General features: G+C 35.1%; 60 protein-coding genes (1 of these 60 running past the window's edge). 53 read left to right on the forward strand and 7 right to left on the reverse strand.

The features are described from left to right. Positions 1-20 precede the first annotated feature (20 nt). A complete protein-coding gene (locus PHY73_02105) occupies positions 21-1,775 on the reverse strand; it encodes an MFS transporter (protein ID MDD3374498.1) in 1,755 nt (584 codons plus the stop codon). A 277-nt stretch (positions 1,776-2,052) separates the two neighbouring features. Here PHY73_02105 and PHY73_02110 point away from each other — a divergent pair, with 277 nt between their 5' ends. Further along, positions 2,053-2,505 carry a PilZ domain-containing protein gene (locus tag PHY73_02110; GenBank protein MDD3374499.1) on the forward strand — a complete coding sequence of 151 codons (453 nt, stop codon included), beginning with the start codon at positions 2,053-2,055 and terminating at the stop codon, positions 2,503-2,505. Between the two features lie 11 nt (positions 2,506-2,516). On the opposite strand, the gene PHY73_02115 is transcribed toward PHY73_02110, so the two are convergent. After that, complete coding sequence (locus PHY73_02115; GenBank protein ID MDD3374500.1) at positions 2,517-4,037, reverse strand: radical SAM protein; 1,521 nt, start codon at positions 4,035-4,037, stop codon at positions 2,517-2,519. A gap of 275 nt (positions 4,038-4,312) precedes the next feature. Between PHY73_02115 and ssb the strand changes: the two genes are divergently transcribed. The 4 genes from ssb to PHY73_02135 all read left to right on the forward strand — a co-directional run bounded on the left by ssb (position 4,313) and on the right by PHY73_02135 (position 8,448). After that, on the forward strand, positions 4,313-4,708 hold the full coding sequence (gene ssb, locus PHY73_02120; protein ID MDD3374501.1) for a single-stranded DNA-binding protein: 396 nt from the start codon (positions 4,313-4,315) through the stop codon (positions 4,706-4,708). A 245-nt stretch (positions 4,709-4,953) separates the two neighbouring features. Further along, positions 4,954-5,952, forward strand: coding sequence for an FtsH protease activity modulator HflK (gene hflK / locus PHY73_02125; protein ID MDD3374502.1), 999 nt, complete (start codon positions 4,954-4,956; stop codon positions 5,950-5,952). Then, positions 5,952-6,911 carry a protease modulator HflC gene (gene hflC / locus PHY73_02130; protein ID MDD3374503.1) on the forward strand — a complete coding sequence of 320 codons (960 nt, stop codon included), beginning with the start codon at positions 5,952-5,954 and terminating at the stop codon, positions 6,909-6,911. The genes hflK and hflC overlap by 1 nt, the downstream gene beginning before the upstream one ends. A 283-nt stretch (positions 6,912-7,194) precedes the next feature. After that, positions 7,195-8,448, forward strand: a complete 1,254-nt coding sequence (locus tag PHY73_02135; GenBank protein MDD3374504.1) for a DEAD/DEAH box helicase — start codon at positions 7,195-7,197, stop codon at positions 8,446-8,448. 98 nt (positions 8,449-8,546) lie between these two features. Here the strand turns inward: PHY73_02135 and PHY73_02140 are convergent, their stop codons facing one another. Beyond that, complete coding sequence (locus PHY73_02140; protein MDD3374505.1) at positions 8,547-10,208, reverse strand: DEAD/DEAH box helicase; 1,662 nt, start codon at positions 10,206-10,208, stop codon at positions 8,547-8,549. A gap of 507 nt (positions 10,209-10,715) precedes the next feature. On the opposite strand from PHY73_02140, the gene PHY73_02145 reads away from it, so the two are divergent. The 28 genes from PHY73_02145 (at position 10,716) to PHY73_02280 (ending at position 38,891) form a co-directional block, all read left to right on the forward strand. Further along, positions 10,716-12,932 carry a hypothetical protein gene (locus tag PHY73_02145; GenBank protein ID MDD3374506.1) on the forward strand — a complete coding sequence of 739 codons (2,217 nt, stop codon included), beginning with the start codon at positions 10,716-10,718 and terminating at the stop codon, positions 12,930-12,932. Between the two features lie 139 nt (positions 12,933-13,071). Continuing rightward, positions 13,072-13,800 carry a tetratricopeptide repeat protein gene (locus tag PHY73_02150; protein MDD3374507.1) on the forward strand — a complete coding sequence of 243 codons (729 nt, stop codon included), beginning with the start codon at positions 13,072-13,074 and terminating at the stop codon, positions 13,798-13,800. Positions 13,801-13,875: 75 nt separating this feature from the next. Beyond that, positions 13,876-14,769 (forward strand): radical SAM protein, encoded by an 894-nt coding sequence (locus tag PHY73_02155; protein ID MDD3374508.1) that lies wholly within the window; start codon positions 13,876-13,878, stop codon positions 14,767-14,769. A 1-nt stretch (position 14,770) separates the two neighbouring features. Then, positions 14,771-15,700 (forward strand): glycosyltransferase family 9 protein, encoded by a 930-nt coding sequence (locus PHY73_02160; GenBank protein MDD3374509.1) that lies wholly within the window; start codon positions 14,771-14,773, stop codon positions 15,698-15,700. Further along, positions 15,685-16,689 (forward strand): SDR family oxidoreductase, encoded by a 1,005-nt coding sequence (locus PHY73_02165; protein MDD3374510.1) that lies wholly within the window; start codon positions 15,685-15,687, stop codon positions 16,687-16,689. The genes PHY73_02160 and PHY73_02165 overlap by 16 nt, the downstream gene beginning before the upstream one ends. 4 nt (positions 16,690-16,693) lie before the next feature. Continuing rightward, positions 16,694-17,761 carry a radical SAM protein gene (locus PHY73_02170; GenBank protein MDD3374511.1) on the forward strand — a complete coding sequence of 356 codons (1,068 nt, stop codon included), beginning with the start codon at positions 16,694-16,696 and terminating at the stop codon, positions 17,759-17,761. 21 nt (positions 17,762-17,782) lie between these two features. Further along, positions 17,783-18,439 (forward strand): class I SAM-dependent methyltransferase, encoded by a 657-nt coding sequence (locus tag PHY73_02175; protein MDD3374512.1) that lies wholly within the window; start codon positions 17,783-17,785, stop codon positions 18,437-18,439. A gap of 27 nt (positions 18,440-18,466) precedes the next feature. Further along, positions 18,467-19,420, forward strand: a complete 954-nt coding sequence (locus tag PHY73_02180; protein MDD3374513.1) for a thiamine pyrophosphate-dependent dehydrogenase E1 component subunit alpha — start codon at positions 18,467-18,469, stop codon at positions 19,418-19,420. Between the two features lie 3 nt (positions 19,421-19,423). Further along, complete coding sequence (locus tag PHY73_02185; GenBank protein MDD3374514.1) at positions 19,424-20,461, forward strand: transketolase C-terminal domain-containing protein; 1,038 nt, start codon at positions 19,424-19,426, stop codon at positions 20,459-20,461. A 22-nt stretch (positions 20,462-20,483) separates the two neighbouring features. Continuing rightward, complete coding sequence (locus PHY73_02190) at positions 20,484-21,548, forward strand: radical SAM protein (GenBank protein MDD3374515.1); 1,065 nt, start codon at positions 20,484-20,486, stop codon at positions 21,546-21,548. A 12-nt stretch (positions 21,549-21,560) separates the two neighbouring features. Then, complete coding sequence (locus tag PHY73_02195; GenBank protein ID MDD3374516.1) at positions 21,561-22,328, forward strand: macrocin O-methyltransferase; 768 nt, start codon at positions 21,561-21,563, stop codon at positions 22,326-22,328. A 16-nt stretch (positions 22,329-22,344) separates the two neighbouring features. Beyond that, complete coding sequence (locus tag PHY73_02200; GenBank protein MDD3374517.1) at positions 22,345-23,259, forward strand: NAD(P)-dependent oxidoreductase; 915 nt, start codon at positions 22,345-22,347, stop codon at positions 23,257-23,259. Next, the gene (locus PHY73_02205; GenBank protein MDD3374518.1) at positions 23,249-24,463 is read left to right on the forward strand and encodes a class I SAM-dependent methyltransferase; all 1,215 of its coding nucleotides are present in this window, start codon (positions 23,249-23,251) and stop codon (positions 24,461-24,463) included. Before PHY73_02200 ends, PHY73_02205 begins: the two co-directional genes overlap by 11 nt. A gap of 11 nt (positions 24,464-24,474) precedes the next feature. Next, entirely contained in the window at positions 24,475-25,248 is a 774-nt protein-coding gene (locus tag PHY73_02210) for an SDR family NAD(P)-dependent oxidoreductase (GenBank protein MDD3374519.1), read from the forward strand. After that, positions 25,217-26,035 (forward strand): transketolase, encoded by an 819-nt coding sequence (locus PHY73_02215; protein MDD3374520.1) that lies wholly within the window; start codon positions 25,217-25,219, stop codon positions 26,033-26,035. Before PHY73_02210 ends, PHY73_02215 begins: the two co-directional genes overlap by 32 nt. Further along, the gene (locus PHY73_02220; GenBank protein ID MDD3374521.1) at positions 26,028-26,951 is read left to right on the forward strand and encodes a transketolase C-terminal domain-containing protein; all 924 of its coding nucleotides are present in this window, start codon (positions 26,028-26,030) and stop codon (positions 26,949-26,951) included. Before PHY73_02215 ends, PHY73_02220 begins: the two co-directional genes overlap by 8 nt. After that, positions 26,948-27,652 (forward strand): glycosyltransferase family 2 protein, encoded by a 705-nt coding sequence (locus PHY73_02225; GenBank protein MDD3374522.1) that lies wholly within the window; start codon positions 26,948-26,950, stop codon positions 27,650-27,652. The genes PHY73_02220 and PHY73_02225 overlap by 4 nt, the downstream gene beginning before the upstream one ends. Positions 27,653-27,873: 221 nt before the next feature. After that, positions 27,874-30,078 carry a hypothetical protein gene (locus PHY73_02230; GenBank protein MDD3374523.1) on the forward strand — a complete coding sequence of 735 codons (2,205 nt, stop codon included), beginning with the start codon at positions 27,874-27,876 and terminating at the stop codon, positions 30,076-30,078. A gap of 4 nt (positions 30,079-30,082) precedes the next feature. Then, on the forward strand, positions 30,083-30,955 hold the full coding sequence (locus PHY73_02235; GenBank protein MDD3374524.1) for a tetratricopeptide repeat protein: 873 nt from the start codon (positions 30,083-30,085) through the stop codon (positions 30,953-30,955). Between the two features lie 227 nt (positions 30,956-31,182). Further along, positions 31,183-31,818: a redox-sensing transcriptional repressor Rex gene (locus PHY73_02240; GenBank protein ID MDD3374525.1), complete on the forward strand. Its 636-nt coding sequence runs from the start codon at positions 31,183-31,185 to the stop codon at positions 31,816-31,818. Positions 31,819-31,910: 92 nt separating this feature from the next. Then, complete coding sequence (serC, locus tag PHY73_02245) at positions 31,911-32,993, forward strand: 3-phosphoserine/phosphohydroxythreonine transaminase (protein ID MDD3374526.1); 1,083 nt, start codon at positions 31,911-31,913, stop codon at positions 32,991-32,993. A gap of 34 nt (positions 32,994-33,027) precedes the next feature. Then, positions 33,028-34,203 (forward strand): phosphoglycerate dehydrogenase, encoded by a 1,176-nt coding sequence (locus PHY73_02250; GenBank protein ID MDD3374527.1) that lies wholly within the window; start codon positions 33,028-33,030, stop codon positions 34,201-34,203. Between the two features lie 9 nt (positions 34,204-34,212). Continuing rightward, positions 34,213-35,463: an NAD(P)/FAD-dependent oxidoreductase gene (locus tag PHY73_02255; protein ID MDD3374528.1), complete on the forward strand. Its 1,251-nt coding sequence runs from the start codon at positions 34,213-34,215 to the stop codon at positions 35,461-35,463. 96 nt (positions 35,464-35,559) lie between these two features. Further along, positions 35,560-35,910: a hypothetical protein gene (locus tag PHY73_02260; protein MDD3374529.1), complete on the forward strand. Its 351-nt coding sequence runs from the start codon at positions 35,560-35,562 to the stop codon at positions 35,908-35,910. Continuing rightward, the gene (locus tag PHY73_02265) at positions 35,907-36,248 is read left to right on the forward strand and encodes a DoxX family protein (GenBank protein MDD3374530.1); all 342 of its coding nucleotides are present in this window, start codon (positions 35,907-35,909) and stop codon (positions 36,246-36,248) included. Before PHY73_02260 ends, PHY73_02265 begins: the two co-directional genes overlap by 4 nt. 14 nt (positions 36,249-36,262) lie before the next feature. Next, on the forward strand, positions 36,263-37,429 hold the full coding sequence (locus PHY73_02270; protein ID MDD3374531.1) for a permease: 1,167 nt from the start codon (positions 36,263-36,265) through the stop codon (positions 37,427-37,429). 22 nt (positions 37,430-37,451) lie between these two features. Beyond that, on the forward strand, positions 37,452-38,591 hold the full coding sequence (locus PHY73_02275; protein ID MDD3374532.1) for a phosphotransferase: 1,140 nt from the start codon (positions 37,452-37,454) through the stop codon (positions 38,589-38,591). A gap of 48 nt (positions 38,592-38,639) precedes the next feature. Then, entirely contained in the window at positions 38,640-38,891 is a 252-nt protein-coding gene (locus PHY73_02280) for a GIY-YIG nuclease family protein (GenBank protein ID MDD3374533.1), read from the forward strand. A gap of 3 nt (positions 38,892-38,894) precedes the next feature. On the opposite strand, the gene PHY73_02285 is transcribed toward PHY73_02280, so the two are convergent. Together PHY73_02285 and PHY73_02290 are read right to left on the reverse strand one after the other, a co-directional pair. Then, complete coding sequence (locus tag PHY73_02285) at positions 38,895-40,280, reverse strand: PP2C family protein-serine/threonine phosphatase (GenBank protein ID MDD3374534.1); 1,386 nt, start codon at positions 40,278-40,280, stop codon at positions 38,895-38,897. A gap of 2 nt (positions 40,281-40,282) precedes the next feature. Then, the gene (locus tag PHY73_02290; GenBank protein ID MDD3374535.1) at positions 40,283-40,684 is read right to left on the reverse strand and encodes a secondary thiamine-phosphate synthase enzyme YjbQ; all 402 of its coding nucleotides are present in this window, start codon (positions 40,682-40,684) and stop codon (positions 40,283-40,285) included. A 235-nt stretch (positions 40,685-40,919) separates the two neighbouring features. Between PHY73_02290 and PHY73_02295 the strand changes: the two genes are divergently transcribed. The 4 genes from PHY73_02295 (at position 40,920) to PHY73_02310 (ending at position 42,896) form a co-directional block, all read left to right on the forward strand. Further along, the gene (locus PHY73_02295) at positions 40,920-41,084 is read left to right on the forward strand and encodes a hypothetical protein (protein MDD3374536.1); all 165 of its coding nucleotides are present in this window, start codon (positions 40,920-40,922) and stop codon (positions 41,082-41,084) included. A gap of 186 nt (positions 41,085-41,270) precedes the next feature. After that, entirely contained in the window at positions 41,271-41,831 is a 561-nt protein-coding gene (locus tag PHY73_02300) for an RNA polymerase sigma factor (protein ID MDD3374537.1), read from the forward strand. Then, entirely contained in the window at positions 41,818-42,309 is a 492-nt protein-coding gene (locus tag PHY73_02305) for a zf-HC2 domain-containing protein (GenBank protein ID MDD3374538.1), read from the forward strand. Before PHY73_02300 ends, PHY73_02305 begins: the two co-directional genes overlap by 14 nt. Positions 42,310-42,365: 56 nt before the next feature. Next, entirely contained in the window at positions 42,366-42,896 is a 531-nt protein-coding gene (locus tag PHY73_02310; GenBank protein MDD3374539.1) for a Spy/CpxP family protein refolding chaperone, read from the forward strand. Positions 42,897-42,961: 65 nt separating this feature from the next. On the opposite strand, the gene PHY73_02315 is transcribed toward PHY73_02310, so the two are convergent. Continuing rightward, entirely contained in the window at positions 42,962-43,429 is a 468-nt protein-coding gene (locus PHY73_02315; protein MDD3374540.1) for a peptidoglycan-binding domain-containing protein, read from the reverse strand. A 154-nt stretch (positions 43,430-43,583) separates the two neighbouring features. Here PHY73_02315 and PHY73_02320 point away from each other — a divergent pair, with 154 nt between their 5' ends. From PHY73_02320 to PHY73_02395, 16 genes are all read left to right on the forward strand, one after another. Beyond that, positions 43,584-43,733, forward strand: coding sequence for a hypothetical protein (locus PHY73_02320; protein MDD3374541.1), 150 nt, complete (start codon positions 43,584-43,586; stop codon positions 43,731-43,733). Further along, on the forward strand, positions 43,721-44,686 hold the full coding sequence (locus PHY73_02325) for a permease (GenBank protein ID MDD3374542.1): 966 nt from the start codon (positions 43,721-43,723) through the stop codon (positions 44,684-44,686). Before PHY73_02320 ends, PHY73_02325 begins: the two co-directional genes overlap by 13 nt. Positions 44,687-44,692: 6 nt before the next feature. After that, complete coding sequence (locus PHY73_02330) at positions 44,693-45,109, forward strand: arsenate reductase ArsC (GenBank protein ID MDD3374543.1); 417 nt, start codon at positions 44,693-44,695, stop codon at positions 45,107-45,109. Positions 45,110-45,137: 28 nt separating this feature from the next. Next, positions 45,138-47,249 (forward strand): hypothetical protein, encoded by a 2,112-nt coding sequence (locus PHY73_02335; GenBank protein MDD3374544.1) that lies wholly within the window; start codon positions 45,138-45,140, stop codon positions 47,247-47,249. 80 nt (positions 47,250-47,329) lie between these two features. Beyond that, the gene (locus tag PHY73_02340) at positions 47,330-47,620 is read left to right on the forward strand and encodes a hypothetical protein (GenBank protein MDD3374545.1); all 291 of its coding nucleotides are present in this window, start codon (positions 47,330-47,332) and stop codon (positions 47,618-47,620) included. A 274-nt stretch (positions 47,621-47,894) separates the two neighbouring features. Further along, positions 47,895-48,593: a hypothetical protein gene (locus PHY73_02345; GenBank protein ID MDD3374546.1), complete on the forward strand. Its 699-nt coding sequence runs from the start codon at positions 47,895-47,897 to the stop codon at positions 48,591-48,593. 5 nt (positions 48,594-48,598) lie between these two features. After that, positions 48,599-49,783 (forward strand): pyridoxal phosphate-dependent aminotransferase, encoded by a 1,185-nt coding sequence (locus PHY73_02350; protein ID MDD3374547.1) that lies wholly within the window; start codon positions 48,599-48,601, stop codon positions 49,781-49,783. Positions 49,784-49,868: 85 nt separating this feature from the next. Continuing rightward, entirely contained in the window at positions 49,869-50,345 is a 477-nt protein-coding gene (locus PHY73_02355; GenBank protein ID MDD3374548.1) for a deaminase, read from the forward strand. Between the two features lie 184 nt (positions 50,346-50,529). Then, on the forward strand, positions 50,530-51,333 hold the full coding sequence (locus PHY73_02360) for an alpha/beta hydrolase (GenBank protein ID MDD3374549.1): 804 nt from the start codon (positions 50,530-50,532) through the stop codon (positions 51,331-51,333). Then, on the forward strand, positions 51,330-52,532 hold the full coding sequence (locus PHY73_02365) for a glycoside hydrolase family 5 protein (GenBank protein MDD3374550.1): 1,203 nt from the start codon (positions 51,330-51,332) through the stop codon (positions 52,530-52,532). The genes PHY73_02360 and PHY73_02365 overlap by 4 nt, the downstream gene beginning before the upstream one ends. Then, positions 52,516-53,322: an RNA methyltransferase gene (locus PHY73_02370; GenBank protein ID MDD3374551.1), complete on the forward strand. Its 807-nt coding sequence runs from the start codon at positions 52,516-52,518 to the stop codon at positions 53,320-53,322. The genes PHY73_02365 and PHY73_02370 overlap by 17 nt, the downstream gene beginning before the upstream one ends. Then, positions 53,294-54,028 carry a pseudouridine synthase gene (locus PHY73_02375; protein ID MDD3374552.1) on the forward strand — a complete coding sequence of 245 codons (735 nt, stop codon included), beginning with the start codon at positions 53,294-53,296 and terminating at the stop codon, positions 54,026-54,028. Before PHY73_02370 ends, PHY73_02375 begins: the two co-directional genes overlap by 29 nt. After that, entirely contained in the window at positions 54,025-55,965 is a 1,941-nt protein-coding gene (locus tag PHY73_02380; protein MDD3374553.1) for an ABC-F family ATP-binding cassette domain-containing protein, read from the forward strand. Before PHY73_02375 ends, PHY73_02380 begins: the two co-directional genes overlap by 4 nt. 1 nt (position 55,966) lies before the next feature. Next, positions 55,967-56,218, forward strand: a complete 252-nt coding sequence (locus tag PHY73_02385) for a Smr/MutS family protein (protein ID MDD3374554.1) — start codon at positions 55,967-55,969, stop codon at positions 56,216-56,218. A 34-nt stretch (positions 56,219-56,252) separates the two neighbouring features. Next, positions 56,253-56,639 carry a hypothetical protein gene (locus PHY73_02390; GenBank protein ID MDD3374555.1) on the forward strand — a complete coding sequence of 129 codons (387 nt, stop codon included), beginning with the start codon at positions 56,253-56,255 and terminating at the stop codon, positions 56,637-56,639. Next, on the forward strand, positions 56,609-57,274 hold the full coding sequence (locus tag PHY73_02395; protein ID MDD3374556.1) for an endonuclease III domain-containing protein: 666 nt from the start codon (positions 56,609-56,611) through the stop codon (positions 57,272-57,274). The genes PHY73_02390 and PHY73_02395 overlap by 31 nt, the downstream gene beginning before the upstream one ends. On the opposite strand, the gene PHY73_02400 is transcribed toward PHY73_02395, so the two are convergent. Then, positions 57,271-57,671, reverse strand: the 3' portion of a protein-coding gene (locus PHY73_02400) for a PilZ domain-containing protein (protein MDD3374557.1). It continues 136 nt past the right edge of the window; only the last 401 of its 537 coding nucleotides appear in the window; the start codon falls outside the window, past its right edge; its stop codon occupies positions 57,271-57,273. The genes PHY73_02395 and PHY73_02400 overlap by 4 nt on opposite strands.

Here is a 57,671-nt window from a genome sequence, read left to right on the forward strand (position 1 = left end):
TTGTTTTGTCATGTTCTTTTCTATGCCTTTCCGCGTCTTTCTTCCAATTCTTTGCGAACCCTGTGAGTATCATTTTCAGTAAATTTTATACTGAAAATAAAAATTATTGCAATAATGGATGCTATGATTGGAATAGAAACGTCAAAGACTCTCATCCAAAATAAAGTATCTAAAGATTGTCCAATGCCTTTTCCTTGATCAAACCCTGTCCAGGCAAGCATCGCACCTCCAAGGAGTCCTGCGAGAGCAAGCCCCATTTTAACCATCCACCAATAGACTGCCGTAAACATTCCTTCACGACGCTCGCCTGTTTCTAACTCATCAACATCGCATATATCGGCAAGCATTGATAAAAAGATAGTAAAGATTGATCCTAGTCCAAAGGCAATAAATGGTGCACATAGTAAAAGTAAAAAGTGAGATTTAGCAATAAACCAGCAGACTTGTACAAAATTAATAAAACCTGTGCCGTTTAGCATTTGCCATAATTCGCTATTTGCTGGATGAACCTGAAGATATGCAGGCCATTTCATGGCAAAACCAATGATAGAAAGTGGGATTGCAACAAAAAAGGCTTTCTTTTTTCCTAATCGCTTGGAGAGCCATACAATTCTCGGAATAACAATTGTCATACAAATAGCGCTAAATGTTCCATAGACTCCAAGTAATTTTCCTCCCGCAGCATAAGCAAGGCCTGTATCAGGAGCATTTTTAAAAACATGAAAGAAAATAACCCAAAGAATAAATGTAGAACTAAGCATAAAACCATTGAAGATTAAGAATGTGCCTGCGCAAATTTTAACAAACAGCTTGATTTTAAATGTAAGGACAATATTATCAAATAATTTTTTAAGAACAGGATTGGCGTAAAGCAAAAGGAAGATGCCAGAAAATAAAGCGCCACCTAAGAAAACAGTTGTAATTCTTATAGGTAAGGAAAACCAAGGAAAATCTGTTTTGCTGATATAAAAAGAAAAGAAAAAGGCAAGGATGCTACTCGCAACATAGAGTTTAGATAAAAACTTTGTATTATGTGAAGTTACATTTTTGAGGTAATTACCTGTTATTTTTTCTGGTTTTGGTAAGTTTCCGAAACGCTCTTTATTAAAAATAGCAGGCAGAATGCCCCCGATGATTATAATAAGACCGATAAAAATGGAGACAACGCGTGCTCCAAGAACAGGATCTGCTTGTCCTGTTTCAGGATTTGAAAACCAGTTTTTATTGTACAAAATTGCCCAACACCAAGGAGCGAGTAACCAAGGAATCTGAGCCATAATTCTGCTCCAGCCTTGTAGGGCTGTTCGTTCATGGTAATCAGGTGTCATTTCATAACCTAAGGCAAGCCAAGGAATTGAAAAACAAGTGAAAGCTCCAAAAAAGATGATTTGAAGTATTAAGAAATACCAGCCGTTGAATGTTTTGCTATTTTCTGGATAAAGCTGAAACATGAGAAAATAACAAATTCCGGCGATAATTGCTCCCCAGAAAATAAATGGCTTACGCCTTCCATATTTTGTTCGGGTATTATCTGAGCTAAAACCAACAACAGGATCTAGGACGCCATCAAAAACGCGCGGAACAAATCCAATTAGCCCTACTATGGCAGGGTTTAGTCCTAAGCCTAGGATTAAAATTGCAACCATTTGGCCAATCCAAGCGGCCTGACTATCATTGGCCATTGATCCTAAGCCGTAGATGAATTTGTGAAAAACGGGAATACGATCTTCTGGGGCTGTTGCATGGTGGGTTGATTGGCCCGTTGCGTTTGGCATTAATGTCTCCTTAATATTAATTTTTTATATAGATATATATTGGATATTTATTCTTATTAGAAGTTTCGTATTATAACAAACAAACTTGGTGTGCACAAACTATTTATTGGCTAAAGTAGAGTTAGCGTGGCAATTTAAATGAATAGTATTGTAGGATGATTATTTCATTTGGCATACATTTCTGGACAAAAGCAAATATCATTGTTAGAATTTAGAAAAAACGATTAGGTTTTGGTAAAAGAATTATGGTAAAATTAATGAAATAGAGGGTGACCTTATGGGAAAAAAAGAGAAACGACAATTTATTCGGCATCCTTTGTCTTTGCCTCTTGCTTATGAAGTTGTTGGTTTAGAAGATGATCTTGGGGGAGAAGAAAGTCGAACTGAAACAATCAATGCAAGTATCGGAGGATTGCTTTTTGCTGGAAAGAATCCGGTAGATATAGGTTCTGTGGTTTCTGTAAAAATGCCTCTTGAAGATAAAATGTTTAATGTTCAGGCGAAAGTTGTCAGATGCATCCAGAATTCCGAGACAAAGCTTTATGATATTGCTGTAAGTTTTTTTAGGTTACGTGAAGCATTTAAGGTAAAAATGATTGAGCAAATTTATTTGATTTCTGAATATCGTGATTTAATTAATTTTCAGACTGGTAAAGAAATTTCTCTTGAGGAAGCTTCTCGCAAATGGGTTAAGCGATATTCTAAGCGGTTTAAAAAACTTTATTGGTAAGCTTTGAGAGCTTAGCCAGGCATCCTTTTCTTTTTTTTAAATTGTGTTAGTAGTTTGCCTTGAAGTCCCCATTTTATTAGTAAAATCAATCTTTTGAGAGTTAGCAAAAAAATTAAAAAAAGACCTTTGATATATTTTGGTTCTTTCCACCACTGATTAGGAAGAACAAACCATTTTGTTCCTTTTCTATCGAACATGTTTTTTATTAGCCCTTTTAATCGTTTTGGTTGAAGGAAATATAACATATTTGCTTGAATGACATCTTCAATGATTTCTTCAGGGGTGGAACCTTGCGGATAGTAAGGCAAGAAAGACCGGTTAGGACTATTAGACGCTAAAACACCAGTCGGCGTAAAATTTTCCCAATGTCCTATGATATTTAGATTGTTTTCTCTTTTAGCAACATCATAAAATTTTGTCCCAGGATAAGGTGTCGCATTGTTAAATCGTGCTTTATCTGGACTTAATGATACGGCTAAATTAAACGATGCAACTCGGTCGGCTCTTGTTTCTCCAGGGATTCCATAAATAAAAGTTGTATCGATGCCAAAATTGTATTTTTTAGCAAGCTGAATTCCTTTTACGATATCCGAGACGGTTTCATTTTTGTTAATAAATTTCATTAATTTCTCGCTTGCAGTTTCTACTCCGATGTTGAGCCCAGTGAAATTAGCGGATCTAAGCTCTTTTAATATTTCATCATCGATGCAATCTCCGCGGGTTGATATTGAATATTCGGCTTTTGTATGCAAATTGTTCTGAATAATTGCTTGGCAAAGGTCTCGAACTCTTGTTTTGCTGACAGTAAAAATATCATCAAGGAATACAATGTTTGAAGGTTGGTACATTGTTGTTAGCGTTTGTAATTCAGCAATGACTTTTTCGGTCGATCGATAGCGAAAGACATTTCCGTTAATGATTCGCTGGCTACAAAAAGCACAATTGTAGGGACATCCTCTCGATGAGATCATAAATCCCATATCGTAAATTTTGGAGTCAAACATATGAAAAGGGATGCTGGGCAGAGAGTTGATGTCGATTAAAGGGGCTATTGGGTTATGGATTATGGTACCGTTAGATCGATAAGAGCAAGATAAGATATCTTTGAAGTTTTTCCCTTGGCGATGATGGAGCACGATTTGTTCTATGACGGGTTCTCCTTCGCCTCTGACAACAAGGTCTACGCAAGGGTTTCCAAGCACTTCTTCCGGAAGAACCGTACAATGAATTCCTCCGAAAACAATGGTTGATTCTGGAAAAATAGATTTGATTAAATTGGCTAGCTTGTAGCCGCGGCTGATCGTAGGGGTTAAGCAGCTTACGCCAAATAATTGTTTTTTATTATTTGTCATTTGAAGAAGTTTTTCTTTGGTTATCATTTCGACTTCTTCATCAATGATTTTTACGTTGTAATTTTTATCTTCTAGATAAGATGCGATATATCCGATTGATAACGGGATACTTTTAGCAATCAAGAAGTCAAAAGATTGAAGCGTGTTGCTTTTTGGATTTATTAATATGATGTCGTACATATTTCTTGATAAAATAAGATCGAACGCTTAAGATAGTTCTCGCATTTCTTTAAGGTACGCAATAGTTAAGATATTTTATATTAACAGAAGGATTCTTGCGTAGCAAAGGAAAGATTCAAAATCAAGATCGCAGGTAAGTTGCTGCAAGATGTTATCTAAGGTAGAGAAAATATGATAAGCAGATTTAAGGGGGCAGGGATTATATTTCTTAATTTTGTTTAACATTGTGCTAATATAACTAAACAATTTTATCATTTTAAAAGAGGAGGCGATTTATGAGCTTAAATAGTGTTAATATTATGGGAAATTTAACGAGAGATCCGGAATTAAAATATATTCCATCTGGGAAAGCGGTCTGTAGCATCTCTATTGCTAATAATCGGTTTTATTCTAAAGGCGATGAAAAAGTAAAGGAAACTTCTTTTTTTGATGTTGAAGTTTGGGGAGCAGTGGCTGAAAATTGCGCAAAATATCTGACAAAAGGAAGTGGCATCATTGTTGAAGGACGTCTAAAGCAAGATCGTTGGGAAAAAGACGGAAAGACGCAAAGCCGCGTTAGAATTGCAGCTAATAGCATTCATTTTATGCCGAAGAAAAGCTCTGATCAGCAATCAGACTCGAGCGATTCTTCGAGAGATCAGGTAACCTCAGAGGTTGGTTGGGATGAGTAATTAGCTGCACATTAAAGTTTATATGGGATTAGGGTCTTGTGCAAAAGTGTGCCTTATTTTTCATATAGCTGTGTTGTCTTCAGTCTGATAAAGAGCTTGACAAAAAATGGGGGTGCAGTACAATCATCTAGGTTTATAAGGATTGTTGCGTCTGTTTAATACATCCCTCCTTAATTTATATCTACCAAATGGAGCCTACGGGTCCGCTTCGCTGATGTGAAGTGAGATGAGCAAACTAGCTAACTATGGATTTTCAAATACCTGATACACCAGAAGAATTGTTTCGTCAAGGGAAGAAATATATCCCTAAGGTTAACAAGGGGCTGTCATCTGTTGTGGTGATGGTGATTGCTGTCGGCGCTTTGATTTTATCAAGCTTTTATTCCGTTGGTCCTGATGAAGTTGGAGTTATTCGTCGTTTTGGAAAATATATTAAGACAACTCAGCCGGGTTTGCACTGGAAGGTTCCTTTTAATATTGAGAAATTAAATAAAGTTAAGGTAAAGAGAATTTATAAGGAAGAATTTGGTTTTAAAACTGTTCGATCAGGTGTTAAAACCCAGTATTCCTCTAAGGCATATATTGAAGAATCGCTTATGTTGACGGGTGATTTGAATGTTGTAGACGTTAATTGGATCGTACAGTTTAAGCTTGAAGACCCGGTTAAGGCGTTATTTAATATTCGAGACGTAGACGTGACAGTCCGCGATATTTCAGAATCTGTTATGCGTCAGGTCATAGGAGATAGTTCTGTTGAGGAAGTCTTAACAACACGTCGTATTGAAATTAATCAAGAAGTGCAAGGTAAGATGCAAGAAATTCTGAATAGTTATAATATTGGTATTCAGATTGTAACTGTTAAGCTTCAAGATGTGAACCCCCCTGATGCGGTCAAGGCTTCCTTTAATGAGGTTAATGAAGCTAAGCAGGAAAAGGAGAAGATCGTTAATCAATCTTGGGAGGCGTATAACAAGGTTATTCCCAAGGCTCGAGGAGAAGCAGAAAAAACGATACGAGAAGCGGAAGGTTATTCTTTAAAGCGGATTAATCAGGCTAAAGGAGATGCTACAAAATTTATTGCTACCTGGAATGCATATAAAGAAGCGAAGGATGTAACTCTAAAACGAATGTATCTTGAAACACTTTCTGATGTATTGCCTAAAGCAGGGAAAATTTATGTTATGGGACCAGAGGGAAATACGATTTTACCATTGCTTAATTTAACGCAAGAAGGTCAAAAATAATGATGAAGATTGGAAGTCTATTGCTTGGTTTTGCTGTGATTATTGCGATTCTTTTTGTTAGCGGGGTTGCTTACACTGTTGATGAAACTCAGCAAGTTGTTGTCACGCAATTTGGTGAGCCGATCGGCCAACCGATTGTAGAGGCAGGTTTGTATTTTAAATTACCTTTTATTCAGAATGCTAATTATTTTGATAAAAGGATGTTGCAGTGGGATGGTGATCCAAATGAGATTCCTACCCTTGATAAAAGATATATTTGGGTTGATACAATCGCGCGCTGGCGAATAGTGGATGCGCTCAAGTTTATGCAATCGGTTGGAACAGAAATGGGAGCGTATGCTCGATTGGACGATGTTGTAGACGCCGCGACTCGAGACGCTATTTCTAATTTAAAATTAATTGAGACAGTGCGTGATTCTAACCGTTTGCATGAGCAATCGGTTAGTGCTAAAACGACAGATAATATAGGCGCAGGAGATACTAATATAGAGCGTATCAGCGTTGGACGCAGAGCGCTGACTCGAAATATTTTAGAACATGCTTCTCTGATTACACCTCAATATGGCATTGAGCTTATTGATTTAAGAATTAAACGGATTAATTATGTTGAGGAAGTTCGTAGAAAAGTTTTTGATCGAATGATATCAGAACGTAAGCGTGCCGCAGAGCAATATCGTTCTGAAGGTCAGGGGAGTAAGGCTGAGATAGAAGGACAAACGGTTAAAGGGCTTCAAGAGATCCAATCTGAAGCTTATCGCAAAGCTCAAGAAATTAAAGGTGAGGCTGACGCTGAAGCGATCAAGATTTATGCTAATGCGTACAACAAAGATCCGGAGTTTTATTCCTTCATCAGGACGCTAGAAACATACCGAGATACTATTGGTTCGGACACAACGCTTATTTTGGATACGGACAGTGATTATTATAAATACTTAAGAAGTATCCAGGGTAATAAGTAATGATCAATAACTCCCTTTTAATATAAATTTCCAGTTGTTTTTTAATAGTTATTATTATGTTTTGACAAGAGAACAAACAGTATGTTTAAAATTAGGCTATTTTATTTCTTGCCTATTTTACGAAAGGAACTATTATTAAAAAAATAAAAACTTCTAAAAAAGGGAGACGATGCAAACATCCTCGCTGCAAGAATCTTTTGAGTATTTACAATGACGATGCTTATTGTAATATTCACAGTGATCATTCATCGCAGGAAAAAAGGATGCAGGCTAGAAACGCTTAATGAAAGATAAAATGACGAATACAAATGATGTTTTAAAAGATTCCACATATTCTCCGCTTAGTTTTTACGGGCTGGGCATTGCTCCGAAAACTATCGAAACGATTGGTCGGTTAGGATTTAAAGAGGCAACGCCGATACAGCATAAAGCCATTCCGATTGCCTTAGAGGGTAAAGATTTTATTGGTATCGCGCAGACCGGAACAGGCAAGACCATGGCTTTTGTTATTCCCATTGTCCAAAATCTTGTTCAAAATAATTTTTTGGCGTTAATATTAGTTCCAACTCGGGAGCTAGCATTACAGGTAGAACAAAGCGTTTCTAAAATTGCTCGTCCGTTTGGCATGAAATCTGTGGTTTTGATCGGTGGTGCTCCAATCAATAGTCAGATCAAGGCATTGAGCCAGCAGCCAAGAATTCTTATTGCGACTCCCGGGCGGCTTATTGATTTGATGCAACAGCGAAAGATTCAGCTAAACAGAGTAAGTATCTTGGTTCTGGATGAGGCTGATCGCATGTTGGACATGGGATTTGCTCCACAAATTGAAAAAATATTAAAAGTTGTTTCTTCGCAGCGACAGACTATGCTTTTTTCAGCGACGATGCCTTCAACCATTGTTCGCATAGCGACGTCTTATATGCGATCTCCAGTGCAGGTGCAGATTGCTCCTCCGGGAACTTCTGCTGAGGACGTATCCCATGAATTGTTTATTATTCGTCAAGAAAAAAAACCTGAGATTTTAGAAAAAATACTGCGAAAATATCGTGGATCAGTTTTACTCTTTTGTCGGACAAAGCATGGGACCAAAAGAATCGCCCGTGTTATTCGCGGTTTGGGACATCGGGCCGCGGAGATTCATTCCGATCGTTCGTTAGCTCAACGCAAAGAAGCTCTAGAGGGATTTCGTAACGGCCAATATCGTATTCTAGCGGCAACAGATATCGCGGCTCGAGGAATTGATGTTGTGGGAATTGAGTTAGTTATCAATTATGATTTACCTGACGATACAGAGAATTATATCCATAGAATTGGGCGTACGGGTCGGGCGGGAAAGGCTGGTCATGCGATTTCTTTTGCTAGGCCTGATCAGCGAACAGATGTTCAAAATATTGAGCGTCTATTAAAAGAGGCTCTTCCGGTTTCGTCGCATCCTGACAGCCCTACGGAGCAGTTTGACAAGCCAAAAACTGTTTTTAGTTCTTATAAAGTGAATGGGCGCAGGCGAACAACTAATTCTTATCGAGGAAGACGTTAATATTTTTCTGAGTAAGGTATTTTAGATTTTGTGTTAAAGAATAAGGGCCTGACTTTTAAAAGTCAGGCCCATAGTTTTTAATAATGATTTACTTTTTATTATTTCTTAAAATGACGTCGTTTTTCTTGTTTTCCTTGTCTTAAATTTCCTTGTTTTGAATTCCATTTTTGTTTTGGATTTTCTCTTTGTCCTCGATCTTTCTTTGCTTTGGTAACATAGATTCCTGATTGATTTTTATTGTTTTGGAAATATTCAAGAATTTGTTCGGCCTGGCAAAACGGAAGACTGACGAATGCAAATTTGTCACGAATTTGCACGTCATGAATTTTATCTTCTGTAATATCGCAATGTTTTTTGATAACATCAATTAATTTTTTGCGGGTTAGTCCGCTGTTTGTCCCGAAACCAACAAATAAACGTGTTTTTCCACTTTTATCTAGCGGGGAATCAATAATTTTGGTATAACTTTTTTCGTCAAGATCTCCCTGAAAGGTATGCTGCAAAAGAGCTGCTAGCAAATGTTCGGATTCATTTTTAGTGAGCAAGTCTTTTGCAAGCTGTAAGTACTCTTCTTTAGGGCCTGTTTGAGCAATTTCTTCAAGGCGAGAGTGAATACGCTGCTTTTTCATTTTAATAATATCTTTAACGTCTGGTAGTTTTTCTCGGCGGATATCTGTTTTGGCTGTTCGCTGAATAAATTGTAATTTACGATATTCGCTTGGTGTGACAAAGGTAATCGCATGACCTGTTTTTCCTGCTCGCCCTGTTCGCCCAATGCGATGTACGTAAGCTTCTGGGTCTTGTGGCAGAGCATAGTTGATGACATGCGAAATGTTTTGCACGTCAATTCCTCGGGCCGCTACGTCTGTTGCAATAAGAATGTTAATTTTACGTTTTTTGAATTTGTTCAGAGTTTTCTCTCTCAAGGTTTGGCTAATGTCTCCATGTAGGGCATCTGCCTGATAGCCACGTTCTATTAGCCGATTAGACACGCGGCCCACATCAACTTTGGTACGACAGAAAATTAATCCAAAAAAGTTTTCTTCGATATCAATGATTCGGCACAAAGCTTCAAATTTATTTTGTTCGCTGACTTCAAAATAAATTTGCTCCGTAAGGTCCGACGTTAGTTCTTCTTTGGACACTTTTAAAACAACATAATCGTTCATGTATTTTTTTGCAATCTTTAGAACTGCCGCCGGCATTGTTGCTGAAAATAGCATTGTGCGTTTTTCTTTTGCTGTATAATCCATAATTTTCTGCACGTCTTCTAAGAATCCCATATTTAGCATTTCATCGGCTTCATCTAAAACAAGATGAGTAATGGATGTAAGATTTAATGATTTGCGTTTTAAATGGTCTAAGATACGTCCTGGCGTTCCGACTACAATGTCGATACCTTTTTGGAGGCTGCGCAATTGTAATTGAATCGCTTGTCCACCATAAATCGGAACGATGCTTAAGTTTTTTTTGCCTCTCAAGGAATGGATTTCTTCAGCGACTTGGATGGCGAGCTCTCTAGTGGGAGTCAGAACCAAGGCTTGAACATGTTTTGATTTTTCTTTTAAGAGTTCGACTAACGGAAGGCCAAATGCGGCGGTTTTTCCTGTGCCTGTTTGCGCCTGTCCAACAATATCTTCACTTCCTGATAGAATGATCGGAATTGTTTTTTCCTGGATAGGAGAAGGTTCTTCAAATCCTTTTGCTTTAATTGTTTTTAATGTGTCTATAGATAGACCAAGTTCTTCAAATGATTTCATAATAAATCACTGCCTTCCTTTTGATGTAAGGTAAAATTAGAAAAAATAGAAATTCTTTGTTGGCGCTTTCTAAGCTATTTAAAGCTAAAGAAAGCATCAATCGGCGATAGATCAATAAAGGTCAAGACCTTAAGTCTTTGGTCAAGCCGAAACCTTCTTTGTCTATCCTAAGGAATTTATAAGGACGATTGAGATCGATATGATGATAGATAAGTGCTTATCATCAAAAAGGGCATGATCAATGACTTTACGCGTATCGTTAAAACGGTTTATATTAAGAATTTCTCTTAACAAGATGTCAGAATAACACTAAACTCTTTAAAAGTCCATCTTATTTATTAATAGCTTCAATTATTTTAATGGGGGATTATCTTTTTGATTTGTTTGATGGCCCGCTTATCGTTTAAAATCCTTTTATTCGTTTTTTGTTGGACGAAGTCTGAATTTGAGATAGAATGCCTATGTTAATTTAGAATAAAATAAGTTGTTTAAAGTTAATCAAAAATTATGAAAAATAAGATTATTTCTTCTTTTAAATTTATTATTCCTATTTTGCTTTGGTTGTTTCTTTTTTCTGATGCTGTTTCAGGGAAGATCCCTGTTAGCGGCGATTGTCTTTCATTTTATTCGCACGTTAAGTATTTCTTTGATAGTCTGCAAGTAGGTGTTTTCTCTCTTTGGTGTCCATTCATTTTTTGGGGAGGGACATTTTTAGTTGAATTAAATGCTTATGGAGTTTTTAATCCGATTTGGCTTTTGATTCCTCTTTTAAATAAATTGGGATTAAGTTTTTATTTATCGTTTTTATCTGCTTTTATTGGGTATTTCTTTGTTGGCCAGATAGGATTTTATTTTCTTGCAAAAACAGTTTTAAGAAGTTCTTTAGCTGCTTATGCGGCTTTTTTGTTTTTTCTTTTTTCTTCATCAGGAATGTTCATCTTTCATTACCCATATCATATTTTTATTTTTGTTTCAGTGATTTGGTTTTTTTATTTCTTACTCAATTTCTGGCAGTGTCCTAAAAGACGTTTTTTTGTTGGCACTATCTTTTCTCTAATGTTGATTTTAAATTGCTATTTACCATTTTACTGGTTGACGATTTTTGTTTTTTTTAGCGTGGTTTATTTTTTATTCAACTTTATGCGCTTTAAAAAAGATATTTTGATTATTAAGTCTTTTTTTTGTCGTCATTTTCTAACAGTGATTTTTTGTTTTTTGGCTCTTTTCCTTTCAGCGATATCATCTTTTAAGACGTATCAGCTCACAAAAACAGGGGAGATTGTCTGTAATGAGCGAAAAACAAAAGAGGAGAGCCCTTATGCTGGAGGCGCTGAAGTTTCTTATGGTAAAATTGTTAATGCGGGCCCAAGCACAGAATCGTTTACGGGTAGTCTCTTCTTAGATCGAGATAAAGTGCTTCCTGCTTCGATCACTTTTTTTTATATTTCATTTTTTGCTTGGTGTATTTTGGCTTTAAGTATTTTTAATAAAATAAGAAAGAAGACAGTCTTTTTAATTTTATTAATTCTTCCTTTGTTTTTTATATTAATTGGAGAGCAGTCTTTTGTTTTTAAGGTTTTCTTTAATTTTATTCCTTGGTTTTCTTTTATTAGAAATATAGGAATATTTGTTTTTATTCTTTTGCCAATTTTCATATTATTTTTAGCACTACAGTTAAAATTAATTTTAAAAGAAAAATTTTTGATAAATCGCTATTATGCGTTGGCCGTTGTTGCTGTTGTGCATGTTGGTATTTTAATGTTGTTGATAGGAAAAAATAGCTTTTTCTCGACTTATGCAACGGTATTGTTGAGTTTAATATTCTTTAGCATAATTATTTTGGAATATCAAGTTCGCAAGTGGTTGTGGTTTATATTGTTAGGATTATGTATTGTTGCGCAGCCTGTTGAGGTTATGTGGCGTTTTCGTGATAATCTCAAAAATGTTATTATCAAAGATCGAGCAAATTATTTTAAGATTATCGCCCAACCTTCTTCGCGCATTATTTTTTCCTTTATTCGCCCTGATTATGAGGAAAATTATTCTAATCTTGAAAGTTTTGAGCATCGAGTTCAGTTGAAAGACTTGATGAAGTTTCCTCCTGGTGGAGCAGGGTTTCCTCCAAAATGGTCTTATTATTTAGTCGAAAATATTTCGACTGAAATATTAAATAAATATATAAAGTATAAATTTTATCTTTATGATCATATTGAAATCGTTAATCATGAAAATGAAAGTTTAGACTTTCTTATCAAGATATTTCAGAATAATACAAATTTAGCTCTCGTTTCGGGTGATGAAGCACAAGCTCAAGGCTTAAGATTTAAAAGCTTATTATCTGATGATAATACAAGGATACAAAGTCAGGCGACGGTTATTTCTTCACCGTCTGATTCTTTTGAGGTTCTTGGTTTTAACGCAAATTCAATTAAGATAAGAACGCATTTTAGTAAAGAAAAATTCTTAGTTTATACGGATAGTTTTCAGTCTGATTGGCAAGTTTTTGTAAATGGGAAAAGAGCACCTCTTTATCGTTCGAATTTTGCATTCAAAGGAGTTGAGCTTCCACCCGGAGAGAATATTGTTTATTTTCGTTATTTTCCGATTGGTGGAGAATTAGTATATTTATTAATATTTGGTATTTATATTGGTCTTTTTTTGTGGTTAATTATCTTATTTATTAATGATGATAAAGCTAAGAAAGAAATTTTGAGAAATGATTAAAGATATAAAGCAATATTTCTTGAACAATAAATGGTTATCGGGTTTCTTTGCGTTTGTGGTTTGGAGAAATATTTCTTTGTATGTTTTAATTTTAGTCACTTGCTTTTTGTTTATCAAGGAGGTGCCTTTTGTAAATAAGATGAACATATATCATTTGGGCCAAACAAGAAAATCAATGTTAATCATTGAATACAAGCTTGAGAGCAATCAAGAGCTTTGTTCTTACGAGCTGAAGTCTGGAATTGAGTATTTTCTTCAGCTATTAGATATGGTAGGGCCGATCGGAAGCACATATGGAAATCTAGGATTTTGCTATTATTACCTTGGAGATCAAGAAAAAGCGATAAAAATGTATGATAAGGCAATCGAGCTTGATTCTGAGCGATATACTTATTGGATGGATTTAGGAATAATATCTTTTAATTCCAAGCTATACGATAAAGCTATTTCTTGTTTTGAGAAAGCTTTTGAGCTTATTCCAGGAGTGCCCTTTTATTATTTAACAATGGCGGAGGATTTTTCTTTGCCGGAATGGCAAAGCTATATATTAAATTCTATGCCAGAGGCAGTTATTCAGTCTGAAAAAGATGCTCAACTTGTTTGTTTGAGAATGGCTCAAAGTTACTACTATTTGGGGCAAATGGATAAAGCAAGAGAAGCTGTTACTAAGGGAATAATGATTGCTTCGAGTAAAAGAGGAAATTTAGATTATTTAGAGAATTTTAAGTATTTTGCTCAGTACGAAGGAAAAAAAGGTTTATTAGATAAGGACTTAACTGTGTTGTTGCATTTTGATTATACTTTAAATCGTGTTGAAGTTGTCATGAGAGCTTTAACAAAGGCTTCTGGTTATTCTTCTGTAAAATAATTCTTAATTCTTCGCAATTATTATATATATTGAAAATTTTTAATAGATATATATAATTATCTATATATAAATAAAATGCAAGTAAAAGACCATTCTTATAATAGTTTTTCAGAAGTTAACATTCCAGAAGAAACAGATTATATTGGTATCTATTTAACCAATCGGTGTTTTCTTTCTTGTTCCTATTGTATTATCAATATTTTTAATCCATATATCAACACAAAAGTTCATCCAGAGATGGAGACATCTGATTGGATTCGATCGTTAAATCGATTAAGATTGCCTGAAGGTGTTCCCTTGACTTTGCAGGGAGGGGAGCCATTTTTATCTAAAGGGATATGGGAAATTTTAGAGAATGTTCAGCAAAAAATGGATATTTTAACGGCGTTGCCACCAAGCGTTACGCCAGCTGCTTTCAAAGCGCTTAAAACACTTCAGTGGAATAAGCGCGATGCGCCATATCCAACAATTCGCGTTAGTTTTCATCAAGGACAAAATGATTATAAGGATTTAATTGACCGTATTAAAGAATTGCAGGAGATTTTAAGCATAGGATTGTTTCATATTGAACATCCTCAGTATCCTGAGTTAACAGAAGAAATTCGCAAATATGCAAAGAAACAAGGCATAGAATTTCGAACAAAAATTTTTTTAGGAACTTGGGAAGGTAAAACTTATGGATGCTATAAATACGAAGATGCCTGCGTTGGTCATCAGGTTGGTAAAAAAGTACAGTGTCGAAATACAGTTTTGCCTGTTGGTCCAAACGGGACAGTTTATCGATGTCATTCTGATTTATATGCAAACAGAAAAAATCTTGCCATTGGTTGCTTGACTGATCCCCATCTAAAAATAAAGCATGCTTATAGATCGTGTGTCAACTATGGGCTTTGTAGTCCATGTGACATAAAAATTAAAACAAACCATTTGCAGCAAGATGGCTACTGTTCTGTGGATATTAAATTCTAAAATGAAAAAGAAGAGACGTGTTTTAATTATTAAGACAGGATTTTCAGAATTTCTTGATCGAGGAGTTTCGACTACGGTTAGCCTTGGAGATGTTTTATTTTGCACTTCCGTTCTGCATCTTTATAAAGATGATGATGTTACATGGGTTGTTTCAGATCAAGCCAAAGGTCTTTTGGAGAACAATCCTTACATCAATAAGCTTTTGGTTTTCGATCCTTTTGTTCTCAAGAGTGTTTTAAACAAAAAATATGATGTTTTTATTAATTTAGAAAAAGATATTGGGATTTGTGCATTCTTAAAAGATATTCAGTCAAAAGAGAAATATGGATTTTATTTTGACGAGAAAGTATACGACATTGCGACATATAAAGATGCCACACGACTTCTTTTGTCTGGCCAAGAAAATCATAAAAACATTATTAATAATACAGCTGAAATTCTTTATCAAGTTGTTGGTGCAAAATGGGATGGGCAGGGACTTGTTTTATTTCCAGAGAAGAGAAAAGAGCCAGTTTATGATGTTGGGCTTAACTATTCTGTTGGGGTTAAGTGGCCAACCAAGTCTTGGTCAATGGGTCATTGGAAGATGTTGGAAAAGTTGTTAAAGAAGGATTTCTCTGTTAGTTGGCAAAAAGGTCATAAGAATATTAAATCTTATATTCAGTGGATTGATAGCTGTAAGGTAATCGTGACATCCGATTCTTTGGGGCAGATGATTGGACAGGCTTTAGGGAAGAAAGTGGTTACGCTCTTTGGGCCAACGAATCATCAGCGTATGATGGGAGTTCCGGGTATTCATGTGTTGCCTTCAAGGCTAAAGTGTCGTTATCGCCCATGTTATATGCCGTTTTGCAGAAATAAGCGATTTTGCATGGATGTTATTTTACCAAAAAATGTTGAGGTCATATGTCGAAGATTGCTAAAGAAATAAGAAATGTTTTAGTTACTGGTGGCGCTGGATATGTTGGGGCCGTTCTTGTTCCAAAACTTTTAAGCGCTGGATATCATGTGAAGGTTTTAGATCTTTATATGTACGGAGAAGATGTTTTGAGCGCTGTTAAAGGACATCCTAATCTTATCGAAATTAAAGGGGATATTCGAGATACGCTTCTTTTAGAAAAAGAAATGCCGCAAACGGATGCGATTATTCATCTTGCTTGTATTTCGAATGATCCAAGTTATGAACTTAATCCAGATTTATCGAAGACGATTAATTATGATGCATTTTTGCCACTTGTTGACATTTCAAAAAGAAACAATGTTAAGCGTTTCATTTTTGCATCAAGCTCAAGTGTTTATGGAGTCAAGGAAGATCCGAATGTCACAGAAGAGCTTTCTTTAGATCCTCTAACGGATTATTCAAAATATAAGGCATTATGCGAAGATTATCTTTTAAAGCAGCAAAGCGAGAATTTTACAACGCTTATCCTGAGGCCTGCAACCGTTTGTGGGTATTCACCAAGATTACGGTTAGACTTAACTGTTAATATTTTAACAACGCATGCAATTTGTAATAATAAAATTATTGTTTTCGGTGGAGATCAAAAAAGACCGAATATTCATATTGATGATATTTCTGATTTATATGTTGAGTCTTTAAGTTATCCAAAAGAAAAAATAGAAGGAAAGATTTTTAACTGCGGATATGAAAATCATACTGTTCTAGAAATTGCGAATATGGTCAAAAATGTTGTTGGCAGGGAAGATACGAAACTCGAGGTTCAGGATTCCAATGATAAACGGTCGTATAGCATTTCGTCTAAAAAAATAAAAAAAGAGCTAGGGTTTTCTCCTGAGCGAAATATTTCACAAGCTATTGAAGACTTAAAAAAAGCATTTGAAATCGGATTAATCAAAGATGCGTTGAACAATCCAATTTATTACAATATTAAAACAATGCTTTTGGCGAACATGAAATAATCTGATGAGCACTAATCCTTATAGTCATTTAAAAATTCTTTGGCATCTTGATAAACTTCAAGATTTAAAGAGTGGAAGAATAACATCTCCGATTTACATCAGAATAAAGCCAACGAATCGTTGTAATCATCGATGTTTTTATTGTAGTTATGCGGATAAAGAATTAAAACTGAGAGAGTCTGTTAAATCTTTTGATGAGATGCCCTGGAAGACTCTTAAAGGAGTTATTTTGGACTTAGCCAGTATGGGTGTTAAGGCTGTTACTTTTAGCGGAGGAGGAGAGCCTCTGTCCTATCCTTTTATAGAAGATGCTTTTCGGTTAGTTTTAAAAAAGAAAATAGAGCTGTCGCTTATTACTAACGGGCAGTTACTTTTGGGAAAGGTTGCTGATCTCTTGTGTTCAGCAAAATGGGTTAGAATTTCGATGGACAGTTGTGATCCTGAAGTTTTTGCACGGACTCGCGGGATTTCAAAAAAAAGCTTTGATATTATTGCATCAAATATTAAGAAATTTTCAAAGAAAAAGAATAAAAGCTGTGAGCTTGGTATTAATTTTGTTGTGACGCATGAGAATGCAAATCAGGTTTATGATATGGCAAAATTTGTAAAAGGGTTAGGCGTTAATCATATAAAATATACAGCTCGAATTACAAAGAATCTATTTCGTTATCATGCGCCGTTTAAAGATTCTGTTATTAAACAAATTCATAAAGCACAAAAATGTTTTGAAGGTTCTCGGTTTAAAATTATTAATAAGTATGAAGATGATTTTTCTCTTTCCATGAAACTTAAGAGAACATATTCTTTTTGTCCGATGGTACAGGTTTTAAGCGTTGTTGCGGCAGATTCAAAGGTTTATCTTTGCCATGACAAGGCCTATGTTCCTGGCGGGGCTATTGGTGATTTGAAGAAAAAAACGTTTAAAGAGATTTGGCTTTCTCCGAAAACAAAAAAGCTTTTTCAGTCTTTTGATCCAAAGAAAGAGTGTCGTCATCATTGTGTCTATGATGAGCGTAATATTTTTATTAATGAACTTATTGGAGATCCCGACGATCATATTAATTTTATTTGATTTGTAGATTAAAAGATATTTATGGCAGAAATTAATTTATTAAAGAATTATCCAGTAACAAAGCGAAATCTAGATGAACGCATTGACGTTAAAACGGAAGAAGTTTGTTTTGTAGCTCGTCAGTTCGGTAAAGATTTCTTTGATGGGGACAGAAAATACGGTTATGGAGGATATTCTTATCATCCAAGATTTTGGCAACCTGTGGTTCCTGATTTTCAAAAGCATTATGATCTTTCCGGCTCTAGTAGTATTTTAGACGTTGGATGTGGAAAAGGTTTTATGCTGTATGATTTTGTGCAGGCAATACCTGGAATTAAAGTCGAGGGCATCGACATTTCTTCGTATGCGATTCAAAACGCAAAGGAAGAAGTAAAGTCATTTCTGAAAGTTGCTAATGCTACAAGTTTGCCGTATGAGGATAATTCATTTGATTTGGTAGTTTCGATCAACACTGTTCATAACCTTGATTTGGAAGAATGTCAGAAAGCCATTTGCGAAATTCACAGGGTTTCAAAGAAAAATTGTTTTATAACGGTGGATGCATATCGGACTTCGGAAGAAAAAAAGAGAATGGATGCTTGGAATTTAACAGCTAAAACATATATGTCGGTTGATGAATGGAAGGAGTTTTTTAAGCAAGCTGGATATCAAGGGGATTATTTTTGGTTTATTCCATAAGGTAAGATTTTTAAAAAATTTAAGAAAATGAATCAGACAACAAGAAAAAAACTTTTTTTATCTATGTTGAAAATTCGTAGAGTTGAAGAGCAGGTAGTGTCTGTTTATGGGCAAAAACAGATGCGAACGCCAACGCATCTTTCGATTGGGCAAGAGGCGGTTGCATCTGGAGTGTGTGCAAATTTAACAAAAAAAGATCAAGTATTTGCTTCGCATCGATGTCATGCAGCGTTTTTGGCTCGAGGAGGATCTGTGGATCAGTTTTTTCTAGAGCTTTGTGGGCGAAAAAACGGAGTTAATCAAGGGCGGGGAGGGTCGGCTCATCTTTCAGATGCCTCAAAAGGATTTTTTTCTTCGCCTATTTTAGGTGGCATGGTTCCTGTTGCAACAGGGGCAGCTCTTTCTTTTAAGTTAAATAAAACAAAGAATGTTGCTGTTGTTTTTTCTGGCGACGCAGGGCTGGAAGAAGGTGTTTTTGCTGAGAGCGTTAATTTTGCTCTTCTTAAAAAGCTTCCTATTGTTTTTATTTGTGAAAACAATTTATACTCGACGAATACGCATATTCGTTATCGTCAGCCAAATTCTCCAATTTTCAAGAGAGTGACAGAGCTGCTTAAACCAAAACAAATTAATGGTAATGATGTTGAGAAGGTTTATGTTGATGCTAAAAAGGCTGTTGATTCTTGTCGGCGAGGAAAAGGACCTGTTTTCTTAGAATGTTTAACGTATCGCTTTCGAGAACATGTTGGACCTTTATATGATTATAATATCGGCTATCGCACAAAAAAAGAAGTGTTCGATTGGGAGAAAAGATGCCCTCTCTCATTATACAAAAGAAAAATATTGAAATTAAAAATTATGAGCAAGAAATCAGTTGAGTTGACGGATAAGAAAATAATGAATGAGGCTGAAAATTCATATGCAAAAGCTCTTAAAGGAAGTTGGCCGACTGAAAAAGATTTGATGACGGGAGTATATTAATTTATGTCTAGGCAGATTACATATGCCCAAGCTATTTCTGAGGCGACTGTTTTAGCAATGAAAAAAGATCCGAATGTTCTTGTTATGGGCTTAGGTGTTGATGATGTTAAAGGAATTTTTGGAACAACGCTTGAAGCGAGAAAAAAGTTTGGACTTAATCGGGTTATCGGAACGCCTGCAAGCGAGAATGCTATGACTGGAGTTGCTATAGGTGCAGCGTTAAATGGCAAACGACCTATTTTTGTGCATGCCCGCAATGACTTTATGTTTTTAGCTTTAGATCAAATTATAAATAACGCTGCAAAATGGAAATATGTTTATGGAAACGATTCAGTTGTGCCAATTGTTGTGCGTGGCATTATTGGAAAAGGGTGGGGGCAAGGGCCAACGCATTCTCAGAGCATCCAATCGGTGATGACGCATTTCCCGGGTATTTATGTTGCTATGCCAAGTACGCCTTATATTGCAAAAGGTATTTTAATGAAAAGCTTAGAATCGAAAGTTCCTGTGATCATTTTTGAACATCGCAGGTTGTATGATTTTAAACAATATGTGCCTGAAAAAAGATATACTGTTGATTTTGGAAAGGCAAAGATTTTTAAGAGAGGGAAAGACGTTACCGTTGTAGCGACATCGATCTTGGTTCATCAGGCGTTAAAAGCGGCTAAAATTGTTTCTGATTTTGGAATTAGCGTCGAGGTTGTTGATCCTGTTACAATCTCCCCCTTGGATGAAAAAACAATTATTGCTTCAGTTAAAAAGACTGGACGCTTGATTTGTGCAGACACCAGCTGGCTTCGCTGTGGTGTTGCTAGTGAGATATCAGCGGTTGTAGCTGAGAAGGCATTTTCATTTTTAAAGGCTCCCATTAAGCGTATCGCTTTGCCTGAATGCCCGTGCCCTGTATCGCGTCAACTAGAAGAGTTTTTTTACAAAGATTATCAAGATATTGTTTGTGCATGTTTTGAAATTGTAGGGAAAAAGAGGCCGAATAATTTATTTAAAGAAAAAGAAGAAGATCTTTTTTTAGGTCCTTATTAATTCATAACTCTTAAGGTATTCTGTGAAAAGCTTTAGAAATCAACTCTTTCATTTAAAACATGAAATTTTAACAGAATTACTGTATCGCATTCCTGGATTGCTGCCTCATCGCTATGTTTTCATTTTAACAAATTTATGCAATCTTAATTGTCCTTTTTGTTTTCAGAAAAAAACAAAATCTTTGCATGCGATGACAACTGAAGATTGGTTGAATTTAATTGCTCAGCTACCTAGCTATGCACGTGTAACATTGACAGGGGGGGAGCCTTTAATTTTTGATGGATTTGATCGAGTACTTGATCAGGTTGCATCACGATTTGATTGCAACATGATCACAAACGGCATTCTGCTAACAGAAGAAAAAATTGATCGCCTGCTTTCGTATTCTCGTTTTAAGATTTTGGCTATTTCTATTGATGATATCGGCAATCATTCAAGAGGGGTTTCTTTACCTCAATGGGATCATATGGAGAGAATGATTCAATATTTCAGGAAAGCAAGGAAAGAAAAGAAATCTAAATGTCTTTTGGATATTAAAACAATTATTCTTGATGAAAATGCGGATCAGCTTTTTGAAATTCATAAGTATTGTGTTGAAAAATTGCAATGTGATAATCATTCTATACAGTTTTTAAAAGGATCCTCTCTCCAGCACGCCGACGTTATGGCCAAGATGGAAGACATTTTTTTAGAAACAAGTGCTTCGGTTTATACGAAATTTGATGTTATTTTAGAGCAAATTGACAAGATTCGCTCTTATGCAAGAATGTCTAAGAAAAATGTTTTTTTACATCCTAAGGCTCTTGACTTGGCGAGCGATGATCCAGTTTCTAAGATTTGTTATTTGAATGAAGAAAAGCATATTAAAGATAAGTTTTGTTTGTGTCGATTTCCTTGGTCAAGTGTTCATATCAATTCTGATGGACATTTGTTTCCATGTATGGCAGTTTCTATGGGTAACGTTAAGGATGAAAAGCTAAAATTAATTATTCGATCAGAATCTTTTAAGAAATTTAGACAAATTATAAAGAAAGAAAAGACAGTAAATGGATGCAATCGATGTGGATGGCTGCGGCTTGTTTCTTAAAAAAAGGCGCGTATGAATAAAATTTTACCTAGGTTTTTTTCTATTCTAAATTACGACAATTTTCATGGAAAAGTTTTGTCGTTATTTGTATCGTTATTTCAAATGGCAGATATGTTTGTCAGGGCTCCATCAAGAAATTCGTTGTCTTTATTTAAGCTTGTTTTGAAGGTTAAGCCATTTTATTCTCAGCTTTCTGCGCGAAGACTTATAAATCTTTATTATCTTGCAAAAAAAGTAAATGATTTGGGAGTGCGTGGGGATGTGGTTGAGTGTGGTGTTTGGAACGGCGGGTCTGCTGCAATGTTGGCTAAGGGGTTAGAAATAGAAAATGAATTAACAACGAAAAAGATTTGGCTTTTTGATTCTTTCCAAGGACTGCCGAGTCCTACTGATAAGGATGATTCTAGAAATAATAAAAAGTATTTTGATGGTATCTGTACTGGTGATGAGAAGAAAGTTGAAGAAATCTTTTTAGAAATGAATATTTCTAGTAAAAGGATTGAGATTGTTAAAGGGTGGTTTAGCGAAACTTTTCCCAAAAATACAATCGAGAAAATAAGCTTGTTGCATATTGATACAGATTGGTACGACTCTATTAAAATTGTTTTAGAATATTTTTATCAAAAAGTTAGCCAGGGCGGGTTTATTGTTATTGATGATTATTATACGTTAAAGGGTTGTCAAGCTGCTGTAAATGATTTTTTAAAAGAAAATCAGCTTGAAGATAAGGTAAATATTATAAAAGTAGATTGGAACGGGGCTTATTTTTGCAAGTCGTAGAGATTGATGAAAGATTATGAAAAGAAATAGAAATATTATAGTTTTAGGATCGACAGGGTTTATTGGAAAAGTAATCTTTGACCATCTTTTAAAAGTTTTTAAAAAAGAAAATGTGATTGGTTTTTCATCTAAGAGCTGTGACTTACTTAAAATATCTACTGTTAAAAAGAAGTTGTCAGGTTTAAAGAAGAACGACATTTTAATTATTGCTTCATCAATAGCAAGAGCTTCAGAAAATAGTCTCGATTCGATGCAAAGAAATATCTTGATGGTTGAAAATATTACAAAAATACTTAATCAAAAGCCTGTGGCGCAAGTGATATATTTAAGCAGCGTTGATGTTTACGGTGTTAAGAAAAAAGATAAAAATGATACGCAATTAAGAAAGAAAGTGATCGATGAAAACAGTTCGTTATTTATTGATGATTATTATAGCATGGGAAAAATAATCAGTGAGTTCTTGCTTAAGAATCAATCTTTGGCTTCTCGATTTGTTTTGACTGTTTTGCGATTTCCTGGTGTCTATGGTTTAAGTGATAAACAAAAAAGCTTAGTCGGTCTCTTTGCCAAGAAGATTTTAGGTGAGGGGTTTCTAGAAATTGAGGGTAAGGGCCAGATTTTGAGAAATTATGTTTGCGTAGAAGATGTGGCTCAAATTGTTGAAAAGTGTATTAAGCAAAAAGAACAGGGTATTTTTAATATTGTTTCAGAAAAAAGCTTGTCTATTTTGGCTATCGCAAAAATTTTAAAGAAATCATTAAGCCCAAAGGCAAAAATTAAATTTAAAGATATAACATCCTCATCTAGAGAAAGAAATCGGGATATTCTTTTTAATAATAAAAGACTGATATCTGCATTTAAGAAAAATGCTGTTCGCACGATGGAATCTGGAATCAAAGAATATGCCTTGAGTTATAAAAATGAATGCTAGGCCTTTTACTTATAGGAAGAGAACACATTGTGCAGTTTGCGCTGAGAAACTCGAGAATTCATTAATTGATTTTCTTGCTTTGCCTGTTTTGACAGGGGTTTTTTCTAAGGAGAAATTCGAAGTTCGCGACTCTGGAATGGATCAGAGTTTTTATTTGTGCCCCAAGTGTGGTCATGGCCAGCTTTCAACAATTATTGATCCTAATTTTTTATATAATCAAGATTATGGATTTCAAACATCTTTGAGTCAGACAGCAACAAATGAATTAGAAAAATTTGTTAATTTCTTAGAGAAATTATCTCCCGATTGTGTTTTTAATAAAGTTGTAGATATTGGATGCAATGATCTGTATTTGCTCAAACGTCTTAAAAACAAAGCAAAAAGTTTTTGCGGCGTTGATATGATGAAGAATTTTGCAGATAGGCAAAAAAGAGTAGAAGGCTTGGCTGTAGATCTTGTTGAAAAAAAAGCAGAGGATCTTAAACTGAGTGATTTTAAGAGCGAAGCTCCTGATCTTATCGTTGCTACACACATGATTGAACATGCACAAGAGCCTAGAGAAGTTCTTTGCAATTTGATGAATTGTGCATCTGAAGATGCTTTATTTGTTTTTGAATTTCCTTGTTTGGAGGAGATGACAAAAGCGTATCGTTTTGATCGCATTTTTCATCAACACTTGCAATATTTCTCCTTAGAATCTTTTAAGAATCTTTTAATTCTTGTTGGGGCTGAATATATTGATCATTGTTACAATCCTTCGCACTGGGGTTCATTGATGGTTGCTTTTCGCAAAGGAAGAAAGACTTCTTTAATCGATATAATCGCGGATCATGGAGATACAGAAAAAGAGATAAAAGAGAAATATTTTATTTTTAAGAGAGAGATGAAAAAAACATCCTGTGAAATCGAGGCCAAGGAAAAGAAATCCATTGTTGGATACGGAGCAACCAACATGCTTCCAATTTTGTTTTATCATTTAGGTATTAACGACAATGTCCTTGATTTAGTTTTTGACGATGATATTATGAAAAATAATCTTTATTTCCAGGGATTGGGAGTGCGTATTTCGAATGTAAGCCAACTTGATCAGTTATGCAGTAAAACTTTTCTGATAACAGCCTTAGATCATGTTGATGTTATTGTGAAGAAGCTTTTAAATCTTTCTGCAGATAAAATTATTATACCGTTACAAAATTTACCTTAAAGGAGCCTAAAGTGGATCTAGGACTAAATAATAAAATAGCGTTAATCACAGGATCTGGCAGGGGTATAGGGAAAGCTGTTGCTTTGGGTCTTGCAAAAGAAGGATGTAAAATTATTGTTGTTTCTCGAACAAAGAGTGAACTTAACCAAGTTCTTAAGGATGCTGGAGGAAAGAGTAAAGGGCATCTTGCAATTGTTCGAGATTTAACAAAAAAAGGATCTCCCCAGAAACTTATATCGTTGTTGAAATCAAAAATTGGGTTGCCTGATATCGTTGTTCATAATTTAGGCGGCGCATTAGATACTCGAGATCCTTTTTGTTCTATGGAAGATTTTAATAAGATTTATCGACTTAATTTTGAGATTGCTGTTGAGCTTAATCTCGATTTTCTTCCTGCTATGCAAAAAAATAAGTGGGGAAGAATTATCCATGTTTCTTCAATCGCAGGGGCTGAGAATCAGGGGCCAATTCCTTATTGTTGTGCAAAAGCAGCTTTGAATGCATATGTGCGTAGCATGGGAGGCATTGTCGGACGTGACAATGTTGTTCTTTCTTCTATTTTGCCAGGAGCTGTTTTTACGGAAAAAGGATACTGGGATCAGCAACGCAAGATAAATCCAAAACATGTAAAGAAATTTATCGAAGAGCGCCAGCGTATAGGACGCTTTGGGAGCCCAAAAGAAATAGCTGACATGATTGTTTTTTTAAGCTCAGAACTTGCTTCTTTTAATACGGGAAGTATTATTCCTGTTGATGGATCTCAGGGAAGAGGATATTTTGGGTAATAATATTATCAATAAAGATCTTAGGAAAAGAATTATAGAGATTGTTTACAATGCTCAAGAAGGGCATATTACGAGCTCATTTTCGATTATTGATATTCTTGCCTATCTTTATGAAAATATTTTAAAATTTGATAATAAAAAACCGCTATGGGAAGATAGAGATTATTTTATTTTAAGCAAAGGGCATGGTTGCGTAGCGCTATATGTTATTTTGCAAAAATATGGATTTATAACAGAAGACGATTTAAGACAAATTAGTTCTAAGAATGGTATCTTGGGGGGACATCCTGATATTACTAAAGTGCCTGGTGTTGAAGCATCTACAGGATCTTTAGGCCATGGTATCGGAACGGCGCTAGGCGTAGCATTGGGCTTGAGAATTCGATCTAGAGATAATAAGGTTATTGCTCTTATTGGAGACGGGGAAAGCAATGAAGGAACCGTTTGGGAGTGTGCTCTTGTTGGGGCAAATTTAAATCTTGGCAACTTATGTTGCATTGTTGATAATAATGGTTCTGCTGCGCAAGTTTTACCTGTTCCAGATATGCAAAAGAAATGGGATGCTTTTGGCTGGGAAACTTATGTGATTAATGGTCATTCTCAGGACGATATTCAAAATGTTTTTGGAAAAATAAAGTTTGAACATAATACGAAGCCTAAAGTCATTATTGCTAATACTCTTAAGGGAAAAGGTGTTAGTTTTATGGAGGGTCATGGGAGCTGGCATGCTAGGATTCCTAGCGCTGATGAATTTAAGGATGCACTTAAGGAGTTAGCTGATGACTAATCTAAGAAATGATTTTTCTAAGGTTATTCATCAAATTGGTCTTAAAGATCCTAATTTGGTTGTTTTGGTTGGAGACATTAGTCATTATCGTCTTCAAGGTTTTGCAAAGGATTGCCCAGGACGATATTACAATATTGGCATATGCGAACCAACCATTGTTAATATGGCAGCAGGCTTGTCGAAGGTAGGTTTTTATCCCGTTGTTCATACGATTGCTCCTTTTATTGTTGAAAGATCATTTGAACAAATTAAGATTGATTTTTGCTATCAAAAGTTGGGCGGCAACATCATTACTGTCGGAAGTGCATTTGACTATGCATATTTAGGCTGCACACATCATTGTTACAATGATTTTGCCTTACTTTCAACTTTACCAAACATTGAACTTGTTTATCCTGCAAGTTATGAAGAGTTTGATTTGCTTTTTCAGCAAACATACAATAATAAATTCTTGACTTATTTTCGTGCGTCTATGTATGGGCATGAGCTTTCTTTTAAAAGCGATGATATTAAGATTGGAAAGGCTGTCCAAGTTCAGGAAGGAAAAGATCTGACCCTTGTAGCTGTAGGTACGCAATTGCAATCTGCTAAGAAAGCAAGCGATGCTTTAAAAGCGCAGGGCATAAATGTTGATTTGATTTATATTCATACCGTTAAACCTCTAGATTCGCAAATGATAAAAAAGAGTATAGAAAAGACTAAAAAATGTTTAGTTGTCGAAGAGCATGGAATTTATGGAGGCGTTTACGATGCTGTGCTTCGATTGTCTTTAGGAATTGATGGCTTAAGATGCTTTTCGATTTCAATTCCAAATGATTTTATAAGAGACTATGGAACATATCAGGATTTTTGCAAGAAATTAGGTTTGTGTGAAGAAGGGATTCTTAAGAAAATTAAAGAAGAGGTTTTAGCGTGAAAAAATATTTCTCTATTATTGTTCCAGCTTTTAATGAAGAAAAATTAATTGCAGATTCAATCAATTCTTTAGTTGATAATTTCGAATCTACAAATACAAATTATGAGATTTTAGTCTTTAACGATGGTAGCACTGATCGAACAGGTAAGATTATAGATAGCTTTGCTCGGGCGAATAAAAATATTAAAGCCATTCACCGAAAAGTGAACCGTGGAATTGGGGCTAGTACTCGAGAGGCTATAAAGATAGCTAATGGTGACTGTATCGGATGGTTTCCAGGAGACAATAGCATTACCAAGGAATCATATCGAGAAATAATTATCTTTGCAAAATCTATGAGAGAAGATGTATTAATTACGTATTCTAAGAATAATCGTAAGCGACCTTTTTTGAGGCGCAACTTATCCTCGATATATACAGCTTTGTTAAATCTTTTGTTTGGGTTAAAATTAAAATATTACAATGGCGCTTCTATTCTTCCTGTTAATGTTGTTAGGCGTTTTAGTCTTCAGGCGGATTGTCATGACACGTTTGCTGAAGTTGTTGTTTTGACTATAAAATCTGGATATTCTTATGCGCAGTTTCCATTTGTTCATAAACCTGGAACAGATAAAACATCAAAAGCAATTTCGCTTAAGAATATTTTTAATATAGCAAAAACAATCTGCGTTCTTGTTAAGACAATTTATTTTAAACATTAAAATAGGTAGAAAATAAGAGTAATTTGTTCTGAATCTTATTGTTTATTATTTTCTTAGAGATAATAAGAAAGGAACGAACTGCTCTCTGTAGCTTGTTTTTTTTGATGCTTTTAGAATGTTGGTGCATCTTGACGCTATTTTACGTTTATTGGTAGCTACTGATCTTGTTACTGAAAAGCTTGCCGTGAATGAAGCCAGACAATATTAAGAAGGTATTTCCTGTGAAAAAAAAATTCTTTTCTTTTTTAAAATTTTTAGTACCACTTTCTTTATTAGCAGTTTTTTTATGGCCTATTCTTTCAGGAAAAAAGATTATTTCAAATGATACATATGGTCAGTTTGCGATTATAAAGTTTTTTTTGGCAAATATAAATTCAGGAGTTTTTCCTTTGTGGAATCCTATTGCCATGTGGGGTTGTCCTTTTTTTGTTGAGAATTGTTATTTTAGCGCCTACAATCCGATCTGGTTATTTATTTTAGTTCTTAACAAGATAGGAATAAATTATTATTTTTCTTTTTTAATTGTTTGGATTTTATATTATTGCTCTGGAATATTTGCTTTTTATCTTTTTTCTAAAATATTTTTTCGAAGCTCATTTTTAGGTTACATTTCTTTTTTACTTCTTCTTTTTTCTACGCTTAGTTTATTTTTCTTTTTTCATGCAAATTATATCTTTATTTATATTCCATCAATTTGGTTCTTTTATTTTTATATTCGTTTTTTAAATAGGCCGAGTTGTCCGGTGTTTATGGGATTAATTTTTTGTTTGATGATTATCGCGACAACATATTTGCCGGCTTATTGGATAATGTTTTTCTTTGTTGTTTTTGTTCTTAGTTTAATTATATTTTTTAGGTCCTTTAAAAAATCGGTTCTTGATACTGCAAAATTTATTAGAAGTCACTTTGTTTTTGTTTTATTTTGTATTTTTCTTCTTGGAGTTGCTTGCCTGCCGCCACTTAAAACATATTTAGCATCTTCAGAAAAACAGGTTATTTTTCACGAGAGACATATGAGCAAACCTGAAGAAGCCCTAGTTAAAGGAGCTAAGATCGATATCGAAAAATTAATGGGAACATCTTTTGAACCAAGCTGCTTCTTGACGAAAATATTTCCTAAGAAAAAGAATCTAGTAAATTATAATAGTGAGAATTTTTATATTCCAATTTTTGCATACATATTGTTAGGCCTTGGACTTCTTACGCCAATTACGAGGAGAAACTTGTTTCTTGGATTTTTATCGATGGTGTTTTTCTTTATTATGATCGGACCATTTTCCCCTCTTTATCAATTTATGTTTACGCATCTTATTTTTTTAAAGGTTATTCATGGAGTTTCTCTTTTTCATGTGGCATTATTAATTTCTCTTATATTATTAGCTGTAGAAAACTTTAGATTAATTTTAAAGCAAAAATATTTCTTTTACGAAGGCGATTCTGTTTTTGTGACGGTTTTAGTTCACGGATGTTTTGGTTTGCTCCTTTTTATGCAGGGAACTCTTTTTGTGACTTCGTATGTTACTGTTTTTTTAAGCTGTCTTTTTTTTATTTCTGTTTTCTTAAAGAATACTTTTTTAAAGAAATTTCGAATTGTTATTTTATTTTTATGTATTCTTCTGCAGCCTATGGCTATTTTTACAAATTTTACAAAGTTTACTGATGATCCAATCTCAAAATCGAAAAGAAGCGTTGATGTTCCATTGTGCGAGCTTAAGTTTTCATATGAAAGACCTAGGATTGAAGAAGGAGGGCCTCGCGTAGATGAATACAGTCAGTATTTTAATTCTTTGATTGATATGTCCGAATATCCGAAAGTACTTTTATTCGGCGCAGGAATGCCTGCTCAGGGTTCGTATTTTTTATCGACAAGCGTTTCTCCTGAATTGTTGGCTGATTACCTTAAGTATCGATTTTTTCTTTATGATTTTGTTGAAGTGATTAAAGGTAACAGTCTTAACCTTAAAGATGCCGAAATGATTTTTAAGAAAAAGGTAAATTTGGCGTTAGTTTCATTGGATTCAGATTATTCTCTGGATTCGAGTGAGCTTTTGCCTTTTCTATCCAGGGATGAAAGAGTTTTAAGCTCAGCTTTATTTATTGATAAAGGTTCGGATAAATTTGAAGTCGTATATTTTGACGCGAATACAATAAAAATTAGAACAGATTTTGAAGAAAGAAAATTCCTAGTTTATAACGACAGTTATCTTCCTGACTGGCATGTTTTTGTTAACGGGGAAGAAAAGGAAGTTTTTCGTTCTAATATAGCTTTTAAAGGTGTGGTGTTGCCTGCAGGGAAAAATTTTGTTGAATTTAAGTATATGTTTTTAGGAGATTCACGCGCGCACTTGATGATTCTGACTATGTTTAGCGTATTTTTTCTTGTGCTAATTTTTTCTTTATGGAATTTATCTAAAAAAAAGAAATAAGCTTATGAGTATTTTTATAAAATTAAAAGAAGTTTTTGTTAGATCAAAATTTATTTTTTCGAAGTTTTGGATTGTTTTCCTGTTTTTTTTAATTCTTTTTTACTCTTTTGTTAACAACAAAACTAATTTTTATGAGATTAATGATTTAATTGATAAGGTACACATAGAGGAAGAAATAGGTTTTTATATTTCTGAAGGAACGGAGATCGAGTCAGAAAGATTGCAAAAAGCTATTTGGTTCTATGATCTTTTAGGTGAGGCTATTGGTTTTGACGAATATGTTCTTGGCAATATTGCAGCATGTTATTTTTGCCTTGGTGATTATAAAGACTCTATTAAATTTTACGATAAGGCAATTGCGATCAATCCTCGTTTGTATACTTTTTATTTCGACAAGGCTATTGTTAATATGCGTTTGCAAGAATATGAAAAGTCTCTTGAGTTGTTTGGCATGGCTTTTCGCCAAATACCTGCTACTTTTAAATATTATTTTGATTTCTTTAAAGATATAGCAAAAGAGAGGCGAGAACGTTTTCGCTTAGAAGGGAGACTCTGGACTCCCGAAAAGGTTAATTCTCTTTTAAGTGATGATTTTTATTTTATTGAAGAAAGGATAAAGGAAGATTTAGTTCTAATGGTTAAAGAATTAAACAAAATCGCGCTATCATCAAATGGTAATTCAAAATTGCAATTAGAGGCTGGAGAATTAAAGGATCGAATTGAGTTGTATCAAAGGACCACAGGGGCAGCTTTCTTGAATGCAGAGAGCAGATTAGAGCATGACAGCAACAGTCAAGGTGCTGGGATTGTCCATTTTAATTTCCAGAATTTTAGAACCATGCTCATGATGGCATCATTGATTGATTCTAGGATTTAATAAAATATTTTTAATGAAATTTTAATTATATAGATTATTTTCTTTTAAGCATTTATTAGTGAAATAATTCACAGTTAGTAATAATTCTGTAATTATGTAAGTTCTTTATCTGCAACATCTAACATCATCTCATAAGATAATATAATAATTACTTGAAATATTTACTTGACAAGTTTATATTTGATGCTATATTAGTGAAATAATTCACTTAAATATTGGGAGGTTTGATGGATTTACCCGCTAATACAATTGAAAGAATCACAAAAATATATGGATATCTTGACGCATTAGCAGAGAGAGAAGTGGATTTTGTTTCTTCGAAAGAATTGGCTGAGGCTGTGGGCACAACGGATCATACAATTCGAAAAGATGTTAGCCTTTTAAAAATTACAGGTTACACCAGAAAAGGGTATTGTGTTCGATCTTTAAAGGGCGAGCTAGCTAAAAAGCTCGAGCTTGATAAAGAGCGAAAGGCCTGTATTGTTGGTTTAGGCAGGCTTGGAACAGCGCTCTTAGACTATGAAAAGGCTAAACAGGATGGATTTAAGATTGTGGCAGGATTTGATTGCAGCATTAATAAGCTTGAGAGGATTCGTGCTTCGATTGATGTATTTTCGATGAGTGAGCTTGAAAACATCATTAAAGGCCGCAATATCGATCTTGGCATTATTACAGTGCCCGCTAAAGCTGCTCAAGAGGTAGCTGATCAGTTGATTGCAGCTGGAATAAAAGGAATTCTTAATTTTTCTCCAGCAAAGATTGTTGTGCCAAAGAATATTATTTATGTGGATATGGATTTTACAAATGCTTTGCGTTTTATGGCAGTAAAGTTTATTACTAAAAAGGAAGCCCCGCGCCCTTGAGAATCAGGGCTGGGGTAAATTCGCACAAATAACTTAACGCTCCATCGTAGTCGCGTAAGTTATGTGCTCATTTAAGAAAGTGGAGGATTGAAATGGCAAGAGTATACAATTTTAGTGCAGGACCAGCAACGTTACCAGAGGAAGTTTTAAAGAAAGCCGCAAGCGAAATGCTTGATTACAATGGATGCGGTATGTCTGTTATGGAAATGTCGCATCGAGGAAAAGAGTTTCAGAAGATTTTCGATACTGCTGAAGCGACTTTGCGAGAAATTATGGCAATCCCTGAAAATTATAAAGTTTTGTTTTTGCAGGGTGGGGCGTCTATGCAATTTGCTGCTGTTCCGCTAAATTTAATGACTAAGAATAAAAAAGCAGATTATGTTCACACTGGCCAATGGACGAAAAAAGCAATTGCTGAAGCTAAGAAATTAGGCACGGTTAACGTGGTAGCCAGCTCTGAGGACAAGAATTTTTCTTATATTCCAGAGCTTGATTCTAAAACATTTTCGAAAGATGCAGATTATTTTTATATTGTGACTAACAATACTATTTATGGAACATGTTATAAAAATATTCCTGAAACAGGTAATGTGCCGATTATTGCGGATATGTCGTCTAATATTTTGTCAGAACCAATTGATGTGAAGAAATTTGGTGTTATTTTTGCGGGTGCGCAAAAGAATATTGGTCCTGCAGGCCTGACTCTTGTAATTATTCGTGAGGATTTAATCGGTAATGCTGCAGAGAATATACCAACATTACTTGATTATAAGGTGCAGGCGGATAATGGTTCTATGGCCAATACGCCACCTTGTTATGCTATTTATATGGCAGGGTTAGTTTTTGATTGGATTAAAAAACAAGGTGGATTGATTACAATGAAGAAAATTAATGAGGAAAAAGCAGCAATTCTTTATGATTTTATTGACCAGTCAAAACTTTTTAGTTGTCCAGTAGAAAAGACAAGCCGATCATTGATGAATGTTCCGTTTGTTACGGGAGATGATGAATTAGATACTAAATTTATCTCGGAGGCAACCAAAAGAGGGCTTAAGGCCCTTAAGGGGCATCGTAGTGTAGGCGGCATGCGTGCAAGTATTTATAACGCAATGCCGATTCAAGGTGTTAAGGCGTTAGCTGAGTTTATGAAGGAATTTGAAACGGCAAATAAATAAGTTTATTAATTTTTAAAATTAAGAGAGGTTTAACATGTATAAAATAAAAACACTTAATAAGATTTCAGCAGAAGGATTAGCTGGTCTTCCTTTAGATCAATATGAAATCGGAACAGAGATTGCACAGCCAGATGCAATTATTCTTCGAAGTTTTAAAATGCATGATATGGAGCTTCCCGATTCTTTGTTGGCCGTAGGCCGCGCAGGAGCAGGAGTTAATAATATTCCAATTGAAAAATGTTCTGAAAAAGGAATTGTTGTTTTTAATACGCCAGGAGCGAATGCTAACGCGGTTAAAGAGCTTGTTATTGTAGGCATGCTTTTAGCTTCTCGAGATATTGTTTCGGGCATTGTCTTTGCTCAGAGCTTGAAAGGAAAAGGAGGGCAGGTTCCTGCGTTAATCGAGGAAGGTAAAAAGAATTTTGCTGGGCAAGAAATTGCCGGCAAGACGTTAGGTGTTGTCGGTCTTGGTAAAATTGGCGTTATGGTCGCTAATGCAGCGCTTGATTTAGGCATGAATGTCATTGGATACGATCCTTTTATTTCGGTTGAATCTGCTTGGGGGTTATCAAGAGATGTTCAGAGGGCCGATGGGCTTGATGCGCTTATTGCGAATAGTGATTATATTTCTTTGCACACACCTTTAAGCAATGAAACTAAAGGCATGATTAGCGAAGAGAAATTTCTTCGAATGAAGAAAAATGTTCGTATTCTTAATTTTTCTCGCGGAGGTATTGTGAATAATGATGACTTAAAAACAGCGATTGAAAAAGGTATTGTTGCTCGTTATGTGACAGATTTTCCAGATGACGAGCTTTTAAATATGGATAAAGTTATTGCGATTCCGCACCTTGGAGCATCAACGGCAGAGGCTGAGGGCAACTGTGCAACGATGATCGTTAAGCAATTACGTGATTTTATTGAAACAGGAAAGATTAAGAATTCTGTGAATTTTCCAAATTGCAAGCTTGAGCAAGGCTCAGATTATCGGCTTGTGATTATGAATAAAAATATTCCTAATATGGTCGGACAGATTTCTTCGATTTTGGCTAAAGCTAATATTAACATTACTGAAATGTTGAACAAAAGCAAAGGTGATTATGCTTGTAATATTATTGACATTTCTGATGAGCCGAACGAAAAGCTTATCAAGTCGCTTTATGGTGTTCAGGGTGTTATCAAGGTTAGAGCGATTAATTTAAAGAAATAAAGGACTCCCATGAGTCAGAACCAGGTTATCGTTATTGGCGCTGGACCCGCTGGCATGATGTCTGCTATTTCTGCTAGTCAGTTTGGCGCCAATGTTATTTTGGTTGAAAAAAATGCCGTATTAGGCCGCAAGCTTCTTTTTACCGGCAAAGGTCGATGTAATCTTACCAATAGATGTTCCTTTGATGAATTTCTAGAACGTTTTTCTAAAAATAATGGTCAATTTTTGCGTGATGCATTTAAGGTTTTATTTAATGAAGAGCTTATTGAATTCTTTGAAAAACGCGGTCTCCAGATGAAAACAGAACGTCAGCAGAGAGTTTTTCCTGAAACAGATAAATCAAGTAGTGTCGTACGAGTTTTGTCTGAGGAGCTTCGAAAGAAGAATATAAAAATTCGTTTTAGCACGATTGTTAAGAATATTTGGATTAACGGAAAAGGATGTGTTGCAGGTGTTGCCTTGTCTGATGGCAAGAAGATTGAGTCAAGTAAAGTTATTTTGGCAACGGGTGGAGCGTCGTATCAATTTACTGGGTCTACGGGCGAGGGCTTTAAATTTGCTGAAAGATTAGGGCATAAGATTGTTCCTTTGCGGCCGGGCTTGGTTGCTCTTGAGACAACGCAAAAAGAAATAAAAGCATTGTCAGGAGTTACACTTAGAAATATTAGGATTTATTTTGTTTCTGGAAAAAAAGAAATTGCCTCTTCTGTTGGGGAGCTTTTGTTTACAGAATTTGGGGTTTCTGGGCCTATTATTTTATCAATGAGCGGCATTGTTGTTGATTGGATTCAAGAAGGGCGCAAGGTTTTTGTTGAGGTTGATTTTAAGCCAGCACTTGCTTTTGAGCAACTGGATGCACGTTTTTTAAAGAATTTTAAGGATTCTCCCAAAAAAAACATTAAAAATGTTTTAAAAGATTTTTTGCCTCAGCGGTTGATTGATATTTTTCTTGAGAAGAGCAATATTTTGCCAGACAAGAGAGCTAATCAGATCACTCCCAAAGAACGTGAAAAGCTTATTTTGCTTTTTAAGCGCTTTCCCATAGAAATTAAAGAAAGTCTTCCGATGGAAGAAGCAATGGTTACCCGTGGAGGGATTTCGCTTAAAGATATTAATCCTCGTACAATGGAGTCTAAAAGAGTAAAAGGGCTTTATTTTGCTGGCGAAATCATTGATGTGGACGGTGATACAGGTGGATTTAACCTGCAAGCGGCATTTTCAACTGGATATTTGGCTGGTAAATCTGCAGCTATTTCCTAAGCATATTGGATGTTTAATAAAAAAAGATTTTATGTTAAGATGCCTTCTAGTGTCTAAATAATTTAATTTTAATTTTGTAAAAAAAAAGGGGGGGGTATGATGAGAAAATTCTTTTCATTCATTATTGCAATATTTTTTTGTTTAAGCGTTCAGAATGTTTTTGCGCATCCACCGGTTCGCGTTGATATTTCTTATGATGCACCAACAAAAACAGTGACAGCTGTGATTGTTCATCCTGTTGCAGATCCAAAAACGCATTATATCGAAAAAGTGGATGTTTCTGTTAATGGGAAAGAGATTATGGATGAGAAATTTACATCTCAGCAGAATGCAAATTCTGACACTGTAACATATAAGCTCAAAGATGTTAAGCCTGGAGATGTTGTTGGGATTGAAGGGTATTGTAATATTTTTGGGAAAAAAGAAAGTACAATTACAATAAAATGAAAGACAAAATAATCTTTAGCATTTTACGTGTTTCGCTAGGGGTAGTTTTTTTAGTTTTTGGTATCGGAAAGTTTACCGGAGATTATTGGGCTAGAAGCATGGAGGCTATGAGTATCGTTCAAGCGATGCCATGGAGTTCGCAATATTCTGTTTGGGCTTTTGGTGTCGTTGAGATTCTAACATCGGTACTTTTAATTTTTGGTTTTTTTGTGCGTTTTGCAGCTGTTTTAGCGGCACTTCAGCTTTTATTAATTTTGATTGTTTTACAGTTTCAGGAAGTTCGAGATGTTGGACTTTTGGGCATGGCAATATTTTTAGCTTTTTATGAAAAGAAATAGAAAGAGGTAGACGCATGGCGACAGATCCAATTTGTGGAATGCAGGCAGATGAAAAAACCTCTCCCAAAATTTTTTATGAGAATAGGGAATATTTCTTTTGCAGTCAACGGTGTGCTAAGAAATTTATACAAGAACACCATCTTTCTGAGGGGCAGATTATTGTTCCTGAAAAGAAAACGAGGTCTTTCTTAAAAAACAAAACTGTTGTTGTTTCTTTTGTTCTTGCTTTGATGATTGCCCTCTCATTTATTCTTCCTATTCTAGAGCCTTTCCGAAAATCTTTTGGGATGTATTTTAAAACCATTTGGTGGGCGGTTTTAATTGGGCTTTTGATAGGAGGGGTGATCGATTATTTTATTCCTAGAGAATATATTTCTTCAGCGCTTTCGACATCAAAAAGACAATCTATTATTCGAGCAGTTATTTTAGGATTCTTTATGAGTGTTTGTAGCCATGGAATTTTGGCTTTATCTATTCAGCTTCATAAAAAAGGTGCCTCAACGCCATCAGTGGTTGCTTTTCTTTTGGCTAGTCCTTGGGCGAATTTACCTTTAACAATTATGCTTATTGGATTCTTTGGTTTGGCGCAAGCATTGTATATTATCCTTGTTGCGATCTTTATTGCGATTGTGACAGGGTTTATTTTTCAGTTTCTAGAATCTAAGGGATTGGTTGAGAAAAATATAAATAGCGTTGAGCTAGCAAGTGATTTTTCGATCACCAAAGATATGAAGAAGCGATTTAAAGAGTATCAATGGAGCACAAAGCAGCTTAAAGAAGATGTAAAAGGTATTTATAGAGGAGCTGTTTCGTTGTCTAACATGGTTTTATGGTGGATTCTGATCGGAATGGGAATGGCTAGTTTAGCAGGGGCCTATATTCCCGAAGGATTTTTTTATCAATATATGGGGCCGACTGTTTTAGGGTTGTTTGTTACGCTTGCGGTTGCAACCGTTTTAGAGGTTTGTTCTGAAGGTACGGCTCCGTTAGCATTTGAAATTTTTAGACAAACCGGAGCGTTGGGCAATAGCTTTGTATTTTTAATGGCGGGTGTTGCCACTGATTATACTGAAATTGGATTACTATGGCATAATGTTGGACGCAAAACCGCGATTTGGCTTCCGGTTGTGACAGTTCCTCAAATTATTGTTTTTGGTATTCTCGCCAATATAATTTTTTAAAATTGAAATAATATTTCGATAAGTGAATAATCTTAAAACTCACCTTATTTGCCTTGAATGTCCTAATGGATGCAATTTGAATCTTGATTGGAAAGCAGATCACTTGGTGGCTGTTTCTGGTAACGAGTGCGCTAAAGGCATTGTATTTGTCTCGCATACTTTAAAAAAGAAGCATAATGCACATATTGTTGTTGAGGCGGCATCGAAACATTTTAGTAAAGAGGTTTTGTCTCAAATTGTCTCATCTTGGGATCTTGTGCTTAGCCGCTTGCATTATGACATTATGATTCAAGGTAGTCCTGAGCGAAGTGTTTTTCGTGTTGTGATCGAAGACGATAAAAAAGATCGATATCTTTTAGAGGAGATTGCTCCCAAAACACTTAAAACAAAACAAAAAATTGTTCAAACACTCGATTTTTTATTTAATAAGAACCTTCGATACATTCAGCCCTTTTTGAAGAATAAAAATAATGATTGTATTATTTCGCATCAAAACAAGTTATGGCAGATGACCCCGTTTATTAAGGGCGCTTCACTTGATCGTCGAGAATATATGTATGATTATTGGCGCGGAGATCTTTTGGCTGATTTTTTAATTGAGCTTAAGAAAAAAACACAAGATGGAATGCTTTTGAAGGATGAAAAACAATTTTCTATCAAGAAATATGTTTATCGGTTATTGAGGGAAATTAAAGCTCACCAAAAAGATATTAAAAGAGAAGTTGATGCTGTTGTTTGCTTTCTTGAAAAAGAATTTATGGCTGTTCATGACGAGCTTCCTGTTTGCTTTTGTCACGGAGACTATCACCCGATGAATATTGTTTGGGGTGACAATAAAATTGAGTATGTTATTGATTGGGAATTTTTAGGAAATAAGCCTGAGATTTATGATGTTTGTAATTTAATCGGGTGTGTTGGCGTGGAGCATCCTTCTAGCTTGTATGAAGGGCTAATTATTCCTTTTATCAAGAAAATACGCGATTCAAAGATTTTTTCTGATATAAGTTTTCAATATTTGGTTGAATTTATAGTGGCGCTTCGTTTTGCCTGGCTTTCAGAGTGGCTGAGAAGAAAAGATCATCAGATGATAGAACTTGAATTGGCATACATGAATTTTTTAATTGAGCACAAAGAAGATCTTGAAAAAGTGTGGGGGATATAAAAGAATTCTTTTATTTAGAATAAGAGAACTAGGCAGAAAGCAATCGCGATGTGGTACGTTTATATCTTGGAGACAAAAGATAAAAGATTTTATACAGGCAGTACTAATGATGTTGATCGCCGGATGAAGATGCATGCAGAAGGCAAAGGTGCACGGTTTACGCGCATTTTTGGTTTTAAGAAACTTTTATATACCGAAGCTTGTGGTGAAACGAGAGCCGAAGCGCTTAAGCGTGAAAGAGAAATTAAGAAGCTGACTAAAGAAAAAAAGGTAGAGCTTGTTTATGGCAAGACAACTTAGCGTTTATTTGATGTCGATTGTAAGGACAAAAATATCATCTTGAAATTCTTTGTCTTTAAAGAAATTAAGCTTTTCAATAAGTTTTTGATTAAAAATTCCTGCTGAAAGGGCAAAATGGTTTTGGATAAAATTTTCAAATCGTTCTGTGCCGAATTCCTCCATTTTCTGATTCTTTATTTCTGTAACTCCATCTGTAAATAAGATAAGTTTATCTTTATTTAAAAATGATATTTTCTTTTCAAGTCCAGGCTCAGTATTTTCTTTTTCTGTCGGGATACCTAGAAGCATATTAAGGGATCCAAGCTTTTCAACTTTAGAGTCACGCGAGCGATAAAGATATTGACTAGGGTGTCCATGGTTAGCAAAGGTTAATTCCATTTTGCTAAAATCAAGGAGGCAACAAAATGCACTTAGAAACATGTGTATTTCTTTAAAATCGGTTTTAATAAAAGTGTTAAGACGTTCAAGCAGGATATTGGGATCTTGTGTTTCTTTAATAATGGTTTCGAACTCAGAATGAATGCGATTGACTAAAAGTGCGGCTGAAACGCCGTGACCGGTGACATCGCTAATGAAGAACAAAAGCTTATCATCATCAATAAAATGAAACTTAGCGTAGTCTCCGCCAATATAGGACATAGGAAGATAGCTAACAGAAATATCAGCAAGGTTTGTGCTTATTGATTTTGGAATCAGGGTTTTGTGAATACGCGTGGCAAGTTCAAGCTCTGTTTGCATTTGTTGATTTTTTAATTCAACTTCTTTTAAGAGAAGAAAGTTCTCAACATCGCGCGTGGTTTCTTTCTTCCGCACGACAAAACAAAGGAGTGCGGATAGTGACAGAAAAATAATCCCCATGGCCCAGGATTCATTTATTTCGGCGGATGTTTGGAGATAAGCGTAATGTGCAAAGATATAGAAGCTTACCAAGAGGTATAAGGCGAAATAGATTATGATAATGGGGATAATTTCAATTGCTGTCCAAGGCAAGATAAAGCAGCCAACAAACAAAGAAAATAAGTGGGCCAAGACAACGTCATCGATGGTTGTTGGATACAAAACATCGAGATAGGACATAAAGCTAATAATAGCAAAGACAGTAAGGTAACCATAGAATTTAATAAGTGAAAGATTGGCTGTTTTTTTAGACGCGATTGAAAGAAGAAGTATAGTGAATGTTAGCGCCAGGAAGGCAGTGTATTCTATTGAATAAAATGTAAAATCGTATTGGTAAATAAGATACAAAATATCATGAATAACATATCCAGTAAGATAAAATCCTACTGTAAGAAAGAAAATGAGACGAATTCTTTCACGGAACAGAAAAACATTTTGTTGTTCAAACTCGCTTTGATATTGGATAGGAATTATTCTTTTCTTTTTAAACATTCTTATTCTTTATCAGCTAAAAGTTTTATCCAGACTTCTCTTGAACGAGGACCATCAAATTCTACAAAGAAAATGCCTTGCCATGTACCAAGCTGGATTTCCCCATTTTCAATAATGAAGTTCTGAGAAAAATTAATCAAGCTTCCTTTTATGTGTGCGTCTGAATTTCCTTCTATATGCTTAAAATTATTATCTTGAGGAATGGTTTTTTGTAAAAAAGATAACATGTCGCGCTTGACATCTGGATCAGCATTTTCGTTAACCGTAATTCCAGCAGTTGTGTGTGGAGAAAAAACAGTTAATAATCCTGAGTGAAATTTCTCTTGTGAGAGGTATTGCTGAATTTGAGGTGTGATATCAATAATTTGGTTGCGATGTTGTGTCGAGATTTTAATCATGTGCATAGATTAATTATATAATGCATTTTTTGTTTCTCAACATATTTTCTTTTAATATGATATGAGAAATTATTCTTAACTTTATTAAAGTCGTTGATTTCGAGAACTTAGACAGCAAGCGAGTTTTAAGAATATGATTTATCGTTTTTGCCTTGTTTCGCGTGAATGAGTGAAGTAAAATAAACAAAGAAATTCTTTAAAGACTCTATGGTAAAAGTGTGCACTTAAAAAGGAGCTGATAATGAAAATTGGTAAAAAAACAGTTAAGGTGTTCAAAATGAAAAATCGCAGAGGATACGCAGCGCTTTGTTGTGATCATTTGACAGAAGGAGCGACCCAGAATCAAGCTTTAGGCCGGATGGAAAAGGCCTTGCTAAGAACAGAAAGAAAGCTGAAGAAGAAATAGATTCTTTCAGAATGCTCCATAAAATGTCCAAAATGAGTAATTAAGTGGGAATTTTATCCTATCTCAATCGGAATATTGTATTTTTTACTCCACCTCAAAGTATTTGAAAAATAAAGACTTAGAATAATTTCTAATTATGGAACTTTTTGCTTTGTTCGTTTGTCTAAGTAAGTAGAAAGGAAGTTTATGCAAGAGATTGCACAAGATATTTTGGAACGATCAGCCGCTGGTGATTTAGAGGCGTTTGAATCTCTTTATAAAGTCTCTAGCGGATTTGTTTATACCGTTGCTTTTCGTGTTTTGCATCGTCATCAGGATGCTGAAGAAATTACCCAGGATGTTTTTGTTAGCGTTTATAAAAATTTAGGGAAATTTGAATTTCGCTCATCTTTTAAAACATGGATTTATCGCATTACAATTAATGCAGCACTTAATCGGGCTAAAAAAAATTCTAAGGAAAGAAAAACCTCTGTTGTTTTGAATGATTATCAAATTGATAGTGAAAGTTATAAAAATCATCAAGAGCAGATGGAAAAAGATTCTAGCGGTTTAGCTCAGGAACTTTTAGAAGTCCTTAATCCTGATCAAAAGGCTTGTGTTATTTTAAGAAGTATTGAGGGTTTGAGTTATCACGAAATTGCGGAATCTTTAAAGATTAAGATCAACACCGTTCGTACACGCTTAAAAAGAGCTAGAGAAAAAATGAGCGAGTATTATAAAAAGCGAGGTGATTATGATGAATTGTAAAAATATTCGAAAATTATTGTTAACTGATTATGTTGATAACGAGACGAGTGATTTAATGCGTAAAACTATTGAGAATCATCTGCTGGATTGCCAGAATTGCAGAGAATTTGCTTCAAGCACTAAAAAAGCTGTTTTTGATTCCTTCTCTGAAGTCGAGCGATTTTCTCCTCCGGCAGAATTGTGGCATAAAATAAAAGAAAAGATTGAACAAGACCCTAAAGAAAAGATGTTTTTCAACAATATTTATTTCTTTAAGAATATTAGAAATATCTTTATTTTATCTCGATTTGCAGTTGTTTTAGCGAGTATTTTAATAATTGTTTCGTTAGTTTTATTTATTAAAAACTCAAATCAGAACGTAGCTCTTGAAAGCCAAGAAAAAGAAAATATTATTTATCTTGTATCTTTAGATCAAGAAATCAGCTCTGATTCTGATTCTGGAAGCTTGGGAACAAGTATTGAAGAATATTTTTTATAAAAAGGAACTTTTTTAGATTTAAGGTTGTCTAAGATTATTGAAAGGGGGAAATGGTTATGATTAACAGAAAAAAGATTATAGCTGGAGTTGTGGTAGTAATGTTTTTTGCTTGGACAAATATTGCACAGGCAAGGGGTCACAATGGAATGAAAAAAAATGGTCCTCGTACAGAAGTCCGGGGTCCAAGCGAGGAACAGATTCAGAAGATGGAGAAGAATCTAGGAATTACGGAGGATCAATCATTGCAGCTAAGAAGTCATCGTGAGGGACATCAGATAAAGATGGAAAGTCTTATGAAACAAATGAAAGAAAAACGTGAAGCGTTAAAGCAAGAGTTAGAAAAAGCAGATACAGATCAGGCGTCTGTTGAGGTTTTGTCAGCTGAACTAAAAAACGTGCAAGCGCAGATGGTTGACGAAAGGATTAATGGCATTTCAGAAGTAAAATCAATCTTGACACCTGAGCAATTTGAGGAGTTTAAAGGAAAAATGAATAAAAAAGAGCGTTTTCGTAAAGAAAAAAGTTGGAAAAAAGGTGACGCTGAAGAAGAGAGGATGCCATCGTCTCGATTTGATGATGATTTTTAATAATAAATGAAAGAAAGAAAAAGGGCTCTGCTTAAATAAGCAGAGCCCTTTTTTGTCTATCTTTTTTATTTAAAAGTTTTTAGTGTTTCCCATGTTTTTGAGCCGACAACACTATCAGGCGTAAGTCCATTGTCCTTTTGAAAATTTGAAATTGCATTGATTGTGTTTGGTCCAATTTTTCCATCAACATTGCCTTCATAGTATCCGGCGTTTTTTAAAGCGATTTGAATCTCTGCAGGAGTTGCGTTAACGCGAATGATACCAAGCCCATCTTTAGATTCAAGAACTTCTGGTGAAAGTTTTTTTGGTTCAGTCAGTTTAGTTAGCTGATTGTTTTTTTCTTCGATTTGCTTTGTGAGACCATTAATTTTATCGTAAAGACGAGAAATTTCTTGATCTTTTTTATTAATATTATTTTCTAAAAGATGAACACGATTAGTGAGTTCATCGGTTTGAGGCTGATATTTTTGTGTTGTCTGACAGCCAGCAAAGATAAGTCCTGAAGCCATAAGCAGAAGAAGTATTTTTTTCATGAGAGTCTCCTTGTGAATAAAAGTTAATAGGTAAGCTGATTGTAGTGCATAAAGAATTTTATTTCAAGAAACATTTTGTATACTAGAAAGATATTGACAGTGCTTAAATTTGATTCTACTATCAATAAATATTAATAATCGAAAGGAGCGCATTATGGGTTGCTGTGATCAAAAGAAGGAAAATTCTATTGTTAAATGGTTTAAAAATTTTATAGAGAAAATGGATAAGAAGATGGAGAAGGAAAGCCAGAAAAGATCTTGTTGTTCAGATAAAAAGGACGGAAGCGGATCATGCTGCGGGTAGTTGTTGATTGGCTTGTTTATTCTTTGCTGAAGCTTGACCCAGCATCTCGCTGGGCAGGTGCTTTACATTTTTTTATTTACGATACAGTTAAAATTATGCTTTTGTTGTTTTTTATGATTGCTTTTTTTGGATTTTTACGCAGTTTTATTGATCAGCATCGAATTAAAGCTTGGCTTGTTGAAAAAAAGATCTTTGCCAATTTCTTTGCATCTCTTTTTGGTGCATTAACGCCTTTTTGTTCTTGTTCATCAATCCCGATTTTTTTAAGTTTTGTTAAGTTAGGCGTTCCTTTAGGGGTTATGTTTTCTTTCTTGATTACATCGCCGCTGATCAATGAATATTTGGTTGTTTTGATGCTTGGATTTTTTGGATGGAAGATTACAAGTATTTACGTCTTTAGCGGAATGTTTATCGGAGTTTTTGTTGGGGCAATTCTTGGAAAACTTAAGCTTGAGAAATATTTAGTGAAAGATTTAATTGCAGATACAGCACAAGCATTGAACATTGTTGAATATCGCGGAATAAAACAGAGAATTTTGTTTGGTGTTAGTGAGGCGGTGAGTATTTTAAGGCGACTATGGTTTTGGATTATTGTTGGTGTTGGCGTTGGAGCATTGATTCATAATTATGTTCCTAAAGAGGCTATTGATTCAGTACTTAGCCGAACAGGTATTTTTTCTGTTCCTATTGCAACAATTTTAGGCGTTCCAATGTACGGAAGTTGCGCGGCGATTGTGCCGATTGCTGTAGCTCTTTTTAAAAAAGGTGTGCCCTTAGGAACCGCACTTGCTTTTATGATGGCAACAAGTGCTTTGAGTCTTCCGGAGGCTATTATTTTAAGACGAGCAATGAAGCTGCAGCTTATTGTTATTTTCTTTGGAATTACGACATTTGGTATTATTTTTACAGGATATTTATTTAATTTTTTGCAAACACTTCTAGTTCAATTTTAAAATTATATGAAGAAAAAAGTTTTATTTGTTTGTATTCATAATTCTGCGAGAAGTCAGATGGCAGAAGAAATTTTAAGAAAACTTGCATCTAATCGTTTTGAAGTTGAGAGCGCTGGACTTGAGCCAGGCGTTATCAATCCTTTGGTAGTTGAAGTCTTGAAAGAGCAGAAGATCGATATTTCGCATAAAAAAACACAATCTGTCTCTAGTCTTATTGAGAGCGGGAAGAAGTATGATTATGTCGTTACGGTTTGTGATGAAGCTTCTGCTGAACGATGTCCTGTTTTTCCGGGAGATGCGAAAAGGCTTCATTGGGGGTTTGAAGATCCATCGAAGCTTCAAGGAACGAATCAAGAAAAAATGCAAAAAATTAGCATAATTCGAGATCAGATCAAAGATAAAATTAAACAGTGGATTAATTAAGAGCATTAATTCTAAAGGAGCTTGCGGGATGTCTGTAAAACGATTTTCAACTTTTGAAGGCGTTTTTATTCCAAGTCTTTTAAGTATTTTTGGCGTTATTATGTACTTGAGGCTTGGTTGGGTTGTTGGGCAAGTTGGATTGTTTGGTGCTATTTTGATTATTTTGTTAAGCAATATCATCAGTCTTTCAACGGGGTTGTCTGTTTCTTCGATTGTTACAAATATTCGCATTGGTCACGGCGGCGCATATTCCATCATTACAAAATCTTTAGGCGTCGAAGCAGGAGGTGCGATTGGATTGCCGCTTTATTTCGCACAAGCACTTTCTGTTGCTTTTTATGTTGTTGGTTTTACTGAATCTTGGATTTACGCATTTCCACAGCATGATTTCTTGATGGTGTCATTAATTGTTTGGTTTTGTGTTTTGTTGGTTTCCTACTTTAGTGCACGATTGGCTTTTCGGTTGCAATATGGTGTTTTAGTTATTATCGCTATATCGCTTTTTTCTATATTTTTAAGTGCGACGACTGCCGGCGTTTCACAGCCTTTGCATTTTCCAAGATTCTCCGGTGATTTCTTTAAAACATTTGCTGTTTTTTTTCCAGCGGTTGCAGGATTTATGGCAGGGCTTTCTATGTCTGGAGAATTAGAGGATCCAAAGAAAAGTATTCCTGCGGGAACCCTTTGGGCAATTTTTGTAAGTATTGTTGTCTATTTATGTTTGGCTTTTTGGTTTTGGAGTCATGCTTCCGCTGATTCACTCATAAATAATACAGCATTGATTGTTGACTTGGGTCGCTGGCGAATCCCTATTCTTGCGGGAATCATGGGAGCAACTCTTTCGTCTGCTTTGAATATGTGTGTAACAGCGCCAAGGACATTGTTTGCGTTAAGTCAAAAAATGGGAATTCCTGCTTTAAAGCCATTTATTTATCGTAATCAGCAAGGGGAGCCAACCACAGCAATTCTTTTGACCTCTTTTATTGCTTTGATTACAATTTTAGCTGGAACCCTTAATCAGGTTGCAAGCCTATTAACTATGTTTTTCCTGATTACATATGGCTTGATTAATCTTTCAGTTTTGATTGAACAAAGTATTGGCATTGCAAGCTTTCGTCCTTCTTTTAGAGTATCAAAACTTATTTCTTTTAGCGGTGCTTTGGGTTGTGTGATTGTTATGTTTTTGATCGACTCTTTGTTTAGCGTGATCTCTATTGGCATTATTTTGATTTTGTATTTGTGGCTGATAAAAAAAGAAACAAAAAGATATTCTCCCGATGTTCGAAGCGGGCTTCTTATTTTTTTAGCAGAAAAAATGGCCAGGGCTGCAGCTCGATTGCCGTATTATCCTAAAATTTGGAAACCGAATGTTATTGTTCCTGTTGAGGATATTGGAAGATTTTTTTCTTCAGTTCCATTGATTCATTCAATTATTTATCCGAGCGGGAGGCTTACAGCGTTTCAAATCTCAGATAAAGAAAATAAAGAAAAAGATCGTCAGAAAATCTTCGAAGTCCTAGAGCCTTTCCGAGAAGATGGGATGTTGGTCGAAGCTCTTGTCGCGCAAGCGACTGACGTTGTTTTGGGGTCAGTGACGGTTTTACAGACAATTAAAAATACGCATTTTCCTCCTAATACATTTCTTTATCTATTGTCTAGTGATTCATCATCAGATGAAAAAGCGCTTCAGATTATTCAACAAGCTTGTGTTGAAAATCTTGGCGTTATTATTTTAAAAGAAGGAGTTGAGGTTGAGTACCAGGAAGATCGAATCATTAATCTATGGATTCGAAAAGGAAGTCCAAATATCGATCTTTCGATTTTAACAACATTACAACTTCAAAAAAATTGGGATGGATTTATTCGACTTTTGCAAATTGTTGATTCTAAAGAAGAGCAGGATGACGCTATTGCTTATCTGGTGCGTTTGGCAGAGCTGATGCGTCTTCCAGAAGGTGTTGATGTCCAGGTTTTAGTTGGTCAGTTTCCATTTATTTTGGAGCAGGCTCCTGTTGCGGATATTAATATTCTTGGAATGGCACAGAATCCAGATTTAGGCTTAATTCGAACAGTTTCAGATTTTGTTAAGACACCGGTTTTGTTCTTAAGGGATTCATCACATGAAAGTGCAACAGCTTAACAAAAGACCTACATTTTTTCTTTAAATGCAGTATAATAGAATAACTTTTCAACCATTTATTTAAAAAAAAGGGGGGCGCAATGAAGGAATTAGAAATAAATAAAAAACTTCGTTTTTGGCAGATCATTGTTTTAATTCAACTTATTTTGGTTATTTTTCTAGGGCTGTTAGTTTATGCACAAAAGTCAGATATAATTTCACAAAAAACATATATCAGTGTATTGCAAAATGGAATAGCCGTTCGAGATCAAAACACTCGTATCTTGTCTAAACGACTTGTCGCTGCCATGACGCTTTTGCAATCAGCTGCACAAGAGATAACACAAGGTGGCGCTTTAACTCAAGAAGGAGCTGTGGGTCAACAGCAATAAGCATAACAGAAGAAAGCGTTTTTTCTTTAGTTTCTGAAGGCCTTCTTTTTTCTTATTTTTATGCTATATTTAATTTAGGTGGATTCGTTCTTTGTAGTTGTTGTTCGGTATTTTTTTTCTAGCCCCGCCAGGGGATGATTTCTCTGGCGGGGTTTTTAGTTAAATCAAAGCTTGTAAATTAAGAATTCATGTTAAAAGAAGCGACATTTTCTGTTTTATTTCAATATTCTTGAAGTATAATAAGGATATTTTTAAATCCTTAAGAGAGTTAAATATGATTCCAACAAAGAATTTAATTATTTTATTTAGCACTTTTGTTTTAGTTATTTTTTTAGTTCTTGTTTTCTTTTTTCCTTCTGAGGAAAAAAGAAAGAAGAAGAAAAAGAAAAAGGCTCTTGAGAAACAAATTTCGCCAGAAGAAAAAGAGTGGCAAGATACGGCTTTTAAACTAAAAAAACATATTGAGAAACTAAACCAAGAAATTAATTTTCTTAAGATTGAGCAAAAGAAATCTTTTGATCAACTTAAAGAAGAAAAGCAGGCTACAGCGAAGCTTGAAGAAAAACTAAAAAGAGAAAAGAAATGGTTTATCGAGCAAGAAGCTTCTTTGGGTCAGCGCACTAACGATATGCGTAAGCTAAAAATGGAAATGGATCGCGCTCAAACGGAGCGAGAAAAAGAGTATTCTCTAAGGCTTGGAAGCGAGCGTGAAACTAGAGAGCTTAAAAAAGATATAGAAGAGGCTAACAAAGAAAGAAAAGAATTGCTTTTAAAGGTTATGGAGCTAGAGTTTCAGCTTAAGTCGCAAAAGGAAGAGACCGCGGAGTTTAAAGCGGTTAATAAACAATTGCTTAAAGAAAAAGCGATTGAAGAAAAGCAGTGGATCGCAAAAGCTGAATTTGTAAAATTGGAAAAAATTCTTAAAGAAAAAGAAAAAGAAATTAAAAAGCTTCAAGAAGATCGGCATCGATAATCCTTATGTTTTCCAAAAGAACCGAGTGGTCCTTAGAAAAAAATCCTCTTACCCTCTTGTTTGAAGATTTAAAGAATAAAAATCATGCAATTTTTGATCTAACAATATCCAATCCTACAAAATGTGCTATCGATTATCCTCAAGATCAGATTTTGCAGGCACTTTGTGATAATAAGAATATTTTTTATGATCCAGCATCATTTGGCTCTTTAGCTGCGCGCAAGACTGTTGCGTCTAATTCTCGGCAATCTGAATTTCTTATTGATCCTGATCAGGTCATCTTGACATCAAGCACAAGCGAGGCGTATTCTTTTTTATTTCGTTTGTTGTTAAATCCAGATGAGCATATTTTGCTACCGAGACCAAGTTATCCTTTGTTTGAATTTTTAGCTAATTTAAATGATGTTGAAGTTGATTTTTATCCTTTTGTTTATGACGAGGAGTGGAAAATAGACTGCGATGCACTGGAGGGGCTGATTAAGGGGACTACAAAAGCTATTGTATTGGTTAATCCTAACAATCCGACTGGGTCTTTTGTAAAACCTGCTGAGCTAAAAAAGATTAATCAAATTTGCAAAGAAAATAATATCTCTATTATTTGTGATGAAGTTTTTTTAGACTATGGATTTAAAGAGGACAAAGGTGCTTTGCATAGTTTATCTTCAAACAAAGAAGTTCTGACTTTTGTTTTAGGAGGACTATCAAAGGCGCTAGGCTTGCCGCAGATGAAGCTATCTTGGATTTTAACGTCAGGACCTGAGGATATGGTAAAAGAGGCGTTGAATCGTTTGGAAGTGATTGCAGACACGTATCTTTCGGTTTCAACTCCTTCTCAAAATGCGCTAGCGAAATGGTTTAATTTAAAGGCAGACATACAAGGGAAAATTAAAGATCGGTTGGCACATAATAAAGGTATTTTAAACGATATTTTCTTGGATAAAAATCATTTATGCCAAATACTGAAAGCTGATGGGGGATGGTATGCTGTTATTAAAGTTTTGACTAATGTTCAGGAAGAGAGCTTTGTTTATAATCTTTTAAAGGAAAAACAGGTTTTTGTTCATCCAGGGTATTTTTTTGATTTTGAAGATGAGCCTTATTTAGTCGTTAGTCTTTTAACTAATCCTGAGATATTTGAGCAGGGACTTCAGAGAATTGCATCGTACCTTGATTTGACTGTAAAACCATGATCAAGGAATAGGCTTGCAAACTTTTTTGTATTTGATAATATGTTAATATTATTATATATTCTTATAAATATTAATAGGGGGAGAAATGGGGCAAAGACCATCTTGGGATGAATATTTTCTGAAATTAGCTATGTTAGCCTCTGAAAGGGCTACTTGTCCGCGGATGCATTGTGGGTGTGTTCTTGTGAGGGATAAAAACGTTATTGCTACTGGCTATAATGGATCGATTCCAGGGGATGACCATTGTGAGGATGTGGGCTGTTGGGTTGTTGAGAATCATTGTATTCGCACAAATCATGCGGAGATGAATGCTCTTATGCAAGCGGCCAAGAAGGGTCATGTTGTTGATGGTTCAACTGCATATGTGACAAATATGCCGTGCACGACTTGTGCGAAAGCATTGATTGCTTCTGGCATCAAAAGGGTTGTTGTTTTTTCAGATTTTCATGATACATTGGCAGTTCAGTTCTTTAGAAAAGCCAATATCGCGATTGATAAGATTGCTAAGCCATCGAATCAAATTGAGTATGATTTAGACAGCTATTCTTCGGCGAGGAAATAATTTAAGAGATTCTTGATTGATATGATTTTTTTTGAAACGAGGCAACCATTTAAAAGACAAGGTTGCCTTGTTTAGCGTAAAGAGAAGAATATAGAATATAAAATTTTAACAGTAGATGACGAGTCTACATTCTTAGCTGGACGATAAGATTTTCTGAGTAGAAAGAAAAAGGACAATTAAGCATATGAAATTATTTATTATTATTTTGGCTATTGTTGTTGCTTTTATTTCGTTTGTTCGCTATATCGAAAGAAAAAGTATTTTTTTTCCAGACAAAGATCTTGTGATGCATCCACATCATTTTCTTTCCGATGGTAAGGACGTCTATTTTGCAACAGAAGATGGAGTTATTTTAAATGGATGGTTCTTTAAAAATAATGATGCCTCAGCCACAGTTTTGTTTTTTCATGGAAACGCCGGAAACGTAAGCCATCGGTTAGAAAAAGTTTCAATGTTTTATAACATGGGATTGAATGTTTTTATTGTTGATTATCGTGGATACGGACGAAGTGGCGGGGCTCCAAGCGAGCAAGGGCTTTATCGAGATGCTAGGGCTGCCTACGACTATCTTTTAAGTCGTGATGACGTTAAGGCTAGAAGAATTATTGGTTACGGAGAGTCTTTGGGAGGGGCTGTTATCATTGATTTGGCACAAAATCGTAAATTTGCTGCTTTAATTGTTGATTCGACTTTTCCGCGGATTGTTGACATGGCCAATTTGGTTTACCCGTATATTCCTGGATTTTTATTAACAATAAAAATGGATTCTTTAAGCAAAATTGAGACTATTGATGCTCCAACTTTATTTATTCACAGCTTTGATGATGAAATAGTTCCGATAAATCTTGGAAAAAAACTTTTTGATGCTGCGCAAGAACCTAAAAGGTTTCTAGATATAAACGGTAGTCATAATGATGGATATCGAAAATCGGCAGAGACGTATATTGATGGCATTAAAGATTTTCTTGAAGATTGGAGGCTTATTTGATAAATCATAGATTTTTACGAACATCTAAAATGAAAATTTTAGGTCCAGATTCTAAACCGATTACTTTAAAAGGTGTTAATTTAGGCGGATGGTTGATGATGGAAGGCTATATTATGCATGCGCCCAATGAAGGGGTGCAAAAGTTTAAAAGAAATTTTGCAAAGCAACTCGGATCGAATGCGCTTAGAACTTTTGAAAAAGAATTTATAAAAACATTTATTCAGGAAAAAGATATTAAGAATATCGCTCAACTTGGGTTTAATTGTATTCGTTTACCTTTTCATTATAAATTAGTTGAAAGCAAACCTTATCAGTATAGCAAAGAAGGCCTTCGGGCTATTGATCAAGTTATTGAATGGGCAAAGAAATATAATATTTACATAATCCTTGATTTGCATGCTGCCCCAGGATGTCAAAACCATGATTGGCATTCGGATAGCTTAGGAAAAGCTGATTTGTGGCGAAACGAGAGTTTTCAAAAGCGCACATATGCGCTTTGGGAATTTCTAGCGAGACGCTATAAAGATAATCCGACAGTTGCTGGATATGATATTTTAAACGAGGCTGTTATTCACGATGCACAGAAATTAAATCGTTTTTATAAAGAGGTTATCAAGCGCATTCGTTGCGCTGATAAAAATCATATTCTTTTTGTTGAGGGGAATCTTTGGGCGACGAATATTGAATGTTTGGATAATTTTCAAGATGATAACTTGGTTTTAAGTATTCATTTTTATCATCCGATTGATTTTTCTTTTAATTTTATGCCAAGGCTTTCTTATCCGTTGAAAAAAATATGGAATAAGACAATGCTTAAAAATATGGTTGAAAATTATGCGAATTTTGCAAAAAAGCGATCTTGCCCGATATTTGTTGGCGAGTTTGGGATTAATTATCGTTATGATCAATACGGGGAAGTAGGTTATTTACAATATATTCTTAATCTTTTCAAAAAGCATAAATTTCATTGGACCTATTGGACATATAAAGCGATCAAAAACGCACATTTTCCAGATGGGATATTTAGTTATTATCCAAATAGCCCTTGGGTTAATCGGCAAGGTCCAAAAATCGGCTGGGAAACCTATGTTGATTTGTGGTTAAAATCGAAAAAAGAAATAATTCAATCTTGGGACACAGAGCACTTTGATCCTAATATAAAAGTTGTGGAGACTCTTAAGCATGCTGCCTGTGACTGAAATTATAAGTTTTGGCAATTTTCGCATCAAAGAAGTTGTTAAACTTCGTCAAAGAGCTACACGAGATGAGACAGGCCTGACAATTGTTGAAGGTCTTCGTGAAACAAGACGAGCTTTTGATGCAGGAATTGTTTGCCAGGATGTTTATTGTTCTCAGTGTTTTTTTGATCAAAACAAAGAAGATAGTTTTGTCGTTGAGCTGATGGAGAGGGTAGAAAATATTTTTTGTGTCAAAGATAAAGTTTTTGAAAAGATTTGTTTTGGAAATCGAAATGAAGGTATTCTGGTTGTGTGCAAACAGCCTCAGTATAAATTTTCTGATTTGAAGTTGTCTAAGAATCCTCTTGTTATTGTTCTTGAATCACTTGAGAAGCCAGGAAACTTAGGTGCGATTTTGCGGACTTGTGATGGTGCTGGCGTTGAGGCGATTATTGTTTGCGATCAAGTGACTGATATTTACAACCCGAATGTTGTTCGATCGAGTACGGGAGTTATTTTCTCAATCCCAATTGTGAGAACAACAAGTCAAGAAGCTGTTCAGTTTTTAAAAGAAAAAAAGATAAGTATTTGCGCAACTTTTTTAGAATCAGAAAAGAAGTATACTCAGATAGACATGAACAAACCAATAGCAATTGTTGCAGGAAGCGAGCAAAGAGGGCTTGATAATTTTTGGCGTCAAGCGGCCGATGATTTTGTTTTTATTCCAATGGTAGGGCAAGCTGATTCTCTCAATGTCTCTGTTGCAACATCGATTGTGCTTTATGAAGCCGTCCGTCAACGAAACAAATAATATCCGCTTACAAGTTTTCTTATCGCGTTGTGGTGTTTGTTCGAGGCGTAATGCGATGGAGCTTATTCAATCGGGCAAAGTGTCGGTTAACGATCGTATTGTCTTTGAGCCATCGACACCTGTTGATCCCCAAAAAGACAAAGTATGTGTTGATAAAAAGTTGATTTCTTCAAAGCAATATGAGTATATTCTTTTAAACAAGCCAGCTGGATATACGACGACGTCAAAAGATCCTTTTGCAAAGAAAACTGTTTTTGATCTTTTGCCTAAAGAATTTAAAAAGTTAAATCCTGTCGGACGCCTAGATAAAGACACAGAGGGATTGCTTATTTTTACTAATGATGGCGATCTTGCTTATAAATTAACACACCCAAAATTTAATATTGATAAGGTTTATAAAGTAATTATTGTTGGGCAGCTTAAGCCAGAAAGTCGAGCTGTGTTAGAGAAAGGCGTTGTTTTAGATGGAAAGAAAACAGCGACATGTAAAATTTCTGATATTCGAGTATCCGACAATCAAACAACGCTATTGATTAAGATTCATGAAGGAAGAAAGAGGCAAGTACGTTTGATGTTTGGCCAAATAAAGCACTTTGTTCGATATTTAAAGCGAGAAGAGCAAGGGCCTGTAAAGTTAGGTTCATTAAAATTAGGAAAATGGCGACAATTAACTTCGCAAGAGTTAAGAAGTCTTAAGGCCTTATGATTACAATTACAAATCTCTCTAAGAATTTTACAAACCGAACATTGTTTAATGATGTTTCAATTAGTATTTATCCCAATGAAAAAATTGGTCTGACAGGCCCTAACGGCGCTGGAAAAACAACATTATTTTCTATTATTCGTGGGGAAATGGAAGCGACTGGCGGAGAAGTCCAGATACAAAAGAATTTAAATATTGGATATTTACCTCAAGAAACTTCTTTTCGTTCAGACCGGACTGTTATCGAAGAACTAACATCTGGTGATGACCGAATGATTGTGCTGAAAAAGGAAAAAAGAAAACTTGAGGATGAAAATAGAGCCGATAGCATGCGTTATGGTGATGTTTTAGATGAGCTAGAGCAGTTAGGTGTTTATGATCTTGAACATCGGGCAGAAAAAATTCTTTCTGGACTTGGATTTCATGAAAGAGATTTTAACAAGCCAGTGTGTCATCTGAGTGGCGGTTGGCAGATGCGGACACTTTTAGCGAAGCTTTTGACGTATCAATATGATTTACTTTTATTAGATGAGCCTACGAATTATCTTGATTTAAATGCAACTCTCTGGCTTAAAGATTTTTTAAGTCATTATCAGGGAACGTTTGTTATTATTTCGCATGATAAAATATTTCTAGATGATGTAACAAATTATAATATTGTTTTAGAAAATGCACGCATTGTAAAGGTTAAGGGAAATTATTCGGATTACGAAGAGTCGAAAGTTCAAGAAGAAGCCACCCTTGAGAAAAAGCAGCGTATCATAGAAAAAAAGAAACAACAGCTAGAACGTTTTTGTGATCGTTTTCATGCACAGCCAAACCGCGCATCTGCTGTGCGTAACAAGCGAAAAATGATTGAGCGTATGGAAACAGTTGAAATTGAAGGTAGGCGGAAAAGTATTAAAGGTTTTGAATTTTCTGATACAAAGCGAAGTGCTTACAATGTGATTACATTGGAAAATGTTTCAAAATCATATGGCGAGACAAATGTTTATCAAGGCTTAGATTTTGAAATTATTCGAGGACAAAAGGTTTGTTTGGTTGGAGAAAATGGAGCCGGAAAGTCTACTCTTTTAAAAATGTTAGCAGGTGTTCTTGATATTGATCAGGGCAATCGTCGTGTAGGTCAAAATGTGGATATTGGATATTTTTCTCAAACTCGTTTGGATGTTTTGAATCCGAACCGAACAGTTTTAGAAGAGGTGTCTGTAACTTCGCAGGGAAGAGTTCGAGCGCAAGAAGTGCGCAGTCTTTTAGGACTTTTTAATTTTCATGGGGATGATGTTTTTAAAACAATACGAATTTTATCTGGAGGGGAAAAAAGCCGTGTTATTTTAGCGAAGCTTTTGATCGATCCGCCAAACTTTATTTTATTAGATGAGCCAACAACGCATTTAGATATTGATGGGGTTGAAGCGTTGACAAAAGCTTTTAGGGCATATGAAGGTACGCTTTGCTTTATTAGTCATGATTTATTTTTTGTTAAACAAATTGCAGACCATATTGTAGAAGTTAATTATGGTCAATTAAAGCAATTTCATGGTAGGCTCGATTATTATCTTGAAAAACGAGGTCTGATCGATGAGAAATTGGCACAAGATAAAAAGAAAATAAAGCACGAGAAGAAAAAAGAAACGAAGCAGAATAAGGAACAAGAAAAATCTAGTTCTGTTGTTGAACAGCTTCACAAAAAACATAAGGAAGCTTTAAATAAGATTGCTAATAATAAGAAAGAAATTAAAGAATTAGAAAAAGAAAAACAAGAGCTGGAAACAGAAAGCTATGTTAAGGCGCGCGTTCTTTCTGATCCCCACAGCCAAAGAGATGGCGAAACGCTTAAAAGTTATGGAAAGCGTTTAAAGTTTATTCATCAGCGTATTCGAGAGATTGAATCGCTTATTGAGCGTTTAATTAAAGAAAATCGTGAAATAAATAGTTAATATGAAATTAAAAGCCGATCTTCATGATATTTTCTCAGATGGACACAGGCTTGAGAGCACGCTTGCCGGCATTATGGAAGAGGCTCAAGAAAAACGGGTAAAGCTTGTTGAGATCATTCCTGGAAAAGGATCGGGACAGCTTAAAAAACATGTTTTAAAATTTTTGGAAAAGAATTATAAGAACATTTATCATCGAATAGAAAAAGACGATAAGAATTGGGGCCGAATTTTTGTTCATTTTCGTTGGAAGTAAATTGGTTTTTTAGGATTTAAAAGGAGAAAAGAAAATGCGCTACATTATATTTCTTTTGTTGTTTAGTTTTTTATTCTCGGGTTGCGGTATTTTTCATGTTCAAGAAATTATGCGCATTAAAGCCGTGTCCGCTAATATGGATGAGCAGCAGAAATATGTGGATGCTAAGAATGAAGAGTTTGAAAAGCTCCTCAAGATCGTCAAGGAAGGAAAGATATCGAATTATAAAACTCAAAAAGATTTTGTTAAAGAGTTCGGCGATCCTGTTTTTAGCAAGCAACTTTCGAAACAAGAAGAATATTCTGAAGTTTGGCTTTATCGATATTGCGATAAAATGTTCGGGTCTGAAAAAGTGTATTTGTATTTTGATGATGCAGGAAACTTAATAAAATGGGAACATCGATTACCAAAGTCGCAATAAGAAAAATTTATCAAAAACTTTTTTCTATTTTTGGTCCACAAAAATGGTGGCCTGCCAAGACTCGCCTGGAGGTTATTATTGGCGCAATTCTCGTTCAGAACACTAATTGGAGTAATGCGGAAAAGGCGATTGACAATTTGCGTAAACGCCAGCTATTGTCCGTAGAGAAATTAAAAAGTATTAGTGTTCAAAAGCTTGCTTTGGTTATCAAGCCTGCTGGATATTTTCGTGTTAAAGCAAAACGATTAAAGAATTTTATTTATTTTCTTTTCAAAGAATTTGATGGCAGTCTCAATAAAATGGCTAAGGAGAAAAGTCAATTATTGCGCCAGAGACTTTTATCTGTTAATGGCATAGGACCGGAGACTGCAGACTCAATTATTTTGTATGCGTTTAATAAGCCTGTTTTTGTTGTGGATGCATATACAAAAAGGATTTTCTCTCGTCATCAATTTGTTAAAAGTACTGTAGACTACCAGACTCTCCAGAACTTATTTCTAGAGAGCCTGGCGGTCAATACAACGATGTTTAATGAATATCACGCATTGATTGTTTATCTGGGAAAAACATTTTGTAAGCCTAAAAAACCGCTATGCTCACTGTGTCCGCTCAGAGATTTTCTTCACGTGGTTTAAGAGACGAGTAAAGATTGATCTTTGAAAGATGAAAAATTTTCCCTCAAAACATCTCTTAAGTGTTCGTCAAATAAAATAACAGTTTGATAGATAGGCTCAGCTGATGCTGTATTTTTTTGCGATGATCGAAGAATTTGTGATTTAAATCGAATATTTTTTCCAAATCGTTTGCTTGGAAAAATAATTTTTATTTCAACAGAGGCGTTTCTTTTTAGGCAAGAATGAGTTTCGCATGAAACACCAAGAAGGCTGATATTTTTTGAAGATGTTTTGATAATGATGTTATCAAATATAATTTCGATAGGAAAATTAACATTAAAACGTCGGTAGCGTCTTTTTTCTAAGAAAATATCTATTTCTTGAGAAGCGCCTAGTCGTGCAATTTTCCAAGTGTGAC

Source organism: Candidatus Omnitrophota bacterium (assembly GCA_028693815.1).
Taxonomy (GTDB): domain Bacteria; phylum Omnitrophota; class Gorgyraeia; order Zapsychrales; family Aceulaceae; genus Aceula.

Bases quoted from the DNA above. Each gene is read 5' to 3' on its own strand.
- PHY73_02395 (MDD3374556.1), top strand. From the start codon at position 56,609: ATGGGAACATCGATTACCAAAGTCGCAATAAGAAAAATTTATCAAAAA.
- hflC (MDD3374503.1), top strand. From the start codon at position 5,952: ATGATGAAGATTGGAAGTCTATTGCTTGGTTTTGCTGTGATTATTGCG.
- PHY73_02385 (MDD3374554.1), top strand. From the start codon at position 55,967: ATGAAATTAAAAGCCGATCTTCATGATATTTTCTCAGATGGACACAGG.
- PHY73_02355 (MDD3374548.1), top strand. From the start codon at position 49,869: ATGGGGCAAAGACCATCTTGGGATGAATATTTTCTGAAATTAGCTATG.
- PHY73_02235 (MDD3374524.1), top strand. From the start codon at position 30,083: ATGAGTATTTTTATAAAATTAAAAGAAGTTTTTGTTAGATCAAAATTT.
- PHY73_02265 (MDD3374530.1), top strand. From the start codon at position 35,907: ATGAAAGACAAAATAATCTTTAGCATTTTACGTGTTTCGCTAGGGGTA.
- PHY73_02360 (MDD3374549.1), top strand. From the start codon at position 50,530: ATGAAATTATTTATTATTATTTTGGCTATTGTTGTTGCTTTTATTTCG.
- PHY73_02320 (MDD3374541.1), top strand. From the start codon at position 43,584: ATGGGTTGCTGTGATCAAAAGAAGGAAAATTCTATTGTTAAATGGTTT.
- PHY73_02215 (MDD3374520.1), top strand. From the start codon at position 25,217: ATGGATCTCAGGGAAGAGGATATTTTGGGTAATAATATTATCAATAAA.
- PHY73_02270 (MDD3374531.1), top strand. From the start codon at position 36,263: ATGGCGACAGATCCAATTTGTGGAATGCAGGCAGATGAAAAAACCTCT.
- PHY73_02330 (MDD3374543.1), top strand. From the start codon at position 44,693: ATGAAGAAAAAAGTTTTATTTGTTTGTATTCATAATTCTGCGAGAAGT.
- PHY73_02285 (MDD3374534.1), bottom strand. From the start codon at position 40,280: ATGTTTAAAAAGAAAAGAATAATTCCTATCCAATATCAAAGCGAGTTT.
- PHY73_02345 (MDD3374546.1), top strand. From the start codon at position 47,895: ATGATTCCAACAAAGAATTTAATTATTTTATTTAGCACTTTTGTTTTA.
- PHY73_02185 (MDD3374514.1), top strand. From the start codon at position 19,424: ATGTCTAGGCAGATTACATATGCCCAAGCTATTTCTGAGGCGACTGTT.
- PHY73_02380 (MDD3374553.1), top strand. From the start codon at position 54,025: ATGATTACAATTACAAATCTCTCTAAGAATTTTACAAACCGAACATTG.
- PHY73_02325 (MDD3374542.1), top strand. From the start codon at position 43,721: ATGCTGCGGGTAGTTGTTGATTGGCTTGTTTATTCTTTGCTGAAGCTT.
- PHY73_02110 (MDD3374499.1), top strand. From the start codon at position 2,053: ATGGGAAAAAAAGAGAAACGACAATTTATTCGGCATCCTTTGTCTTTG.
- PHY73_02140 (MDD3374505.1), bottom strand. From the start codon at position 10,208: ATGAAATCATTTGAAGAACTTGGTCTATCTATAGACACATTAAAAACA.
- hflK (MDD3374502.1), top strand. From the start codon at position 4,954: ATGGATTTTCAAATACCTGATACACCAGAAGAATTGTTTCGTCAAGGG.
- PHY73_02180 (MDD3374513.1), top strand. From the start codon at position 18,467: ATGAATCAGACAACAAGAAAAAAACTTTTTTTATCTATGTTGAAAATT.
- PHY73_02115 (MDD3374500.1), bottom strand. From the start codon at position 4,037: ATGTACGACATCATATTAATAAATCCAAAAAGCAACACGCTTCAATCT.
- PHY73_02145 (MDD3374506.1), top strand. From the start codon at position 10,716: ATGAAAAATAAGATTATTTCTTCTTTTAAATTTATTATTCCTATTTTG.
- PHY73_02260 (MDD3374529.1), top strand. From the start codon at position 35,560: ATGATGAGAAAATTCTTTTCATTCATTATTGCAATATTTTTTTGTTTA.
- serC (MDD3374526.1), top strand. From the start codon at position 31,911: ATGGCAAGAGTATACAATTTTAGTGCAGGACCAGCAACGTTACCAGAG.
- PHY73_02135 (MDD3374504.1), top strand. From the start codon at position 7,195: ATGAAAGATAAAATGACGAATACAAATGATGTTTTAAAAGATTCCACA.
- PHY73_02170 (MDD3374511.1), top strand. From the start codon at position 16,694: ATGAGCACTAATCCTTATAGTCATTTAAAAATTCTTTGGCATCTTGAT.
- PHY73_02370 (MDD3374551.1), top strand. From the start codon at position 52,516: ATGCTGCCTGTGACTGAAATTATAAGTTTTGGCAATTTTCGCATCAAA.
- PHY73_02335 (MDD3374544.1), top strand. From the start codon at position 45,138: ATGTCTGTAAAACGATTTTCAACTTTTGAAGGCGTTTTTATTCCAAGT.
- PHY73_02105 (MDD3374498.1), bottom strand. From the start codon at position 1,775: ATGCCAAACGCAACGGGCCAATCAACCCACCATGCAACAGCCCCAGAA.
- PHY73_02160 (MDD3374509.1), top strand. From the start codon at position 14,771: ATGAAAAAGAAGAGACGTGTTTTAATTATTAAGACAGGATTTTCAGAA.
- PHY73_02295 (MDD3374536.1), top strand. From the start codon at position 40,920: ATGAAAATTGGTAAAAAAACAGTTAAGGTGTTCAAAATGAAAAATCGC.
- PHY73_02280 (MDD3374533.1), top strand. From the start codon at position 38,640: ATGTGGTACGTTTATATCTTGGAGACAAAAGATAAAAGATTTTATACA.
- PHY73_02305 (MDD3374538.1), top strand. From the start codon at position 41,818: ATGATGAATTGTAAAAATATTCGAAAATTATTGTTAACTGATTATGTT.
- PHY73_02375 (MDD3374552.1), top strand. From the start codon at position 53,294: ATGAAGCCGTCCGTCAACGAAACAAATAATATCCGCTTACAAGTTTTC.
- PHY73_02390 (MDD3374555.1), top strand. From the start codon at position 56,253: ATGCGCTACATTATATTTCTTTTGTTGTTTAGTTTTTTATTCTCGGGT.
- PHY73_02350 (MDD3374547.1), top strand. From the start codon at position 48,599: ATGTTTTCCAAAAGAACCGAGTGGTCCTTAGAAAAAAATCCTCTTACC.
- PHY73_02220 (MDD3374521.1), top strand. From the start codon at position 26,028: ATGACTAATCTAAGAAATGATTTTTCTAAGGTTATTCATCAAATTGGT.
- PHY73_02200 (MDD3374517.1), top strand. From the start codon at position 22,345: ATGAAAAGAAATAGAAATATTATAGTTTTAGGATCGACAGGGTTTATT.
- PHY73_02150 (MDD3374507.1), top strand. From the start codon at position 13,072: ATGAACATATATCATTTGGGCCAAACAAGAAAATCAATGTTAATCATT.
- PHY73_02340 (MDD3374545.1), top strand. From the start codon at position 47,330: ATGAAGGAATTAGAAATAAATAAAAAACTTCGTTTTTGGCAGATCATT.
- PHY73_02240 (MDD3374525.1), top strand. From the start codon at position 31,183: ATGGATTTACCCGCTAATACAATTGAAAGAATCACAAAAATATATGGA.
- PHY73_02175 (MDD3374512.1), top strand. From the start codon at position 17,783: ATGGCAGAAATTAATTTATTAAAGAATTATCCAGTAACAAAGCGAAAT.
- PHY73_02205 (MDD3374518.1), top strand. From the start codon at position 23,249: ATGAATGCTAGGCCTTTTACTTATAGGAAGAGAACACATTGTGCAGTT.
- PHY73_02255 (MDD3374528.1), top strand. From the start codon at position 34,213: ATGAGTCAGAACCAGGTTATCGTTATTGGCGCTGGACCCGCTGGCATG.
- PHY73_02290 (MDD3374535.1), bottom strand. From the start codon at position 40,684: ATGCACATGATTAAAATCTCGACACAACATCGCAACCAAATTATTGAT.
- ssb (MDD3374501.1), top strand. From the start codon at position 4,313: ATGAGCTTAAATAGTGTTAATATTATGGGAAATTTAACGAGAGATCCG.
- PHY73_02315 (MDD3374540.1), bottom strand. From the start codon at position 43,429: ATGAAAAAAATACTTCTTCTGCTTATGGCTTCAGGACTTATCTTTGCT.
- PHY73_02300 (MDD3374537.1), top strand. From the start codon at position 41,271: ATGCAAGAGATTGCACAAGATATTTTGGAACGATCAGCCGCTGGTGAT.
- PHY73_02250 (MDD3374527.1), top strand. From the start codon at position 33,028: ATGTATAAAATAAAAACACTTAATAAGATTTCAGCAGAAGGATTAGCT.
- PHY73_02310 (MDD3374539.1), top strand. From the start codon at position 42,366: ATGATTAACAGAAAAAAGATTATAGCTGGAGTTGTGGTAGTAATGTTT.
- PHY73_02195 (MDD3374516.1), top strand. From the start codon at position 21,561: ATGAATAAAATTTTACCTAGGTTTTTTTCTATTCTAAATTACGACAAT.
- PHY73_02155 (MDD3374508.1), top strand. From the start codon at position 13,876: ATGCAAGTAAAAGACCATTCTTATAATAGTTTTTCAGAAGTTAACATT.